Raw genomic sequence first — 55179 nt, 5'->3', positions numbered from 1 at the left:
CGTACGCAATCGAATTGGTGAATGGTCATCGCTTCGAGATTGAACCCAAGGAAGACAGCAGCGAATCCGCTTCCCAGGATCATCATTTAGCGCGTCAGGGCTATCGCGACTATCACGCAACGCTAGATCAGCTCGAACCACTGGATTCGGCGGATGAATACCGTGCCTTAACGTTGAGCCCGGCAAGCAAGCCGAAAAGCCTTTGATTGCAGGGAGCAATAGAATGACCACTGACTACACCAAACAAGTAATTCAACTCACGCCCACTGAGCATAAGTCCGCGAACCTGACCATGGACTGGTACGCAAAAAAAGCACTCTATCCTCCGCGTGCGGGCATGCACATCACGCCATTAATCAACGGTCAGCGGGCATTTGGCGCAGTCTACGATGCCATCCTCGCAGCCCAAAAAACCATCGACATCATCAGTTGGGGATTTGACCCGGCGATGCGTTTCAAACCCGACGGGGATCGGATCGGAGAGTTGCTGGACGTTCGGGGCCGACACGGCATCAAGACGCGGATCCTGATCTGGAAAAACCCGGTGGCCAACTTTGCTGAAAACACCATCATCGGTGATGGGCTCATGGGGTCGGGAGGCACGGCAATGGGATCGGGCACTACCCGAGGGAGTGCAGCCTCCAATAGCGATCTCAAGCATCGCCAGGCTCTGGAATCTCAACGCACGTATTATCAGCATGAATTGGACAAGTTACGTTTAGCTAAAGTGCAGGCGAATCAACAACGCGTGGATGGGGGCGGGTTTACCTCCCTGCCTCCCAATCCTGCGCGAGAACGTGAGTTGCAAGCCATGCTGGCTGACATCGAATCCCAACTCAACAGCACGGGTGGTTACAACAAACTCAAGGGATCAGGTGCGCCCAAGTACTCCCCGCGTGATGAGGAATACACTAGGGAATGGTTTAACCGCCTGCACGATGGGCGAATGCAGAATGTCGAGTTTCGCACACGAGATTTCTCCACAGAAACTCCGCTCAATGCAATCATACGCGGGCCTCAAATGGCCAAAGAAAAGGGACGCCTAGCAACTCTCTATCGACTGATTAAAGGGGAAGCTCCGGACGTCAACTTTGCGCACATGATGTTGTTGACGCTTTTTGCGAGCCACCACCAGAAAATGGTTATGGTCGACTACGAGGACACCCCTAACGCCGTGGGTTTCGTCATGGGTCACAACATGCATCGTAACTACTGGGATACCAGCGCTCACCTTTACGACGATTACGCGGCGCAGCGAAGCCCCGGTTTCGGTCCTTGGCAAGATCTCTCCATGAGAGTGCAGGGCCCGGTACTACACGACCTTAACAACAATTTTTGCACTGCGTGGGATCGAGAAACTTCTTGGATCACAAAATGGTTTGAGGATGGCCTGCTTGAGCAACGCCAGGCGATCAAACCGAACCACTTTAAAGACGCCGGTACAGTCACCGCACAGATTTGTCGTACACAACCACAAGAAGGGGCAGAAACCTCGATTCTGGAGCTGTACCACAATGCTTTAGGTAATGTGCGTAACTTTGCTTATTTTGAAAATCAGTATTTCCGGTATCCGCCCTTCGCCAAACAGTTGCGGGAGTTAGCTGCCGCTTACCTTGCCAAGGGTCGAGACCAGGACCTATACCTGTTCGTGGTTACTAATAATCCGAACGACAAAAGTTTTTCCAGTACCACCTATGCCACCCTGCAAGAGCTAGGGCAGGAGCAGTTGATGCCGCAGGCCCAGCGCGACTTGGTAGATGAGATGCTGCAAAAACGCAGCCGTTTGGCCTATCTGAAAGCGAACCTGAGTAACAATCCCGGCGTTGAGAGGAATCAGCTTAGACAAATCGAATGGCTGAAGGGCGATATCACAAAATTGGAACAAATGGGCGTGACCCCCGAATCGGAACAACGTCTTGGGGGACTCAAGCCAGAAGACATTCCTGAACTCGGCAAGCCGAAAACCGATGACGTGGAGGAACCCAAACCTTACACCCTCAAAGATATTCCCGGCCTCAAGATCGTCCTTGCCACGCTCACCGCGTGTACTCCAGAACCTGGAAACAAGCTATCCGAAGGACAGCAGGCATTTTTTCGTGACATCTATGTGCATTCAAAACTTTTGATAGTGGATGATGTTTTCAGTTTACTCAGTTCCGCCAATATCAACACACGCAGTATGCACACCGACTCCGAGTTGGGGCTGGCGGCACCGGATCCCGATCTGGCCTTGCAATGGCGCGACGAGCTATGGAAGTTACATGCGGGCAAGTCAATCAATAAAGATCGCTGGCAATGTGACGCCGCTGAAAATTTTAAACGATGGAATGCAGTAATGAACGAGAACTGGAAAAACAAAAATAAAAATGAACCATTGATCTCTCATCTGACCCGTTTCTGGGATGTGGAGACGCCTTATGCTAACGCCCTTGATTAAAGGCATTTCTTTTGGTGTCTTCATTTTTTCAGTTTTGTTGAACGGAGTTCCGGCCATGGCCTATCCAACCTTTACCTGCGCCTATGAAAAAGACCATAACCCGCCGCTGGATGTCGAAGCAGAAAGCTGGTTCCAACAGGCTCGCGCTATGGAGAAGGCACGAGGGGTTAAAGACTGGCGTGCCATCGTCGAACTTTACGAAAAAGCCATTGGCAAAGACCATTGGAAGGCGATGCATAACCTGGCGGGACTTTATCGCACTGGCTGGCCAGGACAGCCTGGCGTTGAGCAAAATACCGACAAGATGCTCGACCTCTACGAGCGCATGGTCAAGCTTAAAGTCCCGCTGGGTTATTACAACTGGGCCGTGGTGGTTGAGAATGGACAAGGGGTGTTGAAATCGGATCGCATGGCCAGTTCTTATATGTTCCAGGCCGCTCAATTGGGTAGCCCATTGGCACAGGTTCAAATCGGCCAATATTTCGCTTTTGCATTGCCTAGGGACAAGCAAGATGATGACATGGCGGAGCTTTATTATCGTTGCGCGGGAGCGCAGGGCAACCCCGATGCCGTAGAGGAAACTGCAAGTTTTTACAAGATAGCTAAAAAGAACAATCCTCGATCCTTGTTTTATTATCAGCGAGCCGCATCACTGGGCAGCCCCACTGGATTAAGTAACTTACAAGGCGCGTTCGATTCGCAACCTGACCCATTATATAATTTTGGTTATAGTCCGGATCAAAAACTTTATACATTATATTCTGATCTATGGGTGCAGGTTCGTGACAACCCAACTCTTCGCTTCCCTAATCTTATGAACGACCACCCACTTCCACCTCACCCTGAGCAAGGTTATGACGCGGAGCACCCAGAAAGCAGACCGGAAATCTGAGTGACGAAGTTAAATCCAACCGCGACGATTTAATTTAGTGCGTCGCGGTAGAAAAAGCCCTACCCAAAAGCGCTGCAATGGCTTTTTGAGCCATGCTAGTCAACAAGATACAATAGCTAAAGGACCTGCACGATGCGTAAATTCTTGGGAGTATTGGCGGCTGTGCTTTTTGCCATTTCGATATTCAGTGCCTTGCTGTGGATGGGCGGTGTTGCAGGCAGCGTGACCGGAGGTGGGGGGAGTACCGACGATTTTGACTTTCTCGTTACCGCGGCGAAGATTTTGTTTATCTTGAGCCTAATACTCGCAGCGGTGGCTTTTGGCTGGCCGAAAGCATCAAAATTATAGAACGATCAATTTTAATCTCAAGAACAGGGCTAATCAAGCAAACTTTCACCCTTCTTTACTGGGCAGAATTTTTTATATGTAAGTTGGCGGTATTTTCCCGGGCAAAACAATAACAACCTTCTTTTAAATGGCCCCGCAGCAGACAGCGCTTTTTGTTGTTAGCGAACTGTACTGCCACAAGAACGATCAGCGAAAGATCTGGACATGGTTAGCCAGGAAGTACAATTGTCACTATCTAAAACAGCCCTCCCAATGCATCGGGCTTCCAATTCATGATCACCAGTTCTCCACTCAACTCTACCTTTCCTTGACGCTGATTAGTATTGCAGTAGCGGATATCCAGCGTTTCGAAGTGGAAGCCTTCGAACACCCGGCGGATATCCGGATGATCGTTAATGCTGACCATCACCTTACCTTTGCAACGGCGCATGAAGTCGGCCATCCGCTCGTAGTTCTCGAACGGAAAGTCAACGCCATAGCCGGCGGTCTGCCAGTAAGGCGGGTCCATGTAATGAAAGGTGTGGGAACGGTCGTAGCGCTCGGCGCACTCAAGCCAGGGTAGAAGTTCGACGTAGGTACCGGACAGGCGCTGCCAGGCGGCCGAAAGGTTTTCCTCGATCCGCAACAGGTTGATGGCCGGGCCGGTGGTCGCCGTACCGAACGTCTGCCCGGTCACCTTGCCAGCGAAGGCATGGTGCTGCAGGTAAAAGAATCGGGCGGCGCGCTGAATGTCAGTAAGGGTTTCGGGGCGGGTCATCTTCTGCCACTCGAACACTTGGCGCGAGCTGAGTGCCCATTTGAACTGGCGCACAAACTCCTCCAGGTGGTTCTGCACGACGCGGTACAACGTCACCAAGTCGCCGTTGATGTCGTTGAGGACTTCAACCGGCGCGGCTTGGGGTCGCATGAAGTAGAGCGCGGCACCGCCGGCAAAGACTTCAACGTAGCATTCGTGTGGAGGAAAAAGCGGGATGAGGCGATCGGCGAGACGGCGTTTGCCGCCCATCCAAGGGATGATGGGTGTAGACATAGGAAGCAAGACCTTTGCTGTATGGATAAACAGGTGCTAGGCTCGCCGCGCTTCGTGCACGGAGTAAGAGCCTTGGCTGGACTTGCAGGGACAATCTGCAGGGACGGCGGTCGGGTTGGATGTTGACGCATCCAACTCGGCCGCTCTTTTTTACTTCGGTGTTGAGACTTCTTTGGCGTAGGCCTGGCAGGCCGCCAAGGCGATCAGTCCTTGGTCGCCGGCATCGGTGATGCCGATAAGTCGTTGAGCATGCGTCGGGTCAAGTTGGGCTCTTGTGGGGCCATGAACCACGCCGCCGGTTGAGGCGGTGGCTGACACTGCGCAGCCACGGGTTGATTCGGTGGCGTCGAGTAGGACTGACAAGCGCACATCAGCAGTGGCAAGGCGGTCGCGCAGGCGACCTTGATCACGTTGGGCATCGCTTAACACTCGGTAATGGGTTTGCTCACTGGCGGAAAGCCGCTGCTCGAGCGCCAGGCGCTCGTCCTGTTCGGCACGTTGTTGCGCGACCGAGACCAGCATCAGTTGGTTGAGGGTATCGGTGTGCAGCCTGGACTGTTCCGCCAGTTGCTGGCCGTAGTGCCAGCCCTGCACCTGCCAGGTCAACGCGGCAGATCCACCGGCCACGGCGACCAGCAGCCCACCAAAGGCGAACAGTCGATACGGCGCGGGGATCAGGTCGACAAGACGCATAGCACCGCCCTCGCCCGCTCCCACAGCTGCAGTCGATCTGCCAGGCCATTGAGGCCACCATTGATTTTGCGCGTAATCGCTTCGAACTCATCCCGATCGGCCAGGGCGTTCAGCTCGCGCCCCCACCAAAACCACGCGGCGGACTCGGCTGCCCATTGCGGCAGCTCCAGCAGTTCAGGGGTACGCAGGAGACGCTCATCCCCAAACAGGGCCAGACTGCAGCGCAGGTAATTACTGTGGCCGGTGATCTGGATCAGACCGCGACCGCGATAGCGCTGGCCATCGCCGTCGAGCTCCGGCGTATTACCCAGCTTCGCCGCCAGATTGCCGGTGTCGTACTTGCTCAGGTACTGCTCGCCGCCCAGTTCGCGGACGTACTGCAGTTGCCCTGACTCGTGCCCCACCTGGGCGAGAAACGCAGCTTGGCGTTTAGGCGTATGGATTTGCCGGTGCACCATCGCCGCATTGAGGGCGGATACAAAAACGCCCGCTTGGCGGCGGGCGTTGGGCATGATGCGTTGCAGCTGTTGCTCCGTGATGGACATACAAACTCCGGGCATAAAAAAACCGCACGTAGCGGCCGGGATGCGCAGTTGCGCGGTTACAGGGTCACGACCTTGAGCGGCTTCGCGACTTTCTTCGGTTTCTTGCCCTTGGCTTTCGCCTTGCCATGCTTGCCGCCATTGCACTCGACGGTGGTCGACCAGCCCGCCTGGGTGTAAACCTGCTCGACAGAGTCGGTCAGGTATTCCCCATCCAGGCCGACCTTGAAGCCCAGGGCAATGATCGGGCGTTCGGCAAACAGGTCCGTGCGCCCAGGCATATCAAAACGTACGCCGGCGCTCGATCGGTTGAACGCTGCCAAGCGCGCCTTGGCAGCGGACTCGGCGGCGGTTTTGTTGTGATAGATATGCCGGTCGGTATGCACCGAGGGTAGCCCGCTCGGCAGGTCGTCATTCTCCAGCGACACGACCACCAGCTTTCCAGTGTTCTTGTCCAGGTGCTTTGCCCCCACTGACTTGTGCGTGTTGCGATCGCCCAGGTTGAACTGCCATCGACTCACGTCACTGCGCGTCAGGGTGATCGCACCGAAGGTTTTTCCGCTGGCCGTCTGGCCGCCTTGACGCGGCATCACCAACAACTTGCCATCGGCGACCTTGGCCGTGCAGTCGTATTGCTTCGCCAGGCGCGTGATGAAATTGAAGTCGGATTCTCCGAGCTGGTCGGCTCGGGCCACCCTGGTCAACACCGAACACCCCGCCGCCCAGCCGTTACGCGCGGCGATGTCGCCGACGATCTTCGACAGCGGCACGTCTTCCCAGCTCCCACTCCGCACGGTCTTGCCGCTGCCGCGCATGTCGCTGGCCTTACCCTTGATCACGATCGTATCCGGCGGGCCGGACACCGTGACCTCATCGACCACGTAACGACCCAAGCGGGCCAAGCCTGTCTCGGCATAGCCGAGGTAGACCTCAATCCCGACCCCGCGCCGGGGCAGCGTCACTAATCCATCACGGTCATCAATGCGCAACTCGAACGTGTCCGAATCCATACCCGGTTTGTCGGTGGTGCTGAGCTGAATCAGCCGATCGTTGATCAAACCGGTGATATCGGCGCCATCGGCCACGATGCGAAATTGAGGAGTCATCGATTTTTTCCCAAAAAAACCCGCGCAAGGCGGGCAAGAAAGTAAGGATTTGAAGCGATGAACGACTCCAGTGTAGTCCATCAATCCCACAGTGTGACCTGCTCCTGCGCGGGCGCCGCCAGATCCGGCAGCACGATCACCACGCCGGCGCGGTAGGGCTGGGGCTCATCAGCCAACCCCTGATTGACATCAAGGACCGCCTCCACGCTGCCGTTGAGGTGGCCATAGAAGTTATGGCAGATGGTGTCCAGCAGATCCCCGTCAGACGTTCTGCATGTCGTCGCCATAGCGCACAAACTCCAGAGTGAACCCTTGTTTACGGGGGATGCCGCCCTGCATCAGCGAGCTTTGTTCTTCCTCGAGGCTCTTCAGGCACCAGGTACCCAAGGCATCGCCGTAGCCCGTGGTCAGGGTCAGCGGCTTGAGCTGGGCACCGATCGCGCGCAACGTGTCGAGCTGCTTCAGCCCCCCCTTGAACCCGGGAAAGATCGCACCTTTGAGTGTGATCTTTTCGTCGCCCATGCCGACGCCTTGCTGCGCTGGGCGACGCGATAAGCGCTCCTGGGACGCCCAGCGGAATTCGGTCGAACGACGTAACTCATCAAACGCGGCCGTGTCGAGGTTGAAGAAATAGGGCTGGGCCTTGGGGTCTTCCGGCTGGATGATCAGCAGGTGCGGGAACGGCTTCACCGCCTCCGGCGCCGGTGTCTGATCCGAGGCGAAAGCCCCCGTGGGCACGATGTTGGCCAGCGACGGGCTGACGTTACCGGCAATCTTGTTGATCGCCGTCGCCGCCTTGCTCGCCTGTTCCTTCAGCACACCCATTCGCTCATCAATTTGCGACACCGCCCGGGTGGCCGTGCCGTACATGGCCACCACCTGCCCGACCTTCGCCTGAGCCGCACTCACCCCGCGCATGGTGCGCTGAAGCTTGGCGCCGACTGCCGGCCCCACAAAGGGCAAGCCCTCCAGCTCGAACGCCGCACCGGTGATTTCGCCAATCGCACCATTCACGGGGCCCAACATGCCGTCGAGACTGCGCCGCCCGGTTTCCCCGGCCGAGGCCAGGTATTTGAGCCCCGACTGTAACTGCTGCAATGCAGTCTTTTCCTGATCAGACATACGCCCTCCTGTTTAAACGTGTGGCGCGTCATAGAGCTGATTGCTGCCCACCTGCTTGGCCATGTCGCGATAGTACTGATCGAGCTGCGGCTTGATCTGCGCAAAAAGCTGATTGCCATCCTTCACGTCACCGTTGACCGTCAGCGAAAACGGCGCCTGAATGTCCACCTTCGATTCGATCTTGGGCGCCTCTTTCGCCGCCATTGGTTTCAGCAATGTCCCTGCCGTCGCTTCCGCGATGGCCGGTGGCAACATCATCGCCTTCGCCGCCTCACCTGGTTGTGGGGCGGGGTCTTCCAAGCCGGACTTAATGACCCTGGGTCGACGCAGCTCCGAGCCTGGGAAACGCACCTTGTTGGCAAAGTGCGGCAACAACATAGCGTCTTTCGAGTTGAGGTCACGCGGGTCATACGACACCGGTGGCTGCATCGAGGCGAGCGCTTCGGGTGCCGTCGTGATCGGTGCCGGCGTACTACCCATGCCGGCGTTCGCCATCATCAGCGGCCCCGTCACCGGCGGCGCGAACGACTGGGCAATGTTGCCCAGCACCGGCGGAATGTCTTTGCCGGCATTGGCCATCATCAGCGGGCCGGCGGCCGGCATCCGCTTTAACTCGTCGGGCGTACCAAACGCCGCTTTACCGAGTGCACCGCCGAGGGCGTCACCGCCCTGGCTGCCGAGATACCCACCAATCAAACCACCGACGAAGGTGCCAATCACCGGCAGCACCGCCGTGCCAATCGCCGCACCGGCCGCCGCACCCACCAGCGTGCCCGCCAGCCCGCCGGCTGCCGCTCCATACCCCTCGGCTTTTTCGTCCTGGGTCACCGCGTTGTCATAGGTGTCCTTGGCCTTGAGGCCGGCCTCAACCACCGCGAAAATCGCCGGACCTTTCACGCCCGTGGCCACGGTCCGCCCGGCACCGCTGACCGCACGCCCGACCGAACTGGCGGCGCTGGCCGTACTGGCCACTTTGGCGGTACTCGACACTGCCTTTGCCGCGTTGGACGCCGTCGAGGTTGCGCTGGCCAGCTTGCCGCCTTTACCCCCTCGACCACCACGCCGCCCTTTCTTGCCGCGTTTGCCGTTGTCGTCCAGATCGCCCGCATCCAGACCACCACCGCCGCTACTGCCACCCACTACAATGACTTTTTGCGGGATGTTTGGATTGCCCATCAGCGAGCCACGCCCGATGTTCAGCAACCCCTTGGCGATCTTGAAGGTACTCATGGCGCTCTGAAAGGCGATCACCGCCGCGACGGCCGCGCCGATCCCGGTCACGACTTTGGGTGATTCGTCCGACAACTTACTCAGCCCCTGGGTGACGTAGGTCAGCCCCTCCGCCACTGTGTCCGTTACTGGACGGAATGCGTCGCCGATCGCACGCATCGCCTCATCCATGCCCTGCGCCATTTCCGACCACTTCTGCGCCGACGACTGTCGGCGCTCCTCCAGGTTCTTGTCCAAGATCCCGGTGGCACTGGCCGATTCTTTTTTCAGATTGGCGTACATCTCCTTGTTTTGCATGAACGCCGTCAGCGCGCCCTTCACCTGCATATCGGCGAACAGGTCACCGGTGCGCAAAGCTTGTTCCAGGGACGCGATCATGGCCTTGGCTTTTTCCGGATCCGCCTCCTGGCTGATCTTGGCCGTGGCCTCGGCCATGGCGGCGGCCTTTTTCGGATCGGTCGCCGCGATGTATTTTTGGGCCAGCTCAAAGCTGGATTCCAAGGTGGACTTACCGTTCTGCAGGCCGGTGTTCATCGACGCCTGGTAGTCGATCCCGGCCTTTTTGTAAGCCGTGACCGTGTCACCCGAGCCGATCTTGTCCATCCAGTTTTTCAGGTTGTTGGCCGCCTCGTCCGAGCCGCCGGCGGTCTTCATTTGCACCTGCAGCATGGAGCCCAGTTGCGTGACCGAATCCATCCCGGTGATACCCAGCTTGCCCATGCCAGCCAGCAATTCCGGGAACCAGCGCGCCATGTCGGCTGCTTCGAAACTACCCGCCTGCCCCTGATACGCGATCGCATCCAAGGCCTTTTGCATCATGGCCGGGTCGGTGATCTTGGCGTTTTGCCCCAGGGCATTGATCATGCGCGCCGTTTCACCACCGTCGGAGCCCTGCCCCACCGAAAACTTGGCGGCGGTCGGTGCGTATTGCAGTGCCTTGTCCAGCTCCATGCCGGCACCCACCAGGGCGTTGACTACCTCGGCCACCTGATTGCGCGCCATGCCGGTGTCGCGCGACGTGTCGATAATATTCTTCGACATCTGCGCTTCTTCGGGCTTGTTGGCAATGTTCGACTTGATCGCAATGTCACGAATGATCGCGCCATAGTCCGCACTAACCTTGGTCGGAATCACCATCGCCGCAGTGGCGGCCGCCGCTTGACCGACACTGCTTTTCAGTTGCTGTTTGCCTTGGTCGAGTTGCTGGTGACCTTTGGCTTTAAGCTCGGCCTTGTTCGCCGCCTGTCCCATGGCAGTGTACGCCTTGGCCAGATTTCGCACTTCAACACCCTGCTTCTTCAACGTGCTGATATTGGACTCAAGCTGTTTCAGTAGTGCCCCGGCCCCTTTTTCACCGGCTGCATGCGCCTTGCGCCATTCATCGCGCAGACGCATGGTGTCGCCAATGCTCTTTTCTAGCACCCGGGCTTTTTTACCTTCGGCCTCCAGCCGCTGGATGCGACCGGTGACGTCCTTGAACGCGGCTCCCACCGAGGAGCTGACCGCTCCGCCGATGACCAGGCCGAGCGCGACTTTGTTCGCCATGTGCGTACCCTATCGGTCGAGTAGTACAACGGCGGCTCAATCCGTGAGCCACCAGACCATCTGGTTAAACGGCATGGCCGTAATCTCGGCCGCAGAGAATCCGGTCTCCCGGGCCAAGCGTCGGGCCGCCAGATTCAGCGTGCCGGCATTAAACGTCGTCCTCGCCGACCAGGCGAAAATAGCCCGCCTGCAAACGCAGGTAGTCGACGTATTTGAGCGACAACAGCTCGGCTTCGGTGGCGGTCAACAAGCTGCAAAACAGGTTCATTTCCATCTTTTCATAGTCGCCATTGGCGGCCGCCTTGGCCGCGTTGACGTCGCGCAAGCACGGCGCACGCATCTTCAACTTGTCAGTGACGACGCCGCTGAAATTGGCGTTGTGCCGCAACGTGACGGTGACGCCCTCGTCGTCGATTTTCAGGAAGGCCGGAATGGCTTTTTCTTGGGTTGCTTGTGTCATGTGCTGAAGTCCTTAAAGGCCGATGGCCGAGCGTTCTGCTGCCAGTTGGTCGACACCGTCGATCACCTGAATCATGTTGACCGGGTCGATTTCGTACATCACGCGACCGTCAATTTCGAGCTTGTAATAAACGAGCTTGATCGCGTGCTTGATTTCCGCCTTGTCGCCTGGTTTCCAGTCGCCCATGTCGACCTCTTTGATGCCGCCGCGCATCGTGACCACGACCGGCGTGACCGCCCCTTTCAAGCCCCGATACGCGGCACGAAAGACGATGTTGCAAGCGGTCTGATCGGCCAGCCCGAAATACTTCAGCGATTCGCGACGCACGCCGTTGGTGGTAAACGCCGCCTCGAGCTTTTCCAGTCCCATGGCCATCTCGATCGGGGCAGACATGCCACCACCCTGATAGTCATCGGTCTTTTGCGTCAGCTTGGGCAGTGACAGGGTCGGCACGTCGCCGGCGAAACTCACGCCGTCGACAAACGCGGCGCAGTTGGAGAGAACTTGAGGAATCATTGAGCGGCCCCCTTAGGCGGTTTCAAGAACTTCGGTCAGCCATTCGTTGGTGACTTCAATGAGGAAATTCGGGTTTTCGGCCGGCGGCACGTCGGTGAAGCGGATACGCCAGTAAATTTTGCCCTGCTCGATTTGGCTGGCCGTGTTCATCTCCTTGTCTGCGTAGACCTCGAAGTTGATCACCGCGCCGGCGTTCTTCTGGTCGCGCATGAACGCCTGAAGGCCCTCGGTCACGTCCGCCACGTAGGTCTTGGTGATCGAGCGGTCGACCGCCCATTTGTGCCCAGCCTGGATCGCGTCCATCAAGATGTCGCAAGTTCGGACGCGAGTGACGAACGACCATTTCGCATCGCTGGACAGCGTGCGGTTGCCCCACAAGCGATAACCACCGTCCCGCAGAATCGTCGAGATGTTCGCGTTGTTCAGCAGGTTGGCCCGGCAGGTTTCGTCGCCGTCCAGGTACTCGATTGGGCGCGTGGTACCGGTGATGCCGACAAACTCTTTGTTCGACGGCGACGCCCAGTAACCATAGTTCGCATCGGTCCAGGCAAAGAGCCCAGCGACCCAGGCCGAGGCCGGTGCATCGACGGTCGCGCTGGTGTCCGTGTCCCAAAACTTAACGCCGGGGTCGACCAGGTACAGACGTTTGCTGCCGAATTCTAGGGCGTACGCCATGGCCGCTTCATCGGTGGTGTTCGGGCCGTCGATGATGGCGATCGCACGCAACTTGCCAGCCAGTGCATCCATGGCAGTGGCCACTGCTTGGGTCGACGAATGCCCCGGGGCGATTAGCAGCTTGGGCTGGGCGTTGTGTTTGCTCTTGCCGTCCAACAGTGCTTGCAGGCCGGTACGCTGGCCCGAGGCCAGAACGCCGCCGATGATGGCGGACGTTTGCAGTGCAGCGTCTTCGAGTTTAGGAACGCCGATCGCAACGATCACCGCTTTGGCCCGCACGTAAATTGCTGCTGCCGCCTTGGCCATGGCCGAGTCCGCGCCAAACGCGGCAATGGCTTCGCGCTCGGACGTGAGCAAGACCAGTTCGCCAGCCTTGGCAGTGCCGCCGCCGAGCAAGCCCGGGGTGTAGGTGTCGCACAAACCAATGATCGACGACGACGGCAGCGAGATGGTGCGCGCGCCGGTGTCGATCAGCGTGGTGGTGACGCCGTGAAAAAAGCCACTCATATGGGTCAATCTCCAGAAACGAAAAAGCCCCGCATACACGAGGCTGTCAGGGTGGGTCGTGTTACGTGCAACGGAAAAGAAAACGCCCCGTCAGTGCGGGGCGTTTATTCAATGGCTTCTGGGTCAGGCGGGGCCCACGGAAATTCTTTTTTGATTTCATTGAAGCGCCTAACGCCCGCGGCGCGAACCTCTTCCCAACCGGGCTCCCCCATAGCTTCCATCCGTTGTGCCTCGGCAAAGTAACGATCCGAACCGGTCAATGAATTGGCGTACGCCCGTAAACGCAGTTGTTCGATTTCTTCGGCGGTGTATTCGGCGGACGGCAATGCCGGCAGTGGATGCTTGGAAATCACACCGCCCTCCTCCAGCGTCCACACCCCATCCCGCTCTTGGGTGATACGCATCCACAGCGGCTCATCGACCTCAATCGCACCGGCTGGAATTTCACTTACGCCACGGATCAGGCGACTACTGAGAACGCCCGCCGGATCAAAGGTTACGAACTTCATTCTATGTGTCCTCTTAGTGCCCGATGGAAAGCCAGAAGAAAGCGCCCGCCACTTGTGTGGGCGAGCCTGACGCACCGGAACTGACGATCACCGGCATAAAGCTGTCTTTGGTCGGCGCCCCCGTCAGTTCAACCACATCCGCCGCCACAGAACTGTTGACCACCATGGGCACAACGGCAAAACAAGCGTTCGGGTGACTCAAGGAAAAGGGCACAACGGTCGCGGCGTTGGGGATCCATGCGTATCCCCACTGAATGACAAAACCACCCAGCCAGGAGGGAAAGACCACATACCCCTGTTGCGCCTTAAGAATATGAAAACCCCAGCGTAGTTTTTTTGGCGTAATGACGCAGGTGTCGTCAGTGCCGGCGTCTGTCTGTGCTTGAGTCGCAACGCGGGCAATACCGGCAATGTTTTCGGAAGCCTGAACGATCAGCGCGCCGACACCTGCAAAAAACTTTTTCGGCGTGATAAACGTGGTGTCATCTGTGCCGCTGTTGACCTCAACCTGAGAGGCAATGCGAGCAATGCCGGCCACACTTCCGGTGGCCTGCACCACCTTGGCCATAATTGCCTGGAATACCCGCAGCGCGGTCATTGGCTTGTTGGTATCGGCGCCCGCCTCCGCCTCGGCTTGACTGGCGAGAGTAACGCCATGGCCACTCAACGTATTTGGCAAACTCGTCAATGAGGCAAACGGCACCGCCGTTAACCCACTGCCATTGCCAGACAAAATACCTTCGACGGTGACACCACTGGCCGACACCCGTACACCATTTCCGCTGCCCCAGGGTGTTGCGCCTAGCGCCATGTATAGACAGTTCAGGCTGTTGTTGCTTCCCCAGACTCCAAAGCTGCCCAACATTGTCCCGCCACCCGCCGGGGTTTTCATCGCGTTGACCCCGCCCGCCCAGGACGAAGTCCCCGAAGCGACGATCTCAACTGACCGACTGTCAATCATTCGCAGATTGCCCGTGACATCTCCACCGGACTTGCTCAGGGCATCGGTGATGCCATAGTCTCCAAGCGTTGTCGGATTGCTACCGCTTTGGACGATGCCGCGTTCATTAATGGTGACCTTGGTATAGGTGCCCGGCACCTTGTTCGCGGGCAGCACCTCAGTAATCACCGCATCGACATAGGACCGCGTCGCCAGCACCACCGCCGGATCGATCTTGAGCGTGATGTTTCCCGAGCTGGCGACGATGAAATTCATCCGAACAATCTGCGTGCGGCCCGAGCCTTGCGACAACACCGGCTTGAAGCTCGGTGCGCAGTTGGCCACGGCCACCAGATCACCGTCCGCGTCGTACAGGCCGAGTTCGCGAATCCAGTGCCCACCCTCGTCGGCCGGAATGACCTGCTCGGCGATGATCACCGCCGGGTTGACCGGGTCAACCTTGAGCTGATTCAGCGGACGGCGGCGCCACTCGTTGATCAGGCGGGTTTGTGCTGCACTGGGGATCGGGTCGGTGTTGTTGGCATCACCCACGCCCATTTCGGTGATCTTCCAGGGAATGCCGAGCGCGTCGGCGTTCGCCTGCTTGGCCATCCCCACGTTCGTGAGGATCGCAAAAAATTGCGAATTCGCATCAATCATAATAAATGTCCAGAGTGTCTATGGAGTGTTCGCGTCCCACCACGCCGAAGGTACCGGTGACCTCGATGTCACGCATAACCGGCGGATACACGTCGATTTCGTCGCCTTCGTACACGGCAACGCTGATGTCTAGAACGCCTTGGGTTTCCAGGCTGATCGCCAACCCCGTCAGGTGCCGCGTAACGGGCTTGGCGTCGTCAATCAGGCGTTCCAGCTCCTGATACATTTCTTCGGTGATCCCGGTGTCCAGTACGCCCACCTTCAGCGCAAAGGTGCCGGGCGGACCTTCCGGCACCGTGTTGAACCACTCGACGATTTCAATCAGGTAGCCCAAGGGCTCGACCACCCGGCGCAAAGCGCCGATGGTCCCCTTGTGGGCATGGATGTAATAAGACGCCTTGATGGCCGCGCGCTTGGTCGCCTCTTTCCATCCCGGGTCCCAGCGATCGACCGACCACGCCCACGCCAAGTGGGGCAACAGATGCACCGGGCAGGTATCGGCGTTGTACAGGGTGCGCAAAGGGACAATGGTTCGCTCAAAAAACGCCGCCTCCAGGGCGCGCTCCAGTTGCGTGCTATTGCTCGGCAGCAGGCTTTTCATGACGCCCCCGCCAGCTTCACGTCATAGCCCACGCAATACGCCGCCTGCGCCTTGGTCGGGGCTAGATCCACCCAGCCAACCAGCTCGACTCGGGAAACGCCGGCAATGTGTAGTTGAGCGTCCACCCCTGAACGCGCAACCTCGACCCCCAAGCGCTTGCGTGGGTTGATCCACGCGGCCAAGCGCCGGATGGCTTCGGCCAAGCTGGCATCGCCCTCAGGCCCCACACCGGCCATGTGCAAAATGGCGTCAATGCGATAGTCGATAATCTGCGCGCTCTGCACCGTGACCCGATCGCATACCGGCCTTACGTCTTCGTCATTCAGTGCCGCCTTGACCGTGGCCAGCAGCGCCGGACTGGCCTCCCCTTTACCTTCGGAACTCAACACGGTGACCGTGGCATAACACGGCGCCGGGCTTTCCGCCGTGGCGTCCATCACCAACCCCGAGGCGTTGCGCGCGTGCAGGATGTAGCTGGCACGCGGCCCGGCCGTGGTCAGCCCTTCAAAGGCCAACTGGATGCGCTCGCGGAACGGGTCGTCCTGTTCCTTGACCTCCGGTACCGGCGGAACCGCTGCCAGATCCTCGGCCTGAATCACCAGACGTTGCAGGTTGTAATTGGCGCCCAGGTGATCGAGGTCAGGACCAATCGCATGGGCCAACAGCAGCGCCTTGCCGGCATCGTTGACCCGGGCGCGGTTGCCCACTTTCATATAGGCCGCGACCTCCAGCACCTTCACCACCGGCTCGCTCTCAATCGGCGCGCTCCAGTTGTCGCCCATGTAGCCGCGAAACGTGCTCAGGGCTTCGTCATAGGTGTCTTCGAAGTTCAACCCTTCCAGCACGTCCGGTGCCGGCAACGCCGACAGATCCACGATGCTCATACGCTCACCTCAAACAGAAAACGGTCACCGAGGTATTCGCCGGCAATGCTCAGATTGATTTGCCCGCCCAGCACCGAGAGAGCGCGGACGCCCTCCAGCCTGATGCGCGGTTCCCAACGCCCGATCGCCCGGATCGCCTCGGCTTGTACCGAGCTTTTCCAGCCTTCGTTGACGGGCATGTCCACGTACAAGGGAATTTTGCTGCCGTAGTCCGGCCGCTGCCGGCGGCTGCCCAACCGCGTGCCCAAGATGTCGGCGATGCACTGGCGCAAATGCTCGATGCCGGAGATGGGTTGGCCGGTGTGGCGATCCATTCCGATCATTGGGTTACTCCGGCAATTGCTCCAGCTCGGGATGCGCTTTCAAAAACGCATATTGATCGTCACCACAGGCAGTGACACGACCTGCTACAACAGCAAGCGTGCCGCCGCCGGGCACGATCAGAGTCCGCGAGGTGAAAACCGTGTCGCGAAAAACACGCGCTGGCCCGACCGGCGCCACCGCATTAGCAGCGGCAGGAGAACCCAGCGGGGCCGGTTTCAATCCCGGCACGGCAATGGCATCGGTGGACTCGGTTGGATCGCCATCGGTTCTAGACTTACTCATAAGACACACTCCAGATGTAGAAAAGCCCGCACTCGGCGGGCTGTCGTGGGGTGAAAAATTAATGCGTGTGGTGGTTGCTGTTACCACCGGCGTCGATAATCGCGCCGGCACTGGTGATGCCCTGCGTGACATGCAACGCACCGTCGATGGTCACCGCCGCTTTCAGGTTGATGTTGCCGGTGATTACGCTGACGGCACTGTCCGTCACCACGACTTCGGTGGTGGCGACTTTGATGGTCACCGTCCCGGTCGGCAGGGTGATGGTGTAGGCCTTGGCCTGCCAGTCGTAGACCAGCGAGCCACCGTCATCAAACCGCCAGACTTCGACATGGTCGCGGTTATCCGGCTGCCCGCCGGCATTGCCGTACAAGCCCGGAACAAAGGTGCCCATGCCAGCCTGGCCGCTGGGGTTGAACAACACCCCTTGCTCACCAAGGCTCGGCACGCGCCAATGCCGCGCCTTGCCGGCGGCCAGGCTGTGCCAGCGCACCCAGGCGCTGGTCCATTCACCATTTGACACCCGCACCGCCGGTGCGGTCAGGTCGACGCCCACCACCGCACAGGGCATCAGCATGGCCGAGATCATGCGGTCATGCTCACCGAGTGCGAAACTCACGGGAGCTCCTCCGGTTTGAAAAAGTCGTCTTTGTCGTCATCGTTGAAGCCCAGCATCAGGGTGCCAGGCGGCTCATCCGGCCATGGCCATTCTTCGCTTCCCAGGAAGATCTGCTGCGTCCATTCCACCAACCAGACCACGTAGCCATCCAGTTCAGGTCTGGTCCAATCCTGCATCGCCTGGACAAACTCGGCAGGCTCGACCTCAAGTCCCCAGGTTTGCAGCCGCAGCAAGACGGCAAGTTGTGTGGCCAGTTGCACGGCCTGTCGTTGGTGATCGGCCTTGATCGGATCAACGACAATGCGTGCCTCGAACTTACAGACCAACGAGGTTTCGCCGGTACCGATGTCAGTCCCGGGTTCCATCTCAGTCATGTCGATGAACACCGCCGGTAGCGCAACCCGATCCTTGATCCTCGGCCAAGTTGTTACTGCGTGAACGCCCGGCAGTTGCGTCAGAATCTGCTGCTCCATTGCCCGATAAAGCTGGTCGAGACTAAAAGACTCGTCAGACATTGGCCGTCCCCTTCAGGTATTTCTGCAGCTCAAAGTTGAACTCCTGCTGCAGGATTTCCAGCAGGCGCACATCGGCGCGTTTGACCCAGCTGTCAAAGTGCGGACGGGCTTGCTCCAGCGACACCTTGGCTTTGGCCAGCGGAAAGCGACTGCCGTTTTCCGCCACCCAACCCGAACTGGCGCCCCGACTTGAAGACACCGTGCTGTCGGGATAATCGTCGGCGTTGAAGTGCTTGCTCGCGGTGCGAATCCAGATGTCAGGCTTGTTGCCGTAAACCTGCTTGAGAAAGGCGCCCTGGTAACGCCGCCCAGCCACCGACACGCCACTGCCAGACTGCCGCGCCCGGCCGATCCGGCTGGACTCAATGGCGTTCAAACCGAACCACAACTTGCCGCTGGTAGCCCCGCCCGTGACCGGGTAACTGCGCAAACGTTGACGAACCGCCGCAACCGCAATGCGTTCTTGCCGGCTCACTGCCCGGGCAATGTGCGTGCGCAGCCAACCCAGCGTTTTGTTGATCGCCCGACGCTGAGCGGTGGCCGCCGCTTTGGGCACCAGTTTGGCGAAGTCCTGAAACGCTTTCAGGTCCGCCGTCGAAGACTGGATGGAGATCATCCCGCCACCGGCGGAAGGTTCGAAGTAACTGCCGACACTCATGCACGCATCCTCAGGATCAAGGCGACCAGACCGTCACCGCTCGGCTCCAACTGCAGCAGGTCATAATCTCCACCGCCATCCAGCGCAGGCAGATCGATGCTGACCAGCAGGCCCTGCTCCAGGCCGTGCGAGTCGCTGACGCGGATCTCGAACCGCGGCTCGCGCAACCCGGTGTTGAGTTTGCCGAACTTGGGCTGAAGCCAGGGTGCGGCGAACATGCCGAACACCGGCTGTTCGCGACCCTCGATAATCGCGGTGTCGCCCAGCGTTTCGAACACCACCGCGTCGACCTCGGCGATCAGATCGCGAAAGCCCACGGTCAGAGCTCCAGCAGGATCTGTGCGCGAGGTCGGGTGCACAGGTGCAGCGGGTTGGACTGCGCTTCGCCGACCACGCCCTTGCCGAACTGCATCGGTTCGATCTTGCTGTAGTACGGAATACCCTGGGTGTTGACCGTTTCCATGTAGTCCGCCGGTGCAAACACCGAGATGTACAACTCCGGTACACCTTCAGGGATCAGCAGCGCCTTGTCGTCGTGGACGAAAGACACGCCCGCGACTTTGCCACGGTAGCGCTCCCAGATAATGCCGCCGAACTCGAAGCTTTCCCGGGCGTCGCCCCGTAAGGCAGCCGCCTGCTGGCTGTTGAGGTAGGTCTCTTTGACCGACTCGTGAACAATCAGCTTGTTCCAGAAATTCTTGCCGCAAAAAGCGCGAGAGCCGGTGCTAGTCACGCTGCCGAGGGCATCTTCTTGCATATCCAACGCTTCGCCGCATTTGACCCGCAGCTCCGTGCTCGGGTCGGCCAAGCCCATGGGCAACTTCTGACGCTGTACACCGAAGCGGTCATACAGATCCAGCAGCACCGTCGAACCATCGGCATCGAGAATCAGGCCATTCAGCGCGCCCATGCGCTGGAACTCATGGGTCGCGTCCAACTGACGACGCGCTTTGGCCAGACGGGTATTGACGACATCCTGAACCGCCTGCAACTCGGTGCGGGTACCGAAGGCGCGAATACCCTGGATCTCGTCGGCCTTGATGGTGAAGCGCTCCGGCAGGTGCACGGTGTTGAACGGGATCAGGTTGCGTTTGCTGGCGGCGACCACCAGGCCCGCGCCGCCGCGTTCACCGGCTGGCACCAGTGCCAGGGTATCGCCGTCCTTTTCGATCTGAACGGTCAGGGTGGTAATACCCTCCTCGCGAAACAGACCCAGGGCGCTGATGCGGCCTGGCAGATAGGGTTGATCGTTGAGTGCAGCAGTCAGCGCGGTAACGGTAAACGCTTCGTCGTCAAAAATGGCGATCTCGGCCATGGGTACTCTCCAGAAATGAAAAAACCCGCTCAAGGCGGGTCGGGCAAACGTAGGGGATAGCCTTAGCGGACAATCAGGAAATGGCTGGCCAGATCCTTTTCCGCCACCGGGTCTAGCCCGGTCAGGTGCACTTCGCTGACTTCAGCCAAACGCACCACGGCGCGACCACGGCGCACGATGTCCGACTCGCCCAATGGTCCGTAGAGGATCACAACAGCCGTCTCCGTACCGTCTGTGGCGGCAGAGTCATACGGCGCGAATTCGCCCGTGGCCGTCACCAGGCCGAGAACCTGGCCCGGGTTCAGCGCAGGGCCAGCTGCAACATTGATCGTTTCCCGAGAAATGTTCCCGGCGCCTTCAGACAGGAGAAATTCACCCGCGTGGATCGGCTCTTTTTTGAGGGTCATGGTCTTGCTCCTTTCGCGCCGTGCGCGGTTCCAGATTGAGCCGTTTGTCGCGCGGCCCAGATCGAGGTGGGGTCAGGTTGTTTGGCCAGCACCTTGGGCGCCGGGTCGTCGGCCAGCGGCAGACTGTTGTCGATTTCAAACCCCTTGCCGCTGGTGACAATCTTGTCGAACAGACGCGCCCGAACCGCTGAAGCATCCAGCCCCGCCGACACATACTCGGCGCTGAACTCCGGCAACCGAGCGGCCACGCACAGGTCATTCACCGCCTTGGCGCGAGCCAGGCCGGCCAGGACAATCTCTTCGCTTTCAAGCTGGGTCGAGCTGAGCAGCGATTCGACCAGGTTGCCGATACCTGCTGCCGTGCAACGTTGAGTGATCATCAGGGCCAACTTGGCCGAATCGACCACCGGCGACACAGATGGTGGATCGAGCGGTTCCGGCTCCAGGTCCGGATCTGCTTCGGGTGGTTCATCGAGCTGAGCCACCAGTTCAGCCGGTGCGTGCTGAAAACGCTGCAACACCGCGCCCTGACCGAGGCACGCCTTGACCGTGATGCCGTCGCCGACTTCATCGGCCAGCCCCAGTGCCACGGCTTCATTAGCCGTCAGCCAGGTTTCGGCGGCCACCAGCCGTCGCAGCTCGACCTCATCGATGTCCGGCGCCTTGGCCTTGTAGGCCGCGATGATCGCCTCCAGCGTCTGATCCAGAACATCGGCGACCCTGCGGAAGTCCTCCGCGTCGCCTCCGGCATAGGTGTAAGGGTTGTGGATCATCAGCATGGCATTCGACGCAATGACGACGCGGTGTGCACCGCATACCGCCACACTGGCCGCACTGGCGGCCAATGCATCAATCCGACCGGTACAACGCTCACCCAGACGCGATAACGCATTGTGCATGGCGAGCCCGTCAAACAAATCGCCACCGATGCTGTTGAATGCCGCGACCACCGGCGAGACGCCGTCATCCAAGGAGCGCAGGTCCTGTACAAATTGATTGGCAGTGATGCCCCAGGTACCAATCTCGCCATAGACAAAAACTTCGATCACTCGCTCGGCGGCCTCGCCGCTGGCCTGCAGTGCGTACCAGGTTTTATCCTGAACCTGCACCCGTTGACCGGCCCGATTGTAAACGCGCGGTCGCGCTTTTTTACTCATGGTTGCTCCTTGTCGTCGGTTGTTTCGACGGCATCCAAGGTGTTGTAATTGAGGCCAAGGGCCGTGGCACGCGCCAGATCGGCGGCGTTTTCCTGATCGACCGTTTCGGCGTCGTAGCCGGTGCGCAGAACCATCTCGCTGCGCGAGGCAAAGCCTGCCTGCACTTCCATCCGGCGAGCCTGCACGTCCTGTACGGGCTGGATATAAGCCCAACCTTGCGGCACCCAACGGGTACGCAGGTAGTCGCGGCGCTTCTGCGCGAAATCGCCCAGCACCAGGACACCGGACAACACGGCCATGTCCATCCAGGCGGCCCGCACTGGGCGGCAGAGCTGGTGGACATAAACGCTGAATTGCAGTTGTTCCAGGCGGCGCCGAAACTCGTTGAGCACCACACGCAACGCTCGGTCGTTGATCCCACGCATGTCGCCGGTGAGGATCTCGTAAGGCGTGCCGGAACCGGCGGCGGCTGCCATCAGTTGTTGCCGCATGAAGTCGGGATAGTTGTTGCCCGCATCCGGTGGCTTGGAGAATTCCACCTCTTCACCAGGACCCAACTCCTGCATGGTGCCGGGCTCCAGCGCGACCATCGGCGTGAAGCCATCGCGATCCAGGCTCAGCGGCGCGCCGGTCACTGGATCTCTGGGAACCAGTCCAGATTCCGGCGTCGGCCGTTTGATAAAACCGGCAAATAGGTTGGCCACTTCCTGGCGAAACAACACGGCGTCGTCGTAGTTGTCGAGACTGCGCAGGCGCTTGAGTACAGGCGACAAGCGCGGCACGCCGCGCAGTTGACCAGGCTCCACCGGTTCAAAGATGTGCAGCACCTGCGCCGCCGGCACTCGCACCAGTTGGTTGTAGCCAGCGTTCAACGACGACGCATCGCGCGGATGCGACAGGTACATCCAGTACGCCACGCGCTTGCCGCCGGGGTTGAACTCGATCCCGGCGCGGATAACGTTGCCGGATTTGGTGCTCTCGTACTTGTCGTGCGGAACAAACTCCGGCGCCAGAATCTGCAGCTGCAGTGGAACCGCCAAGCCCTCGTCGAGACTGCGCGGACGCAGCCGCACAAAGCACTCACCCGAGGTTTCAACCGTACGGGCCACCAAGGCCTGCTGGCCGTAGAAGTCGGTACGATCATCCGCATCCGATTCATCGACCCAATCGCCCCACAGCTCCTGGAGCACCTTGCGTAAAGCATCATCGTCTGTGGTCGGCCGAGGGGTGATACCGGTGCCGATCAGGTTGCTGACGCGCTTGTCGATCACGTTAAAGGCATACGGGTCATTACGAACCGCTGCCCGGGAGCGCGACCGCAGGTTGCGCAGTGCCGGGGTATTGATGCTGTTGATCCCGTTGTCGGGAGCATCCCAGCCAGTGGAGCGGCGGCCCTCTCCGGCGCCTTCGTAACTGGCCTTGATGTTCGACGGCAACACGAATCCGTTACGGGTTAGCGTCGGATAGCGAGCCATTAGAGTCCCTTGCCTCCGTGGTACAGACGAACCGCACGCGAGCGTGGTCCGGCAGCGTTGACCAGCGACGAACGAATCTCTTCGCGAGCCTTGAGCAGCTCATCGACCGTGCGGTACTCCACGGTGCGGTCGGTGTAGCGCACGGTTTTTTCACCGCGAGCGATGGCCGCCTCAACCGCGTCGAGGTGCTTCTGGGTAAATGACATATCAGCGTCTCTTCAGGTAACCGCTGGTGGAGCTGCGGCGTTGAGGGGGGTTGCCGTTGGGCGCGCTTGCACGACCGGAACAGCGAGGGATGGAGCCGGTTGCCTATCCGGTGTTGCGGGACCAGGACTATCGATCCGTTCACCTTGCACAGGCTTGATGTCCCGGGCTTCGTCAAACAGTCCGGACTGCGCCAGGGACTGACGCACGCGTTCCCAGTCGTGTTCCTTGTAGCGGTTGAGGCCCAGGTAATGCGCCATCGCCAGGCAATACACCATCAGGTCGAGCGCTTCGTTGCGCTCGGCCTTGCCTTTGACCCATTCGATGCGCTTGTGACCACGCACGTAGCGGGCGACCTTGCGCTCTGCCACGCACTGGTCGAAGAAGTCGTCCGGCAGGTCATTGGCGAAGTGCAACGCGCCCGGCCCGGACTCGAATGGGTAGCGGTTGTAGATCCAATCTTTCGCTGTGTCGGTACCGACGAACCACAGCTCGGCACCGTTGCGTTCGGTCTGGCCTTTCCAGGTCACATCGACCATGGACGGGCGTTGAGCAATGACCGGCTTGCCGGGTTTGCTCGCACCTTTGATGGCGAACACGTTGCGCCAGCGACGAACACGGCAGAACTGGTAGACCTCATCGGTATGGTGACCACCGGAGTCGACGGCCACGGCGAGAATGCCCAGACCGACACCGCAAGGATGGCGGTATTTGGCCTTGAGCAATTCATCCAGCGCCGCCCAGGTGCGGTCGTCTGCTGGATCGCCCGAAACGATCTGGAAATCAACGACCCAGCGCTCCATGCCGGCCCCCCAGCCCATGGCCATGAACTCCAGGCGATTGGCCTGAACGTCGACGGCACCGGTGATCATCATCACCGCCGCCGGTAGCGAACCGAGGGTAAAGCCTTCCAACCGAGCGCGCTGTCTAAGCACGTCCGCTTTGGTCTGCTCTTGAGCCGCGTCCCAAACCTTCGCCAGACGGGTGTTGTAGAACACCTGCATGGGCTCAAGATCGCCTTTGGCCTGGGCCTTTTTCGCCTTCTCGAATTGCTTGGCCAGCGACTTCCAATCCATCCAACCCAGCGGCGAATACAACGCGTTGAGATGGAAGCCAACGGTCTCGCCGTCTCCTTCGGCATGGGCGCGCCACTCGCCGTTGGCGAGCATTTCGCCCTTGTGGTACTCCTCAATCAGCACGTCACATTCCGGCCCGGCGCACTGGTAGTGCACGACGCTGAAATCCATCGAGTAGTGCAGCCGCTCCCACTCAAGGATTTGCATGTGCCCGCAAGTCGGGCACGGCACGTAGTAGTGACGCTGGTCGCTGCCATCGAACAGGTCGGAGATGCGCGAAGCGCCCTTGATCGTCGGCGAGCTGGAGAAGTAGAACTTGGCGTTACGGCCAAAGGTACTGCCCCGGGTTTCCGCCAGCTCGATGGGATCGCCCTCCTCGCCGATGTCCACCTCCCAGCGGTCGATCTCATCACCGTAAACGTAGCGCGCCGAGAGCTCCGACAGGTTGGCGGCCGAGCCGGCGGTGGTCACGTACAACGTGCCGCCCTCGAACTCCTTGGTGTCCATGGTGTTGCGTGAATCCCGCGAGCGGTTGGCCGCCACGCGCTCACGCAACACCGGCGTCGCCTTGATCGTTTTGCCGATCCGCGAGGACACCCGTTTGGCCAGGCCGAGGCTTGGCAACAGCGCCAGGATATTCGACGGCGCCATGTGCATCAGGCCGCCGATCCAATTCAGACCGACCTGGGTTTTCATCAACTGCGACGCGACCATGGTGATCACGCGTTTGCAGGGGTGAGCCGGCGACAGGCAACGCATCGGCTCGCGGGCATACGGAGTACGCGAAGTGCGGTACTGGCCGGGCTCAGCGGCGCCGGTGTCACGCGGGATCCGCATGTACTCATCGGCCCACTGATCGATCCAGACATCCGGGTCGGGCCGTAGCCCACGGAAATACGCCTCGCGGTACACCTCTGCACCGTCAGGGAATCCAGTGGGCATGGGCTTAACTCGTGGTCAGTGCGTGTTCTAGGTCCGCTGAAGACATGCGTTCGGCGTCTTCCAGCGAGCGACGGATCGCCGCTGTGAGGTGCTTCTCGATTTCCCAAGGGTCGGTCATGGAAGCCAGTTCCGGAGCCAACTGCGGAGGCATGCCGAGCAGTTGATCGCGCAGCATGCGACCGGCGTTGTAGGCACCGGTCTGAACCGCCGTCAGTGCCACCAGTGAGCCCTTGGCCTTGTGTAACTCGATCTCGGCGAGCTGTGCCAGGTTGTGCTCGCGTAATGCGCGGGCCTTCTGGAAGTCGGGAAGCTGCCCCGCAGGGGTAATCGCGAGCGGCGGCGCAGCCATTGAAGTCGGTTCGGCCTGACTGGATAGCTGGCTGTAAACGTCACGCTGAAGCCGGTCCTGGTGGTGGCGGTCAGCGACGGCGGTCTTGCTCGGGTCAGCGGTGTCGCGAATCAACGCTTCACTGGCCGTGACATCGACCTGTTTACCGTCTGCGGTCAGTACCAGGCGGTTGTTGTTTTTCAACCAGGTGATGTAGCTGGGCGCCCTGCCGATCCGAGCCGCGAAGGCGCTCTTTGACAGGTACATTGGTTCTGTCATAAGCCCTCCTTTTCAACGGCTTTTCAATGGGAACCTTTCGATTTCAATGGATTGAATTTCAGTAAGCTGGCAACCCTGTCGCTAACACTTTCCCGCGGGTTTCCGACCCCGTACCCAATGGATAACCCCAGGGTCCCCGGCGATTTTCGGTGCCCCGGGCCGGTGCATCACCCCTGCTCACCACCGGAGGGTGGCGCTTCGCAGACGCCCAGCCGCTTGGCGGCCCAACGTTCGTACAACCCGATGGCAACATCGGCGCCGGCCATTGCAGTCAGGCAGCCCATCGCCGACGCGGTCCAGATCGACACCCCGGCGGCGTGCAACAACATCATGGTGGACAGTCCGCAACCAACGCAGGCACCGGACCGAAGTGCGAGGCGCCGTAACAATGCCCAACCCCTTGCCCCGTCCTTGTCAGCTCGCCACATCTCGCCCGACACGCCGCCGACCAGGGCCAGGACGATCACTAACCAGATCGGCATCTCTGCCAGCGCTTGCTGTTCGTTCGTCATCGCCCTACCCCATAAACGCAAAAACCCGGCGCAATGGCCGGGTTTGGTGTGTGATGCCTGCCGCTCTCTGCGGTCGCACCTATCGAAGATGACTACTTTTTACAGGTGGATTCTCATGGCAGCAACCCCACTTTAATGCCACCCGGTGAATATGTGGGTAACGCAGGGTGAACGCCTAAGCAATGTCGGTGAATACACCACCACGGCTATCTGTTGCTGTTGTGTTGTCCCATTTGCCCCACCTTTCAGGATCGAAGTGGGACGCCTGAGAGCGCCTAAGTTCGGGGCCTTGCCCCACTGTCCTACTGTTTTATCTACTTTCTCGTGTAAAGGAAGAAATTGAATAACACGCGTGCGCGCCAGGGGCGCGTGCTGGTGCCCGCTCCGCTCACATGGGCGGGAGGCTCCAACAGGCGGGACTGTGGGACAGCCCAACAACGACAAGGCCCGCGCTTGTCCCACCACGTCAAAACGCAGTGGGGCAAGGCGGGCCAGTGGGACAACAACAGCCGGAGTCGTGCCTGGGGTCACGCAGCCTTCCCCATCAACATGCCGGCGATGCACAAATGCGCCTCATGCAAACGACGGTAATACGTCGGCGCACTGCAACCGCAATGCAGCATCTTCTGCGACAGAAAGCTTTCGTGGTTGCAGTAGTGCTCCATCACTACCAAGGCAAGCTCAGGCGCAAGATGCTTATTCACGATCAGCTCAATATCCGCCGATTCATCCAGCAGCACCCGACTGCCGCGAGTCCCGCGAATCAACTCCCCTTTGCACTCCATCAGCATGGCGATCATGTTGCCGCCGCTCGCTCCAGCGAAACAGTGGGTCATCGGGGAGTGCAGATCCTCGGCCCACAGCTTGAGCATCTCATCGATTCGCTTAATCAAAGCACGGCTCCTCAAACGTCTCCCTCTGCAACACTGAAGCGCCACCCCAACCTGCCGGCTTCTTGTAAGCCCAAGGACGCTGCCCACTTTTCGCCAACGCCGGCATCCGTGTCCGTCGCCATCCAAGCCGGTGCATGATCGCCCCGACGCGCATCTGCTCGGGCTTACCCCAATGACCAAAGTCGAGCTTCAGCGCATTAGTCAGCACCTCACTGCCGGACGTGGTTTCACCGATCTGCGATTCCTCCAGCCAGGTCAGAATTGGCCCTTCCCACTCATCCACAACAAAGCGCTCTTCCTGCGCGTCAGCAAAGGTCGGCGCCTCATCAGGCGTCACCCACCAGATATCGCCTGCCTCATAGCAAAACATCGCTTCTGCCCAGAGCTGGTCACGGATTTCACGCAGCTGCTCCAGGTCGACCTTGGTACAAGCCACCGGCCAATAACGCCGGTTGCCGGTGGCGTCCTTGAGGTATTCGTCTTGGTTGGTCGTCCCCACGAACACACACTGGCGTGGCACATCGTTTGTTCGGCGGCCGTAGCTCTCGCGGTAGGTATCGGTCGACGCTGAGAAGAATTGTTTGGCCTTAGTGCTTTCCGCCTTGTTGAAGCTGTCCAGCTCCCCCAGCTCGACAATCCATTTGCCACGGATCGCCTGAAAGCCGTCCTTGTCGCCCAGCGCAAAAGGCGTATCCATGAACCATTCGCCGCCGAGGATGCTCATCGCCGTCGACTTACCCGCGCCCTGCGCGCCTTCCAGAATCATCACCGAGTCAGCCTTGCAGCCGGGCCTCATTACCCGCCCCACCGCCGACAGCATCCAGCGCTTACCGACCTTGGCCGAGTAGTCGCTGGCCTGCACGCCCATGACATCGGTGAGCCAACTTTCCAACCGAGGCACTCGGTCCCATTCGAGCTTGTGCAGGTACTCCCGCACCGGATGGAACGCATGATCATGTGCAACCACGCTCACCGCCTCGATCACCTGAGTCGACTTGACCCGCAGGTTGTATTGCTGCGCGAGCCACTTCATTACCCGCACGTCATCGATGTCGGCCCAGTCGCCAGTACCGCCGCCGTAAGGGGCAGAACGCAGCTTGACGATCTTCGAACTGAAGGCGCTGTAAGTGATCACCCCGGCCCAGCGTTCGTCGTTTCCAAGGATCAGCTCAACGTTTTGCATGTGCGCGATAAGGGCACCGCTTTCGGTGCGAGCCAGTTGATCTTTCCATCCACCCGCAGCCGGTGGCTTGACCACCGCCAACACCTGACGACGGACCGCCTCCAAGCCTTCGGCAACGTGCAGGTCGTTGAAGTCCGTCCACTTGTCTTCCCGCTCACCAGAGAAGATCGGCGCAACCACCTGACCACCTACTATCAACGCGGCGTTGTTGGCCTTCTCTTCACCGGGGTTCCAGGGCTCACCGTTCGGGCGCTTGGTCTTCCAGTCATCATCACGGCAGACGATCAATGGGCAACCCGGAAAGCGTTCACGCATGGCCTTGCAGACCACCAGCAAGTTACTCGCGTCGAAGGCGATGGCCACGGTCAGCGAGGTCGCCATATGCACGCTGGCGCCCGTGGCATAACCCTCACATACCAGCACCGGGTCTCCCGGCTCCGGGTGAGGCCCGATCAGGTGAAAAGCCCCCTCCTTCGACATCCCGTAAGGCCAGTAGGATTTGTCCCGACCGGTGTCTTCCTGCTTGGAGGGAAACACCACCTGCAAGCCGACGATCTGATCCCGCACGTTGCACATCGGCACCAAAAACGCGCCGGTGCGCGGCGCGTAACGAACACCAAAACCAACAATCTGCTTTCGGTCCAGATAGTCGCTACGCCCCTTTTCAGGCATGCGCTTGAACAGCCCCGCTGCGCGGTTCGCCGCTCGACGTGCCGCATTGGCCGCAATCTCGGCGGCGCGACGTTTGGCATCTTCTTGGCGAGCGCGCATAACCTCACGCTCTTCCTGCGACATCCGCCCCGCCTTGACCTTAATCTTCTGCGTTTCGCCCGAACGCCAGTCGCCGAAGCTGCCGAAGATCAGCGTCTCGCCCTTCTCGGTGCGATGTTCGTGGACGACGTACCAGCCGTTCTTTTCTTTGCCCTTGTCCTGCGTGGTCTTGCAGCGGGTCAGCTTGCCAAAAATTAACGGCTGGTCCGGCTCAAGGCCGTAGTCTGCGAATTGACCCAATACCTCATCGAGCATGGCGAGCCTCCCGCGATTCGTCGACGGACTGGCAGATCACGCACTGAGTGCAACCTGGGAGTGCGAGCCGACGAGCTTCAGGGATAGGATCATCGCAACCTTCGCAGAACAGGAATGAATGCGCCGCGGAAGCGGGCTTGGCGGCGTTACGCGCAGCGATTGCCTGATCAAGACGTTCCTGCACCAGGTCGTTAGCAAAGTCAGCAATATCAGCCACGGTCGACACCCCGCGTTGTCTGATTAACGTAGGTGGCGCGGTTGAACATCCCCAGCAGCCCTTGAATTCCTCGAAACACCTGCAAGCGAATCGCAGCCAACTCGTGGTCAGTCACCACGCCGTCGCCGATGCTCTTGGCCCATGTCTCAGCCAAGTCCGCGACCTGCCGAAAATACTCAGCAATGCCGGTGGTCAAGGTTTCAGGCATGTCGTTGGTGTACGCCTCGGCCAACTCCTGCCAAGTCGTATCCCCGACCAACGCATGCACTGCATCCAGAATGCGGCGGTCCTTGGTCAGCTCCAGGATCTCGCCGAATTCCTGAATGTTGACCGTGTGACTTGGGTGAGTTGGAGACAGCTTGTGCTGCAGCGTGGTGGCGTTTCTGCCGGTGGTGGCGGCAATTGCAGCTGCGCCACCGGGATAGTCCCGGGCAGCATGGTAAAGCGCTAAATCGAGCGGCAGGATCTCCCGCTGCGCCCGTTCTATAGAACTCAGAGCGATTCGGCTCATGGCATTAATCCTTGTAAGTTGCCAGTGCCGCGCGACATGCAGTGGTGATACATTTGCCGCGTGGCTTGAAAGGGCCCAAACGCCGGCTAGATCTTCAGGATCGATACCGGCACCGTGCCGAGGCGAACGATCCGTCGTTCACCTCTGGCGCAACAGCTGCCCAATCTGTGGTGGAAAAGGCAGCAACACCAAGGCATCCGTGCCTTGGAAAGCGCGGTAAAGAGAGGTGGTTAGCATGTGGTGTGCCCGCCTTTCTTTATCGCGACCCGACAGCGCTGTGGTGGTGCGTGCCGGGAGGAACTGGGCGGCCTTTGGGTCGCCTTTTTTCTAGCTACGCGGCTTTGCTAGTTGGAGTCGTTTCAGTCACACCAAAATGATCGAGTACCTCGGCAAGCGAAACACAACCTTCACTCTCACGAGCTAATGACTTGATCAACGAGACGCTTGGATCTTTGCTCGCGTATTTGACGTGAAGACGCAGGTAGCTCACTGCGATATGGCAACGCTGGGCGTAAGCCATTAGCGCCTCGGTATCTAACTGATTGATGTAATTACGTAAGTTCATAGGTGTACCCTCCGAACGACAAGTTAACCTCCTGGGTTACTTTTTGCAATACCCACAAGGACATTCACCCGCAAGGTTAATCCAGCCAGAATCGGCGTATGAAAATTTCAGATACCCGCCTCCAAAATTTCCGAAGAGTCTTGGCAGAGAAAAAACTCCGCTTGACTGACATCGCCGAACTACTGGGTAAAGCGCCCGCGCAGGTTAGTGCTTTCGGCGGAAAGAACCCGACAAAGGGCATTGGAGATCAGATTGCGCGCGAGATCGAGAAAGCGTTGCACCTTCATGACGGATATCTCGACATGCCGTATGGCCTTGGCGAATTCAACAACGCTACGGTTCTAAGTCACACAGGTCGTAAATTACCGGTGATGGGATCAATTGCTGCCGGTGCTTGGTGCGAACCTGATGTCAGCTTCGATCCACGGGATGCGGAAGAGTGGATTGACGCACCGGGTCCCGTGGGACCACGGGCATTTATCCTTCGCGTTGAAGGCATGAGCATGGAGCCAAAATTTGTGGAGGGCGACAAGATCGTGATCGACCCTGCGTTAGAGGCGCTACCAGGTCACTTTGTTGCTGCCAAAAGAACGCGAGATCAAGCCGCAACGCTTAAACAATTGAAACAAGAGGGAAATGAACAGTATCTCTACGCACTAAATCCAGACTGGCCTGAGAGAATCATTCGGATGACTGAAGAGTGGAGTATCTGTGGGCGAGCTCGCTGGAAAATATCAGACTTGTAACTCTAGAAAAATCCAGCTTCAGAAAGGGATATCAAATGAAGTACAAAACCAGTGATGTTTTCGGCGTCCGCAGCCAGCTAATAGAATCTTATATCGAAAGACCTAGCGTAGACGAATTATTCAGTGCAGCGCTTGAGGACAAAAACCAAGTAATAGTTTATGGATCTTCTAAACAAGGAAAGACATCACTAACCCTTAAGCATCTAAAAAAAGATGAATATGTAAAAGTAGAATGCTCCCCACAGACACAAGCCATCGATATTTATCGATCAATTCTCAGACAATCAAACATCACATATTTCGAGAGTGATACTCAAGGCCTTAGCTTCGAAACTGCATCCAACATCAATGCCGGCGTAAAGGTAAAAGTCCCCTTCATTGGTGAAGCAACTCTAGGTGCTGGCACCGCAGACAAGACAACCCAGTCCAACTCATCAAAAGAGCTTTACATCGAATATAACTTAGAACTCGCACAGGACGTCTCCGAGCTTCTAAAAAAGAAAGAAATCGAAAAGTTTATCGTCCTTGAAAACTTTCACTACCTATCCCTTGAAGTACAAGAGCGTCTTGCCTACGACCTCAGGGTTTTTCAAGACCTTGGCGTGATTTTTATAGTACTGGGCATATGGCGCGAGGCGAATCGATTAGTACAATTCAATGGTGACCTTTTAGATCGCGTTACGGAAGTACCAGTAGAGCCTTGGCTGAATGAAGACTTTGCAAAAGTAATAGAAAAAGGATCAAAGCTACTAAACGCCGACTTTTCAAATATCCAAGAAATCCTCATCAAATCTTCATTCGACAGTGTTGGTGTTGTACAAGAGCTTTGCAAACAGTGCTGCATGGCGGCAGGCCTTACCGAAACAGCGAAAACAACGATAATTATAACAAGTGATCACCTAGCAACTGCGCTCGCCACCAAAGCAGGCGAGTACGGGGGTCGCCATATTCGAAATTTTGAATCATTTGTCGACATTGCACGAAAAACTAGCAACCAGAGCGGAAAGCCATCGTTAGCATTTCCATTTTATTTTATACACTTATTGCTAAAAACAGACCTAGAAAATATTGAACAGGGACTATCGCGATCTACATTATTAGAGGGAATCCGGAGAGTTCACCACAGGCCAGATGATGTACGCTCAGGCGACCTCGGTGCATTTCTTCATAACATTACCCAACATCAGATCAACAAACGAATTCAACCGCCCTTCGTAGATTATGATCGTGGTAGTAAGCTACTTAAGATAATCGACTCTTCACTGTATTTCTTCTTAAGGCATTGCGATCGAGACGCCATTTTGGCTGATATTCCTCATCCGACATTGGATTTTTCAGATGACCTGCTTGCAGGCCTGGATGAGCCGGAACCTGCTAACTGAGGGAATCATTGTACGATTTCAAAAAATTAACCTTTATGGTTGTTTTTTGTTGACACAATTTACCTTCAGGGTTAAATATCGCCTCACTCTTCCACCACAGAGCGAGGCAACACCATGCACACCACAGCAACCCTGCACGTCCATCCGGCCGCTGCTGATCCATTCCGCATATTCGAAATTCGCCGCCTAGCCCGCGAATGCCGCTGCACGTTTGTCACCACCAAACCTAAGCTGAAAGCCCGCGCCACACCCGCTCCGTTCGGTCCGAATGGCGGGGGGTATGCAGCATGAGCAAGTACAAGCTAGACAACCGCACCCTGCAACTGCTCAACGCCCAGGTCAACCTGACCGAGACCTTCAGCCACACTTTGAGGTCGACACCTAAGCGCGAGGCTCTGTCGTTTCGCTTGAAAGTTGAACGTAACCCATTCGACACCCTGTTCACCGTTGAACTGGGCAGCGAGCGCCATACGCTGACCTTGAAGAACGAAAAAAAGATGCACCTCAAGCTGGCCGACTTTATCGAAGAGATCGTCAACGGCCCGTTCGACCCCAGCAACGCTGCCGACCTGTTGAACCTCCCCCACGCCAGTCGGCAATACGCTCGCTTCGATACTGAGCACAAGCAGCGAGTATTCGAGCTGGTGCGCACTGGTGGTGTGGTGAGCCTCTACATGGGATTTGAGCTGCCCATTCACGTCGCCATCCACCGCACTAAAACCCGCCCTGGTGTCACCACCATCATGAGCATCGGCGTAAAAAGCCCGCGTACTAAATGCTTCTCCGTGTGCGGCAGCGACGTCGAGATCTACAAACAAGTAGCCGAGTCCATCAACCACCTGGCGGCAGCGGCAACACCCGCCGCGCACGCTGCTTGAGGGGATGTCATGGAACGCACACTCGCCCAAGCCGCGAAATACTTCGGTATGACTCGGCCAAAGCTGCTCGACCTTATGCGGGCAAAAGGTCTGCTCAATAATCGGAACCTACCCGCCTTCCCGACCCGCGATCGCGTGTACCTGCGGGTCAAGGAAAGCAACTGGTATCACGAGTCCGCCGGCATACAGTACAGCCAGTCAACCCGCGTCAAACAACCCGGTCTCCGCTGGCTGGCCGATCAACTGGGGCTGGATATACCCGCCATTCCGGTAAACCACAGTGACGTGGCCTAGGGAATACGCTCGCCAGATCGTCGCCATGCGCACACGCGAGGAGCGCAATGCTGCGCTCCTCGAAGTGCCTGAACATCTGCGCGAGCTAACTAAGCGCCACTGCCTGAATGCCTGGGACCACCCGGCAAGAACACAACGCAAGGAGGCTCAGCAAGCCAATGATTAACGCCAGCCAGACACCGCTACGACTGCAACCCGCACCCGAGTCAGCCACCGTGGAGCTGCTTTACCGCACCTTCGGCGACGTACTGATCCCGCTGGAAAAAGTGCGCGAGCAGTACTTCCGCAACCTCAACGAGCAATCGTTTGTGGCCGAGATCAACAGCGGTCGGATACAGCTTCCCATAACCACACTGGACACCAGCCGCAAGGCACCGAAGTACGCGCACATCCGCCATGTTGCTTCACTAATCGATATCCGTGCCTACAAGGCAGATGAAGAGATGCTGCGGCCGCAGGACGACTCAACCGAGTAAGACACCCGACCCAATGGCTGCCACCACCAGCCTACGACAATCTAGGAGCACACCACATGACTGCAATTCAAATCTGCGCATTGATCGGCCTCATCATCGCCGCCGCCCTTCTCTATTGGACCGGCTACCGAGATGGCCTGATCGATGGACGCATCGAGGAAGTTGACGAAGGCAAAACCATCCAACAATCCGACAACTCGGAAGCCATCCGTAGCCTGGAGCACTCACTAATCCAAGTATCTGCTGATCGCATGCAACTGTACGCTCTCTACAAGCGCGCATTGGCGGCCTCAAAACTAGGGGAGCAGGAACGTCAATCCCTACTAGCCATTGCTGAAAAGCTCAGGATCGCGGCCGAGACATTCAGTGCATTCCGAACCGGCAAAAAACTCGAGCGAGATACTCTCGACCTCCGCGATCAAGCGCTCTCCATGGCAGCCCTACTAGAGCCAGCAACGCAGGAGGATGCGGCATGAATCGCGCTCCCCAAATGTTGCGCCTGACACCACGGGCAGCCGGCGCCTTGCAACAGCAATGCACCAAAGCCACCACGAAGTTGCTGGAACTGACGCGCTTTCGCAAAGAATTCGACCGGCAACTTGTCGCACTGATCGGCAACGACGCCCTGCGCAAACTGAACAAAGACCAAAAACACCCCGCTACTGGCGGACTTGGTCAAGAAGGCTGCATGAGCCCAGATTCTCGCCACCATCGCAACACGGCTCGCGTCTCACCAGCACCGGAGGTACCAACTCGCCATCGAATAGCGGAGGAAAGCGGCACGGCGACGGAACAGCACACAACCCAAACATCGACCGCTTTGCTCTGCAACGTCAATAGCGTCGACGCACCTGAAACAAACAGGCTCTGCTGCGCAGCAGCAGGCATTACTGCCCCTTTTTTCGCCACCACCGTCGTGCTTATACCCCACGAAAAGCTGCGCGAGGCAGCCACACCAGATGCAACGCTAATCGCTGAGATTTGCTCGCCAGCGCAGCCTGTTGTGGGGTATACGCAGGTACAAGCTGTCGTCATCGCTCAGGAGACAGCATGAACAGAGAGAACTCCTTTCAGCTCCCAAGTGAGACGCTGACAGAAGCTGAACTGGCCGCTATAACGGGCTACAAGATTCCGTCCTGCCAACGTCGGTGGCTGCAACGCAATGCTTGGGAACACGTGCTCACAGCCGCACAACGCCCCGTTGTAGGCCGCGTTTACGCCCGCCTTAAGCTCGCAGGGGTGAAGCCATCCGCAACCAATGCAGTGACAGAAACTTGGTCACTCGATCTCGCTCGTGTGGGTTAGTAATGCGCCAGAAGAACGCCAAAAACCGGGATCTGCCGCCACGAATGATCCGCCGCACTCGGAAAAGAAAGAACGGCAGTACCTGGGTGGGCTACTACTACAACGGTCGGGACGCGGAAGGGAACCGGGTCGAAATTCCGCTGGGCGGTGATCTGGATGATGCAAAAATCGAATGGGCACGCCTCGATCGCAAAGCGATTCCGAAACCCGCGCACCTGATGGATCGCCTGTTTGACGACTATGAGTCGAAAGTAATGCCGAAGCTGACGCCAGGCACCCAAAGCGACTATGAGAAAGGCTTGCGACAGTTGCGTAAAGCGTTCGTCGGCGCGCCCGTTGACGCAATGACTCCGCAGGTAATCGCCCAGTATCGCGACGCTAGGTCGGCCAAAGTTCGAGCGAATCGGGAAATCGCCCTTCTGTCCACGATGTTCACTTTCGCCCGTGAGTGGGGACTTACTGACAAGGCAAACCCTTGCTTCGGCCTACGGCGGAACAAGGAGACGCCGCGGGATTTCTACGCAGGCGAAATCGTGTGGGATGCCGTATACGCACAGGCCCCGCCCGAACTAAAAGACGCCATGGACCTGGCTTACTTGACGGGTCAACGCCCGGCTGACGTATTGAAAGCTTCGGCGGCAGACATCAACAACGGATTCTTGATGGTGGGCCAGGGCAAGACTCAGAAACGCCTGAGAATACGCCTACACGACGGCGCTGCCATTTCTTACCTCAGTGCCTTTCTGGATGCATTGCTCGATCGCAAAGTGATGGCCGGCATAAAAAGCTCCAACCTGATAACCAACCAGGTGGGACTCCGTATGAGCTATGCGATGCTGCGTAATCGCTGGGACGAAGCCCGAGACAAGGCTGCAACAAAAGCAGCGACCGAGGGCGATACCGAGCTGGCTGTCACAATCCGGAAGTTTCAATTCAGGGACATCCGACCGAAGGCCGGCAGCGAAATCGAAGACATCAAAGACGCAAGCCGCCTGCTCGGTCACTCAACGGAAGAAATGACTAAGAAGGTTTATCGGCGAGTTGGTGAGATCGTGAAACCAACTAAATAGCAGCAACCTACTGCTTATTCTTTATAACCTCTATTAACGTTTTAACAGAAACTGCCTTCGTTATACGAAACAGCGAACGCGCCAGCCAAAGAATGCAAGCCAACCCGAACAATATAAACATCGCAGCCCAAGTATCAGCAGTAATCCCAAACGCCTCTTTGAAATTTGACGAGCAGAAAACCACAACAACACCAACAAGCAAGCTGAGCGGCATATGCCACGCATCTTTTTTTGACAAGCATTCCATATGATTTAGGAGCGCAAGTTCCAGTTTATCAGCCGTGATCGTTATCACTTCCTGTGAAATATTGTCATGGATTTGCTGGACTGGAACGTACTGTGACGGCTTCCTACGTTGCACTGGTGGAGCTTCTTGAGGTAATGGTTTCATCGTCATTCGACTTCCCCCCCAAGCATGAATTGAAACTCTACTCTCCTCATCTTCGCCAGTTTTTGGACCGACGCAAGGAAAAAGATAATTTCTTTATTGTCCGCGACCGCTACTGGATAGGGAGCGGTGAGACTTTGACCAAAGCCTCTACCAAAATTGGAAAATCGTAATACAACGCAATCAATGTGGATGCTATTTGGAGGGTTTTCATATTGGACATCGAATTTGGGTTCGGGACGTTTCTCTTCAGGAGTGCCATCCTCAAATGGCTCCTCTGGAAACTCCATCCGCACCGTCAATTCATCTTCACCAGCGACCGGACACACGAAGGTCACTACATCATTGTCAGGAACGAAGATGACTTCATTCATTAAAACTCTTCGCCCACCAACGTACATATCCATTCCTTACTCACCGTGCAACCAAGCACATCATAGTGCCATCATCAACATTGGGAATCTAGTGATTGATAGTGTGTCGAAGCGAACGGCGACCACTGAGCGATCCGACAACACGCTAAAAAAAGAGATGCGGTTGCGGAACACCAATCAAAAATTGCGGAACACTTCACTTTTTCGAAGACATAAAAAAACCCTGTAGATCGTTGATCTACAGGGTTTTTAAGAGTGGAGGCCGAGGTCGGAATCGAACCGGCGTAGGTGGATTTGCAATCCACTGCATAACCATTTTGCTACTCGGCCTCAAACATTTGCTGTCAGTAGCACAACAACAAATGTGTTCAAACTTGGAGCGGGAAACGAGACTCGAACTCGCGACCCCGACCTTGGCAAGGTCGTGCTCTACCAACTGAGCTATTCCCGCGTCTTGGTGTGGCGCATTCTATAGAATCCAGAAGCCCCGTCAACCCCTTGATTCAAAAAAGTTTTATTTCTTTTCAACGTCGGTCTTCAGATGTGGCCAGGCAGCCCGCAAGTACTGGACCATGGACCACAATGTCAGGCCCGCCGACACCAGCAACAAGGCATAACCGATCAAGACCCAGAAGCTAAAGTCTGACGGATTGGCCAGCAGGATCACCAGCGCGAGCATTTGCGCGGCGGTTTTCCATTTGCCCAGGTTCGATACGGCGACGTGAGCACGGGCGCCGAGTTCGGCCATCCACTCGCGTAATGCCGAGACGACAATTTCGCGACCGATGATGACGGCGGCCGGCAGCGTGAGCCACAGGTTGCCGTGTTCTTGCACCAGCAAGACCAGTGCGACGGCGACCATCAGCTTGTCAGCCACGGGATCGAGGAACGCCCCGAACGGAGTGCTTTGCTCCAGGCGTCGGGCGAGATAACCATCCAGCCAGTCTGTGGCGGCAGCAAAGGCGAAGACCGAGGCGGAGGCCACGTAGCTCCATTGGTAAGGCAGGTAGAACAACAAAATGAAGATCGGGATGAGCAGGACGCGTAGAACGGTAATCAGATTAGGGATATTCATCGGCACAACTGGCTACGAGGTGAGTTGGCATTCTACTCGCTGTGCAGATTTGCATAAATCAACTCTGCGAGCTTTTTACTGATCCCGGGTGCTTTGGCGATCTCTTCGATGCTGGCACGAGACAGCTCCTGCAATCCACCAAAATGTTTCAATAAATCGCGACGACGTGTCGGCCCGACGCCGGCGACGCCCTCAAGCGTGGACGTGCGGCGGGTTTTGCCACGGCGAGCGCGGTGACCGGTAATGGCGAAACGGTGGGCTTCGTCGCGTATTTGCTGAATCAAATGCAGCGCGGGGGAATCGCCGCGCAAGGTGAATTCATGGGCCGCGTCGTTGAGGTACAAGGTTTCGAAACCGGCCTTGCGCGTTGCCCCTTTGGCCACACCCAACAGGATCAGGTCCGGCACCGCCAGTTCATTGAGCACATCACGGGCCATGGACAACTGACCTTTGCCGCCGTCCACCAACAGAATATCCGGCAGCTTGCCCTCACCTTCCTTCAGCTTGCTGAAGCGGCGGGTCAAGGCCTGATGCATCGCGGCGTAGTCATCTCCCGCCGTCACGCCTTCGATGTTGTAACGGCGATAATCGGATTTGATCGGGCCTTCCGGGCCAAACACCACGCAGGACGCCACGGTGGCTTCGCCGCTGGAATGGCTGATGTCGTAGCACTCCAGGCGCTGCGGTGGCTCGTCCAGGTTCAAGACTTCCGCCAGCGCGTCGAAACGTGCGGCGACGTGCTGACGGTTCGCCAGACGCGCGCTCAAGGCCTGCTCGGCGTTGGTGACCGCCAGTTGCTGCCAGCGCGCTCGCGTGCCGCGCACCCGATGACTGATGGTCAGCTCACGCCCACGCAGGGCATCGATGGCCTCGATCAGCGTCGGGAAGTCTTCATGCACCACGTTGACGATCAGCTCACTCGGCAAGTCGCGCTCGGGGCTGGTGATGAAGTATTGGCCGAGAAACGCGGCCATGACTTCGGAAACGTCTTCGTCGATACCGGTTTGCGGGAAAAAGTTCTTGCTGCCCAGCACCCGTCCGCCACGCACGCTGATCAAGTGAACGCAAGCACCGCCTGGATTGACGAAGGCGGCGATCACATCGATATCGCCGGTGCCGCCTTCCATGCTTTGCTGGTCCTGGACCCGACGCAGCAAGGAAATCTGGTCACGCAACTCGGCGGCACGCTCAAACTCGAGGTTGATCGCCGCCTCTTCCATGCCTGCTGACAACTCGTCCGTCAGCGCATTGCTGCGCCCCTCAAGGAACATTACCGAGTGACGAACGTCTTCGGCATAAACCTCAGGCTCGACCAAGCCCACGCACGGCGCCTTGCAACGTTTGATCTGGTATTGCAGGCATGGGCGCGTGCGGTTCTTGTAATAGCTGTCTTCGCACTGGCGAACAAAAAAGGTCTTTTGCAAAAGGCTCAGGCTTTCACGAATCGCTCCGGCGCTCGGGTACGGACCAAAATACTTGCCCTTGGCCTTCTTCGCACCGCGATGAATGCTCAAGCGCGGGAACTGGCCATCCGAGAGAAAGACGTAAGGGTAGGATTTGTCGTCGCGCAGCAGGATGTTGTACGGCGGGCGCCATTCCTTGATCAGCGTCTGCTCAAGCAACAGGGCTTCGGTTTCGTTGGCGGTGATGGTGGTCTCGACCTGAGCGATACGCGCCACCAGCGCGGCGGTCTTGGGTGCCAGACCGGATTTGCGGAAGTAACTCGACAGGCGATTCTTCAGGTTCTTGGCTTTGCCGACATACAACAGGCGCGCATCGCTGTCGAACATGCGGTACACACCGGGGCGCCCACTGACCGTCGACAGAAAAGCGCTTGGATCGAAGGTGTCAGTCATTGTCAGAGGCTGGCATCGACCATGCCGTGACGAACCGCCAACAGCGTCAGCTCGACATCACTGCTGATCGAAAGCTTCTCGAAAATGCGGTAACGGTAAGTGTTGACCGTTTTGGGTGACAGGCAAAGCTTGTCGGAAATGATCTGGACCTTCTGGCAGCCGACAATCATCAACGCGATCTGGATCTCGCGCTCGGACAAGGCATCGAAGGGCGAGTCGTTGGTGGGCTGAAAGGATTTGATCGCCAGTTGCTGGGCAATCTGCGGGCTGATGTAGCGTTGACCGGCAAATACCAGGCGAATCGCCTGGACCATTTCCGGCAGCCCTGCGCCCTTGGTCAGGTATCCGGCGGCACCCGCCTGCAGCAACCGCGTCGGAAACGGATCTTCCTCACAGACAGTGACCGCGACGACTTTGATATCCGGGTGACTGCGCAACAGTTTGCGCGTGGCTTCAAGACCGCCGATACCCGGCATCTTGACGTCCATCAACACCACATCGGGTTTCAACTCACGCGCTTTGAGCAGGGATTCTTCCCCTGATTCAGCCTGGCCGACTACTTGCAGGCCATCGATGTCAGCCAGCATTCGTGTAATGCCTGTACGAACGAGATCATGGTCATCGACTACTAGCACCCTAATCAAGCAGACACCTCGCGAATTGGTCTTATTGGGTTGCCGGACACCTTAGCAAAAAGCAACTGGCAGACCTAGCAGCAAGCATCATATAAAAAGTATCAATACATCTTGAAAGGCTTGTCGCCAGCGCGTTTCAGCGATGAAGCCTGTCGATATCACGCTGCATTCTCAGGAAACACTCGTCCTGACCGACCACCTTCAGCCCTTTTCGTTCGTAAAGTTTTTTTGCCGGATTATTTTCAAAAACGGTCAGGCGCAATGCCGGACGTCGTTCCTTGCACGCGAGCGCGAAGACCTCATCGATCACCCAACCACCCGCGCCCTGCCCCTGAAACGCTTCGAGCACATGCAGTTCGCGAATGTACAAGGCGTTTGCATCGCGACTCAGGCTGACAAAACCCAGCACTGACTCATCGCGCACAATCATGCGGTTCTCGCGCCCCGCCCAGGCGACATCAAACGCCTCATCCAGCCAAAGCAGATCGTGCTGGATGTAATAGCGCAGCATGTTGTCGCAGGTCAGTTTCCGGGCGAAGTCGAGATCGACGGGTGACGCCAGACGCCATTCGAAACCCATTCAAGCCTCCGTAACGTCAATAACAGTGCCGTTCCAGCCACCCGCCTCGCGGCGCGCCACCACCATTAGATTCCCCGTACCCGGTGCCGCAGCAATCAGCGAACCGTCCGACGCCCAGAGGGCACTGCGTCCTGCAGACTCCCAGCCTCCGGTCGCACCGCCGTGGTTGGCCATCAACACCGTCATTGAATGTGTGCCGGCGTACCCTTGCAGGAGCGCCGTGTCCAGGGCATAGCCGTTTTCCGTGATCAGCACACCGGCGGCATAGAGGTCGGCGCCCTGCTCCGCGGCCGCGGCAGCATGACTGGCGTGAGAAAAATCAGCGCACACCGCCAGCGCGACGGTATCGCCACCGATGGTCAACATCGAGCCACCTGTGCCCGGCGCAAACGCCACTTCCTCGCCGGGGTGCAGATGCTGTTTGCTGTAGACCCCGAGTGAACCATCGGCGCCCAACACCAGCGCACCAATCAATACCGGCGAATCGTCCGACAGCCGAATCGGCATGCCGACCACACTGGTGACGCCGACTTCCCGGGCGAAATCCCGCAACGGACGCAACACCTCGGCATCCGGTGCGATGGCCAATTCAGCTGCCAAGCCTCGCTCATAGCCGGTCAACGACAATTCAGGAAAGACCAGCAACTGAACGCCCTGCTCCGCAGCAACCTGCATGAAACGCTGATGCCGGGCAATGTTGGCGGCAAGATCACCAGCGACCGAGATCGATTGAGCCGCGGCAATAGTCAATGGCGTCATGTTTCGTCCTTGTGACGTTGGTGGATGAGCAAAACACAAAGTGTGTCATAAAGCAGCGCGCACTCAAGCGATAGAAAATGCCGTCGGCGATTGATAGCATTTTCTGATTGAAACCGCGCACCGGCCTCTAGTAAGCTCGGCGCATCCATCGGAGACAGACCATGTTCAACGCCCTCTCACAGCTTCCAACTGCCAACGCTCAGCGTTCGGTGGCGGCTGCGCGAGTGAATGACGTCTGTGCTTCGGTCAGCTTTTATTTTGGGTATTGGTTTAGCCACTGGCGCGCCTGATACCCACACGGCGCCCACTTTAAACGGGTCGCCGCCAGAGTTTTCAAACCCCCGGTCGGCCTCCCGACCGGGGGTTTTGTTTTTTCAGCCCCGAACACTTTTGCGACACACCAGACACTTTGAGGATTCACGACATGAACTACGCCACTTATTACCGTTACGACAGTTTTACCGCCTGGCGATTTACCAGCCTCCGCTCGGGACAGCCTGCCGCCTCCGATCGGTCACCCACAGGTGGCAAGCACACACACGCAGCCAATCCGGCCAATTGTCGAACACCCCAGTAGGGCCGAGCGCGCGGGAACGAACCCGCCGCCAGCCCAGGAAGCCATGCCATGAACTCGTCCGTCTCTGCTTTGCCGCTGTCCACGTTGAATCCTGCCAATGAAGCGCTGACCCTGCGTCTGCCCAGCTCATTGCAACTCAAGCAGCAACTGCCCCTCAGCAACGCCCTGACCCGTCAAGTCGCCGCTCACCGCGACGCGGTCCGTGCAATCCTCAACGGTGAAGACTCCCGTTTGCTGGTGATCGTCGGACCTTGCTCGATTCACGACCCGCAATCCGCCCTCGAATACGCCGCCAACCTTGCCCGACTGGCCACCGACGTCAGCGATGAAATGCTGCTGGTCATGCGCGCCTACGTCGAAAAACCGCGCACCACGGTCGGCTGGAAAGGCCTGGCCTACGATCCGCACCTGGACGGCAGTGATGACATGGCTGGCGGCTTGACGTTGTCGCGCGAGCTGATGCGCGAAATGCTCCGTCTCGGCTTGCCGATTGCCACCGAACTGCTGCAACCCATGGCCGCGGGCTACTTTGACGACCTGCTGAGCTGGGTGGCGATTGGTGCCCGGACCACCGAATCACAGATCCACCGGGAAATGGCCAGCGGCCTGAGCATGCCGGTCGGGTTCAAGAACGGCACCGATGGCGGCGTGACCGTGGCCAGCGACGCCATGCGCTCGGCCGCTCATCCGCATCGACATTTCGGCGTCGACAGCCAGGGGCATCCGGCAATCATCCAGACACCGGGCAATCCCGACACGCACCTGGTGTTGCGCGGCGGGCATCAGGGGCCGAACTACGACCGCGACAGCGTCGGCCAGGTGAACCGCGATTTGACCCGACTGAAGATCCCTGCGCGGATCATGGTCGACTGCAGCCACGCCAACAGCGGCAAAGACCCGGCGCGGCAGCCAGCGGTGTTCAATGACGTACTGGAACAGCGCCTGCAAGGTGACCGTTCGCTGATCGGCATGATGATCGAGAGCCATCTGTTCGAAGGTTGCCAGCCCTTGAGTCCAACGTTGCGCTACGGCGTCTCGGTGACCGATGGCTGTCTTGGCTGGAACGGGACGGAGGAATTGTTGCGCAACGCCGCTGACCGGCTTCGAGCGCAGCACGGGCATCAATAAACGGCTAGCGCAATTTCTGTAGCAGTTGGCGCAGCCTGCTGCTACAGGTTGCGTTGTGGTTGAAACACGACATCACTGACAGGTAAAGCCGTTTCCTGAGTAGGCCATCGCAGGCAAACGCGCTGTTACAGATCAAAAGATGTCGAAACAATCGGAACAAGACCTCAACCACTTTCGAACTTTCCTACACTTTCTATACCTTTTTCATCAGCTTACAGCGGATTCCTCATACACCGCCCAAGCGCTGGGGTGCTTTAGAGTGAGCCCATCTGCACTCCTCTGAACGATCGCGAAAAAGGAATCAACATGCTACGGAACGCAACCACCCAGTACCCTATCCTGCTGATCCACGGGCTCTTCGGCTTCGACCGTATCGGCACGACCGAATTCTTCCAGGACGTCAAGCAGTCCTTGCGAAGTGCGGGGGCCAGGGTGTTCATCCCACACCTGTCGGCTACCCACAGCAACGAAGTACGTGGCGACCAGCTATTGGCACAGATCGAACGGGTGCTGGAAGGAACCGGCGCCAGCAAGGTCAACCTGATCGGTCATAGCCAAGGAGCATTGGCGGCACGCTATGCGGCGGCGATAGCACCCCATGCGGTGGCGTCGGTGACATCAGTCAGTGGCCCGAACCACGGCTCGGAACTGGCCGACTTCTTGCGCAAGGCGCTGACGCCCGGCCGTCTTCCAGAACATGTCGCGGCGACGGTGGCGACGCTGTTCGCTGATTTTGTGTCGTTACTCAGCGGCAACCTGCACTTGCCACAAAACGCAGTCGCGGCTCTCAATGCGCTGACCACCGAAGGCGTAGGGGCTTTCAACGACAAATACCCCCAAGGGTTACCGAAGACCTGGGGCGGCAAGGGCCGAGATGTGGTGAACGGCGTGCGTTATTACTCCTGGAGCGGCACGTTACAGGGAACCCTTCTCGACGAGGGCTTGAAAGCGCTCGATCCACTGCACGGTTTCCTCCGTGCCTTCTCCCACTACTTCACCACGGAAGCGGAGCAGAATGACGGTTTGGTCGGCCGCTACAGCTCCCACCTGGGAAAAGTCATCCGCTCCGACTATCCGCTGGATCACCTGAGCAGCCTCGGTCATACCGGCGGCTTGCATCGCAAAGCCATCGATCCCGTGGCGTTGTATGTCCAGCATGCCGAGCGCCTGAGAAACGCGGGCCTATAATCTGTCCGCAACTTTGACGAGAAATAGGCCACTGAATCCGGTAGGCTCCGCACTTTACTGAATATTGAAAGGAGAATTTCCCATGGCTAAAGCCACTGCCCGTCACATCCTGGTTGCCTCGGAAGCCAAGTGCAACGAACTCAAGGCCCAGATCGAAGGCGGCGCTGATTTCGCCGAAATCGCCAAAGCCAACTCCACCTGCCCGTCCAGCCGTCAAGGCGGCGACCTGGGTTCGTTCGGTCCTGGCCAGATGGTCAAGGAATTCGACACCGTGGTGTTCAGCGCTCCAATCAACGTTGTACAAGGCCCAGTGAAAACCCAGTTCGGTTATCACTTGCTGGAAGTGACCAGTCGTCAGGACTGATCGATCCGCCAGGCTTTACCCATAACGGCCCGCCTTTTGGTGGGCCGTTGTGTTTCGGATACGTTTTTAGACTGGCGAGGGACGCGCCGCTAGCGTACAAATTGTGCTTTTCGATCCTCCGGCTCTAAGGCTGACAATGCGACTGGCTTTCCCCACTTTATTGTTCACTGCCGTGGTGCTGCTGTTGGGCGCCGCCGGTGTGAATGCCGCACCGCAACATGCGTTGACCGTGTACGGCGAACCCGCGAAATATCCCGCCGGCTTCAGTCACTTTGCCTACACCAACCCGCAGGCCCCCAAGGGCGGCACGATGCGTCGCTCGGCGATTGAAATTGGCCACTTCGACCATATCCTGCCGTACATCGACAAGGGCATTGGCGTCACGCAAATCGACGGATTGCTTTACTCGCCGCTGGCCCAGCGTTCGCTGGATGAGCCCTACACCGTGTACGGCCTCGTCGCACAAAAAATGGAGCGCCCGGACGACGGTCTGTTCCTGAGGTTCTATCTCAACCCCAAGGCACGCTTTGCCGACGGCACGCCAATCACGGCCGAAGACGTGCGCTACTCATACAACCTGCTAATGACTCAGGGCAGCCTGCGCTATCGCACCCAGTTCGCGGACGTCAAAGGCGTGGAAGTTGAATCACCTCTGACCGTTCGGTTCGACTTCAAGAGCAATGAAAACCGCACCCTGCCCCTCGACATCGCAACGCTGCCGGTATTTCCCGAGCATTGGTGGGAGACCCGCGACTTCGCCAACGGCGGCGGGTACGAGGCGCCTTTGGGCAGCGGTCCTTACAAGGTGGGCAAAGTCGACTCCGGTCGCAGCATCACCTTCGAGCGCGACGCCAACTGGTGGGGCAAGGATCTGCCGGTCAGCCGCGGCCTCTACAACTTCGATCATTTCAGCATCGAGTACTTCGGCGACACCGACGTTGCCCGCCAGGTGCTACGTGGTGGCGCTTATGACTACAACCGCGAATTCTCCGCCACCGGCTATTCCATCGGTTACGAGAGCCCGGCCCTGAGCGACGGCCGCCTGCAAAAGGCGCATTTGGCCCAAGACGCACCGCAACCGGCCCAAGGATTTGTCTTCAACTTGCAGAACCCGATGTTCCAGGATCGCCGGGTGCGCCAGGCCCTGGCCATGCTCTGGGATTTCGAATGGAGCAACCGGCAGATGATGCGTGACATGTACATCCGCCAGCAAAGCTACTTTTCCAATACCGACCTGGCGGCGCGGCACCTGCCCGATGCGGCGGAACTAGCCATTCTTGAACCGTTGCGCGGACAGATCCCCGACGAGGTGTTCACCCAGGTCTTCGAAGCACCGAAAACCGATGGTAGCGGTGTGATCCGCGACAAGCAGCTGCAAGCACTGGACCTGCTCGAACAGGCCGGCTGGAAACCCGATGGCGATCAACTGGTCAACGCCGAGGGCGAGCCGCTGAGCTTTACTTTCCTGGTCAGCCAGAACGGCATGGACCGACTGCTGCTGCCTTATAAGCGCACCCTGAAACAGATCGGCATCGACCTGAACATCCGCCGCATCGATTCGTCCCAGTATGTGAATCGCTTGATGAGCCGCGACTACGACATGATCGTGACCGGCTACCCGGTCACCACCTCCCCCGGTGGCGAACTGTTCAATTACTTCGGCTCGATCTCGGCCAACGACCCCGGCGCCAATAACTACATGGTGCTGAAGAATCCGGCGGTCGACACTCTGATCACCGGCGTGGTCCGCGCCACCACACAGCCCGAGATGCTGCGCTACGCCCACGCGCTCGACCGGGTGCTGCAATGGAACTACTACTGGATTCCCAACTATTACCCACCGGGCACCTCGACGGTCTGGTGGAACCGCTTCGGTCGGCCCAACGAGCAGGCCAGCAATGACGAAGCCATTGAGAGTTGGTGGGAAATAAGCACCACCCCGCTGACCAACCAGCAAATGACCGCCGAGCAAATCAGCCGTGGCAGACCCGGAGGACCACACTGATGTGGGCTTATATACTGCGGCGCTTGCTGCTGATTATCCCGACGCTGGTGATCATTCTGTTGGTCAACTTCGTCATCGTTCAGGCGGCACCCGGCGGTCCGGTGGAACAGGCGATTGCGCACCTCCAAGGCATCGGCGGTGCGACGGTCGGTGGCGGTTCCGGCGAAACCATGCACGGCACCTCGCGCGCCAGCCGCGGCCTGGACCCGCAACTGATCAAGGACATCGAAAAACAATACGGTTTCGACAAACCTGCCCATGAACGCCTGTGGCTGATGCTCACCAGTTACGCCCGGCTCGACTTCGGCAAAAGCTTCTTCCGTGGCGCCACGGTCACCGACCTGATCCTCGAAAAAATGCCGGTGACCATTTCCCTCGGGCTGTGGGCGACGTTGATCACCTACCTGGTGTCGATCCCCCTGGGTATCCGCAAAGCCGTGCACCACGGCAGCCATTTCGATATCTGGAGCAGCACTGCGATCATCATCGGCTACGCCATGCCGGCGTTCCTGTTCGCGATGTTCCTGATCGTGGTCTTTGCGGGCGGCACCTCGTTGAACTGGTTCCCGGTGCGCGGGCTGGTCTCGGACAACTTTGATTCGCTGTCCACCGTGGGCAAAATCGCTGACTACTTCTGGCACTTGGTGCTCCCGGTAACGTCGCTGGTGATTGGCGGTTTCGCCACCCTGACCATCCTCACCAAAAACTCGTTCCTCAATGAAATCACCCGCCAATACGTGATCACCGCCCGTGCCAAAGGCATGAGCGAACGCCGGGTGCTGTATGGGCACGTGTTCCGCAATGCGATGCTGTTGGTGGTATCGGGGATTCCGCAGGCGTTCATCAGCGTATTTTTCGCCGGCTCCTTGCTGATCGAAGTGATTTTCTCCCTCGATGGCCTCGGCCGCATGAGCTATGAAGCCGCCGTCTCGCGCGACTATCCGGTGGTGTTCGGCTCGCTGTTTATCTTCACGCTGTTCGGCCTGCTGATAAAACTCGTCGGCGACCTCTGCTACACCCTGGTCGACCCGCGCATCGACTTCGCCGCGAGGAATGCCTGATGTTCAAGCTCTCGCCGTTGGGCCGCCGCCGCTTTGAACGTTTCAAGAAAAATCGCCGGGGCTGGTGGTCGCTGTGGTTGTTCATCGGCCTGTTTGCGCTGACCCTGGGTGGCGAGTTGATCGCCAACGACAAACCGCTGGTGGTCAGCTATCAGGGCCAATGGTATTTCCCGGTGTTCAAGCGTCACACCGAGCAGGCGTTCGGCGGGCAACTGCCGTTCCAGGCGGATTACCGCAGCGACTATGTACAGAAGCTGATCAAAAAGGACGGCGGCTGGATGTTGTTCCCGCCCATCCCGTTCAGTGACGACACGCCCAACTATGACCTCAACAAACCTGCACCCAGCCCGCCCTCCAGTGTGAACTGGCTGGGCACCGACGATCAGTCTCGGGATGTATTAGCCCGAGTGATATTTGGTGCGCGGGTATCGATCCTGTTTGCGTTGATGCTGACTTTTGTCAGCGCCCTGATCGGCATTGCCGCCGGCGCTCTTCAAGGCTATTACGGCGGCTGGGTCGACCTGATCGGCCAGCGCTTGCTGGAAGTCTGGTCCGGGCTGCCGGTGCTGTACCTGCTGATCATTCTGTCCGGATTCGTCGAACCGAATTTCTGGTGGTTGCTGGGGATGATGGCGCTGTTTACCTGGCTGGCGCTGGTCGATGTGGTGCGCGCCGAGTTCCTGCGCGGGCGCAACCTGGAATACGTCAAAGCAGCCCGGGCGCTGGGCCTGTCGGATCGCAAAGTGATCGTGCGGCACATCCTGCCCAACGCGATGAACGCGACCCTGAGTTACCTGCCGTTCATTCTGACCGGGGCGATTACCACCCTGACGGCACTCGACTTCCTGGGTTTCGGCATGCCGGCCGGCAGCGCATCGCTCGGCGAACTGATCGGTCAGGGCAAGCAGAACCTGCAAGCGCCATGGCTCGGGCTGACGGCATTTTTCACCCTGGCGCTGATCCTTTCTTTACTGGTGTTTATCGGCGAGGCATTACGTGATGCTTTCGATCCGAGATCCTGACACGGACGGTTGATATGAGTACCCCCCTGATCGAAATCCGTGACCTCAGCGTCGCCTTCAGCGGCGAAACCGTGGTACGCAACCTGTGCCTGGACATCCGCCCCGGCGAATGCCTGGCGCTGGTCGGCGAGTCGGGCTCCGGCAAATCGGTGACGGCGCATTCGATCCTGCAGTTGCTGCCCGAAACCGGCACCGAATCCACTGGCAGCATCCGTTATCGAGGCAAGCAACTGCTCGGCGCCCCGGCCAATGTGTTGCGTGAATTGCGCGGCAACCGGATCGCGATGATTTTTCAGGAGCCGATGACCTCGCTCAATCCGCTGCACAGCATCGAAAAGCAGATCGGCGAAACCCTGCTGCTGCATAAAGGCCTGACCGGCAAATCGGCGCAAGCGCGAATTCTTGAGTTGTTACACCTGGTCGGCATTCAGAAGCCCAAGGAACGGCTCAAGGCTTATCCCCATCAACTCTCGGGCGGACAGCGTCAGCGGGTGATGATCGCAATGGCCCTGGCCTGCGAGCCTGAGTTGCTGATCGCTGATGAACCGACCACGGCGCTGGACGTCACGGTACAGCGCAAGATTCTGATCCTGCTCAAATCCCTGCAACAACGACTCGGCATGTCGCTGCTGCTGATCAGCCATGACCTCAACCTGGTGCGCAGCATTGCCCAGCGCGTGTGCGTGATGAAGGCCGGGGAAATCGTCGAGCAGGCCACCTGCGAAACGATCTTCACCGAGCCGAAGCACCCTTATAGTCGCTTGCTGTTGAACGCCGAGCCGGAGGGCGAAGCCCTGCCCCGCGACGAGCGCGAGAACGTGCTGGAAGTGGACAATCTGCGCGTGCAGTTCGCCCTCAGTGGCGGGTTGTTTCAGCGCAAGACCTACCTCAATGCGGTGGACGGCATCAGCCTCAACATTCAGCGCGGCAAGACACTGGGCATCGTCGGCGAATCCGGCTCGGGCAAGTCAACGCTCGGCCAGGCGATCCTGCGTTTGCTCGACTCCCAAGGCAGCATTCGTTTTCAGGGCGCTGCGCTGGATGGCCTGACGCAAAAGCAGTTGCGGCCGTGGCGCAAGAAAATGCAGGTGGTGTTCCAGGACCCTTATGGCAGCCTCAGCCCGCGCATGTCGGTGGCACAGATCATCAGCGAGGGCCTTGAGGTACACAGCCAGTTGACCGATGAACAGTGCAAGGCCGAAGTGATTCGGGCGCTTGAAGAAGTCGGCCTCGACCCGCAAAGCCGTCATCGCTACCCACACGAATTTTCCGGCGGCCAACGTCAACGTATCGCCATTGCCCGGGCGCTGGTGCTGAAACCGGCACTGATTCTGCTGGACGAGCCGACCTCGGCACTGGACCGTACCGTACAAAAGCAAGTGGTCGCCCTGCTCCGCCAGCTTCAGGAAAAACACGGCCTGACGTATTTGTTTATCAGCCATGACCTGGCGGTGGTGCGCGCCCTGGCCCACGACATGATCGTGATCAAGGACGGCAAAGTGGTGGAACGCGGTGCCAGCCATGAGGTATTTGAATCACCGCAGCATCCGTACACCAAAGAGCTGTTGGCGGCGGCGCATCCGCGTTAGTCGCAAGACCGAGTCGCGGCCATCGCGAGCAGGCCCGCACTGGCACTAAACATTTTGGATAAGAGCCCATGAACACCACCGAAAGCCTCAAGGACTACCAGCGTGTGCGCCTGCTGGCGATCCGCTCGCTGTTCGAGATCATCGAGCAGTCCAGCGAAGGCACGGTGATTGTCGACCGCGATGCCAACATCGTCTGGATGAACGAGCGCTATGCCCGGCGTTTCGGCCTGGAGTCGGCGGAAGTGGCAATCGGCAAGGCCTGCGAAAGCGTGATCCCCGGCAGTCTGCTGCGCGAAGTGGTGCGCACCGGACGCCCGATTTTGCTCGACATGCAAGACACCCCCAAAGAACCGCTGGTAGTGATGCGCCTGCCCATTCATGACGATGCGGGCGTGGTGATCGGCGCGATTGGTTTTGCTCTGTTCGACGAATTGCGCAGCCTGTCGCCCATGCTCAAGCGCTACATGAGCATGCAGGAAGAACTGGCGTCGACCCGCTCGCTACTGCGGGCGCGGCAGACCAAGTACAACTTCGCCCATTTCATCGGCACCAGTGCGGCCAGCCTGGAAGTCAAACGTCGCGCCCGACGCAGTGCCAGCGCCGAGTCACCCGTGTTGTTGCTCGGTGAAACCGGCACCGGCAAGGAGCTGCTGGCCCAGGCGATCCACAGCGCCTCACCGCGCGCGCACAAAGCGTTTGTCAGCATCAACAGCGCGGCAATTCCCGAATCGTTGCTGGAAGCGGAATTCTTCGGCACCGCCCCAGGCGCGTTTACCGGCGCCGACCGCAAGGGCCGCGCCGGCAAGTTGCAGATCGCCCAGGGCGGCACCTTGTTCCTGGATGAAATCGGCGACATGCCGCTGCCACTGCAAAGCAAACTGCTGCGGGTTTTGCAGGAGAAGGAATTCGAGCCGGTCGGCTCCAATGAAGTGATCCACAGCGATGTGCGGGTGATCGCAGCCACTTCGACCGATCTCGAAGCCGCCATCAAACGTGGCGAGTTTCGGGCGGATTTGTATTACCGCCTGAACGTGCTGCCCATCCACGTGCCACCACTGCGGGATCGCCTCGACGACCTGCCGGCACTCAGCGAAGCGATTCTTGAGGAGTTGCGCAGTCAGCATGAACTGAACCGCGAGGCGCTGGAGTTGCTGGGGCAGCACGCGTGGCCGGGGAATATTCGTGAACTGCGTAACGTCCTGGAGCGGGCGGCGTTACTCAGTGATGACCTGCTGCTGGATGCCGCAGAGATTCGTGCAGCGATTGGCACCTTCACGCCAGTCGAGCGCTCGACACCGCAGATGATTGAGGCAGCTGAGCATGAGACGTTTAGCCAGGCTCGAGAGCGGTTTGACCGGCAGTTGATTGAGTCCGCCCTTGTGCAATGCGGGGGTAAGGTGATTGAAGCAGCGGCGCGGCTGGGGTTGGGGCGGTCGACGCTGTACAAGAAGATGGTGGCATTGGGGATTGCAGAGTCTCAATAAAGAGACATACATCTCCATTATTAGACAGACCATCACGAGCAAGCTCGCTCCCGCAGGGGACCGAGTTCTCAGGGCCAACTCACTCAACCTGTGGGAGCGAACTTGCTCGCGATGAGGCCCCGTCACCCTTAAAAAACATCTCAAAAAAGAGACAAATAATTAACCATCGCCTCGAATACTAATAAATATCTTTATATTTCAATCGCTTAACTCTCTGGCACGAATCTCGCTAAAGCCCTCTCCCACAAAAGACCTACCCTACAAAAATAACAATCCAGGAGACACACCATGAGTGTGATCATTGCCTTGGCAGCCCTCGCGCTGTTGATGCTCGCTGCTTACCGTGGCTACAGCGTTATCCTTTTCGCCCCGATTGCCGCCCTCGGCGCCGTCCTGCTCACCGACCCTTCCGCCGTCGCGCCCGCCTTCACCGGGGTGTTCATGGAAAAAATGGTCGGCTTCATCAAACTGTATTTCCCGGTGTTCCTGCTCGGTGCGGTGTTCGGCAAGCTGATTGAGTTGTCCGGCTTCTCGCGCTCCATCGTCGCCGCCGCCATTCGCCTGCTCGGCACACGCCAGGCGATGCTGGTGATCGTGCTGGTCTGCGCCCTGCTCACTTACGGCGGCGTGTCGTTGTTTGTGGTGGTGTTCGCGGTCTATCCGTTTGCCGCTGAAATGTTCCGCCAGAGCGACATCCCCAAGCGTTTGATCCCGGCGACCATCGCCTTGGGCGCGTTCTCGTTCACCATGGACGCCCTGCCCGGCACCCCGCAGATCCAAAACATCATCCCCAGCACTTTCTTCAACACCACCGCCTGGGCGGCGCCGTGGCTGGGCTTGATCGGCACGATTTTCGTGTTCTGCGCCGGCATGCTGTTTCTCCAGCGTCAGCGCAACAAGGCCCTACGGGCCGGCGAAGGCTATGGCACCGAGTTGCGCAACGAGCCGGAAACCTCGGCCGATATCAAGCTGCCTAACCCGTGGATCGCCCTGTCGCCGCTGCTGGCCGTGGGCATTATGAACCTGCTGTTCACCCAATGGATCCCGCAGTGGTACGGCAAGACCCACAGCCTCGCGCTGCCAGGCATGGCCGCGCCGGTGACCACCGAAATCGCCAAACTGACGGCCATCTGGGCCGTTCAGGCGGCACTGCTGGTGGGCATCATCATGGTGCTGGTGTTTGGCTTCCAGGCGATTCGCAGCAAACTCGCTGAAGGCAGCAAAAGTGCGGTCAGTGGCGCGTTGCTCGCGGCAATGAACACCGCCTCGGAATACGGCTTCGGTGCGGTGATTGCTTCGCTGCCAGGCTTCCTCGTGCTGGCTGACTGGCTCAAGAGCATTCCCAACCCGCTGGTCAACGAAGCCATTACCGTGACCTTGCTCGCGGGCATCACCGGTTCTGCCTCGGGCGGCATGAGCATCGCGCTGGCGGCCATGGCCAATGACTTCATCGCGGCGGCCCACGCGGCCAACATTCCACTGGAAGTGCTGCACCGCGTGGCTGCGATGGCGAGCGGTGGCATGGACACCCTGCCTCACAACGGCGCGGTGATTACCTTGCTGGCGGTCACCGGGCTGACGCACCGCGAAGCCTATAAAGACATTTTCTGTATTACGCTGATCAAGACCCTGGCGGTCTTCGTGGTCATCGGCACTTTCTACGCCACTGGCATTGTGTGAGGTATTCATGACGACTCTTACAGGCAAGACCGCACTGGTCACCGGTTCCACCAGCGGCATCGGCCTGGGCATTGCACTCAG

Annotated in this window: 62 protein-coding genes, 2 tRNA genes and 1 pseudogene (2 of these 65 running past the window's edge); 23 read left to right on the top strand and 42 right to left on the bottom strand. The window is 58.5% G+C overall.

What is annotated here, in order from left to right; translation table 11 throughout:
• From AB4N43_RS00550 to AB4N43_RS00535, 4 genes are all read left to right on the top strand, one after another.
• Positions 1–206 carry the 3' end of a type VI secretion system Vgr family protein gene (locus AB4N43_RS00550; protein ID WP_460152780.1) on the top strand. It extends 2140 nt beyond the left edge of the window, so the window shows 206 of its 2346 coding nt (coding positions 2141–2346); the start codon falls outside the window, past its left edge; it ends in the stop codon at positions 204–206.
• A 17-nt stretch (positions 207–223) separates the two neighbouring features.
• A complete protein-coding gene (locus tag AB4N43_RS00545; protein ID WP_460152778.1) occupies positions 224–2437 on the top strand; it encodes a hypothetical protein in 2214 nt (737 codons plus the stop codon).
• Complete coding sequence (locus AB4N43_RS00540; RefSeq protein WP_460152776.1) at positions 2418–3329, top strand: tetratricopeptide repeat protein; 912 nt, start codon at positions 2418–2420, stop codon at positions 3327–3329. Before AB4N43_RS00545 ends, AB4N43_RS00540 begins: the two co-directional genes overlap by 20 nt.
• A 132-nt stretch (positions 3330–3461) precedes the next feature.
• Entirely contained in the window at positions 3462–3677 is a 216-nt protein-coding gene (locus tag AB4N43_RS00535) for a hypothetical protein (RefSeq protein WP_460152774.1), read from the top strand.
• A 235-nt stretch (positions 3678–3912) separates the two neighbouring features.
• Here the strand turns inward: AB4N43_RS00535 and AB4N43_RS00530 are convergent, their stop codons facing one another.
• From AB4N43_RS00530 to AB4N43_RS00370, 33 genes and pseudogenes are all read right to left on the bottom strand, one after another.
• Positions 3913–4707, bottom strand: coding sequence for a DNA adenine methylase (locus tag AB4N43_RS00530; RefSeq protein ID WP_460152772.1), 795 nt, complete (start codon positions 4705–4707; stop codon positions 3913–3915).
• A gap of 150 nt (positions 4708–4857) precedes the next feature.
• A complete protein-coding gene (locus AB4N43_RS00525) occupies positions 4858–5400 on the bottom strand; it encodes a lysis protein (RefSeq protein WP_460152771.1) in 543 nt (180 codons plus the stop codon).
• Positions 5382–5945 carry a glycoside hydrolase family 19 protein gene (locus AB4N43_RS00520; protein ID WP_460152770.1) on the bottom strand — a complete coding sequence of 188 codons (564 nt, stop codon included), beginning with the start codon at positions 5943–5945 and terminating at the stop codon, positions 5382–5384. Before AB4N43_RS00520 ends, AB4N43_RS00525 begins: the two co-directional genes overlap by 19 nt.
• A gap of 56 nt (positions 5946–6001) precedes the next feature.
• A complete protein-coding gene (locus AB4N43_RS00515) occupies positions 6002–7048 on the bottom strand; it encodes a phage late control D family protein (RefSeq protein WP_460152769.1) in 1047 nt (348 codons plus the stop codon).
• Positions 7049–7128: 80 nt separating this feature from the next.
• On the bottom strand, positions 7129–7335 hold the full coding sequence (locus AB4N43_RS00510) for a tail protein X (RefSeq protein WP_460152767.1): 207 nt from the start codon (positions 7333–7335) through the stop codon (positions 7129–7131).
• Complete coding sequence (locus AB4N43_RS00505) at positions 7310–8170, bottom strand: phage tail protein (RefSeq protein WP_460152765.1); 861 nt, start codon at positions 8168–8170, stop codon at positions 7310–7312. The genes AB4N43_RS00510 and AB4N43_RS00505 overlap by 26 nt, the downstream gene beginning before the upstream one ends.
• A 12-nt stretch (positions 8171–8182) precedes the next feature.
• Positions 8183–10945: a phage tail tape measure protein gene (locus AB4N43_RS00500; RefSeq protein ID WP_460152764.1), complete on the bottom strand. Its 2763-nt coding sequence runs from the start codon at positions 10943–10945 to the stop codon at positions 8183–8185.
• A 148-nt stretch (positions 10946–11093) separates the two neighbouring features.
• Complete coding sequence (locus tag AB4N43_RS00495; protein WP_460152762.1) at positions 11094–11405, bottom strand: phage tail assembly protein; 312 nt, start codon at positions 11403–11405, stop codon at positions 11094–11096.
• 12 nt (positions 11406–11417) lie between these two features.
• Positions 11418–11921 carry a phage major tail tube protein gene (locus tag AB4N43_RS00490; RefSeq protein WP_460152761.1) on the bottom strand — a complete coding sequence of 168 codons (504 nt, stop codon included), beginning with the start codon at positions 11919–11921 and terminating at the stop codon, positions 11418–11420.
• A 12-nt stretch (positions 11922–11933) separates the two neighbouring features.
• On the bottom strand, positions 11934–13103 hold the full coding sequence (locus AB4N43_RS00485) for a phage tail sheath subtilisin-like domain-containing protein (protein WP_460152760.1): 1170 nt from the start codon (positions 13101–13103) through the stop codon (positions 11934–11936).
• 104 nt (positions 13104–13207) lie between these two features.
• Positions 13208–13612, bottom strand: a complete 405-nt coding sequence (locus tag AB4N43_RS00480) for a hypothetical protein (RefSeq protein ID WP_460152759.1) — start codon at positions 13610–13612, stop codon at positions 13208–13210.
• Between the two features lie 13 nt (positions 13613–13625).
• Positions 13626–15212 (bottom strand): phage tail protein, encoded by a 1587-nt coding sequence (locus AB4N43_RS00475; RefSeq protein WP_460152758.1) that lies wholly within the window; start codon positions 15210–15212, stop codon positions 13626–13628.
• On the bottom strand, positions 15205–15813 hold the full coding sequence (locus tag AB4N43_RS00470; RefSeq protein ID WP_460152757.1) for a phage tail protein I: 609 nt from the start codon (positions 15811–15813) through the stop codon (positions 15205–15207). The genes AB4N43_RS00475 and AB4N43_RS00470 overlap by 8 nt, the downstream gene beginning before the upstream one ends.
• On the bottom strand, positions 15810–16697 hold the full coding sequence (locus tag AB4N43_RS00465; protein ID WP_460152756.1) for a baseplate assembly protein: 888 nt from the start codon (positions 16695–16697) through the stop codon (positions 15810–15812). Before AB4N43_RS00465 ends, AB4N43_RS00470 begins: the two co-directional genes overlap by 4 nt.
• Positions 16694–17020, bottom strand: a complete 327-nt coding sequence (locus AB4N43_RS00460; RefSeq protein ID WP_460152755.1) for a GPW/gp25 family protein — start codon at positions 17018–17020, stop codon at positions 16694–16696. The genes AB4N43_RS00465 and AB4N43_RS00460 overlap by 4 nt, the downstream gene beginning before the upstream one ends.
• Before the next feature lie 4 nt (positions 17021–17024).
• Entirely contained in the window at positions 17025–17303 is a 279-nt protein-coding gene (locus AB4N43_RS00455; RefSeq protein WP_460152753.1) for a hypothetical protein, read from the bottom strand.
• A gap of 58 nt (positions 17304–17361) precedes the next feature.
• Positions 17362–17919 carry a phage baseplate assembly protein V gene (locus AB4N43_RS00450; protein WP_460152752.1) on the bottom strand — a complete coding sequence of 186 codons (558 nt, stop codon included), beginning with the start codon at positions 17917–17919 and terminating at the stop codon, positions 17362–17364.
• Positions 17916–18434, bottom strand: a complete 519-nt coding sequence (locus AB4N43_RS00445; protein WP_460152750.1) for a hypothetical protein — start codon at positions 18432–18434, stop codon at positions 17916–17918. Before AB4N43_RS00445 ends, AB4N43_RS00450 begins: the two co-directional genes overlap by 4 nt.
• Entirely contained in the window at positions 18427–19092 is a 666-nt protein-coding gene (locus AB4N43_RS00440; protein ID WP_460152749.1) for a hypothetical protein, read from the bottom strand. Before AB4N43_RS00440 ends, AB4N43_RS00445 begins: the two co-directional genes overlap by 8 nt.
• Positions 19089–19409 carry a head-tail joining protein gene (locus AB4N43_RS00435; protein ID WP_460152747.1) on the bottom strand — a complete coding sequence of 107 codons (321 nt, stop codon included), beginning with the start codon at positions 19407–19409 and terminating at the stop codon, positions 19089–19091. The genes AB4N43_RS00440 and AB4N43_RS00435 overlap by 4 nt, the downstream gene beginning before the upstream one ends.
• Positions 19410–19411: 2 nt before the next feature.
• The gene (locus tag AB4N43_RS00430) at positions 19412–20407 is read right to left on the bottom strand and encodes a major capsid protein (RefSeq protein WP_460152745.1); all 996 of its coding nucleotides are present in this window, start codon (positions 20405–20407) and stop codon (positions 19412–19414) included.
• Between the two features lie 62 nt (positions 20408–20469).
• Entirely contained in the window at positions 20470–20814 is a 345-nt protein-coding gene (locus AB4N43_RS00425; protein ID WP_460152744.1) for a head decoration protein, read from the bottom strand.
• Positions 20811–21971 (bottom strand): head maturation protease, ClpP-related, encoded by a 1161-nt coding sequence (locus AB4N43_RS00420; protein WP_460152742.1) that lies wholly within the window; start codon positions 21969–21971, stop codon positions 20811–20813. Before AB4N43_RS00420 ends, AB4N43_RS00425 begins: the two co-directional genes overlap by 4 nt.
• Positions 21968–23446, bottom strand: coding sequence for a phage portal protein (locus AB4N43_RS00415; protein WP_460152740.1), 1479 nt, complete (start codon positions 23444–23446; stop codon positions 21968–21970). Before AB4N43_RS00415 ends, AB4N43_RS00420 begins: the two co-directional genes overlap by 4 nt.
• Complete coding sequence (locus AB4N43_RS00410; RefSeq protein ID WP_460152739.1) at positions 23446–23652, bottom strand: phage head-tail joining protein; 207 nt, start codon at positions 23650–23652, stop codon at positions 23446–23448. Before AB4N43_RS00410 ends, AB4N43_RS00415 begins: the two co-directional genes overlap by 1 nt.
• 1 nt (position 23653) lies before the next feature.
• Positions 23654–25668: pseudogene (locus tag AB4N43_RS00405) on the bottom strand (phage terminase large subunit family protein).
• Between the two features lie 4 nt (positions 25669–25672).
• Positions 25673–26275, bottom strand: a complete 603-nt coding sequence (locus tag AB4N43_RS00400) for a terminase small subunit (protein ID WP_460152738.1) — start codon at positions 26273–26275, stop codon at positions 25673–25675.
• Between the two features lie 167 nt (positions 26276–26442).
• Positions 26443–26787 carry a phage holin family protein gene (locus tag AB4N43_RS00395; RefSeq protein ID WP_460152737.1) on the bottom strand — a complete coding sequence of 115 codons (345 nt, stop codon included), beginning with the start codon at positions 26785–26787 and terminating at the stop codon, positions 26443–26445.
• A gap of 527 nt (positions 26788–27314) precedes the next feature.
• Entirely contained in the window at positions 27315–27680 is a 366-nt protein-coding gene (locus AB4N43_RS00390; protein ID WP_460152735.1) for a PA0613 family protein, read from the bottom strand.
• On the bottom strand, positions 27673–29889 hold the full coding sequence (locus AB4N43_RS00385) for a virulence-associated E family protein (RefSeq protein ID WP_460152733.1): 2217 nt from the start codon (positions 29887–29889) through the stop codon (positions 27673–27675). The genes AB4N43_RS00390 and AB4N43_RS00385 overlap by 8 nt, the downstream gene beginning before the upstream one ends.
• Positions 29879–30106, bottom strand: coding sequence for a TraR/DksA family transcriptional regulator (locus AB4N43_RS00380; RefSeq protein WP_460152732.1), 228 nt, complete (start codon positions 30104–30106; stop codon positions 29879–29881). Before AB4N43_RS00380 ends, AB4N43_RS00385 begins: the two co-directional genes overlap by 11 nt.
• Positions 30099–30617: a phage regulatory CII family protein gene (locus AB4N43_RS00375; protein ID WP_460152730.1), complete on the bottom strand. Its 519-nt coding sequence runs from the start codon at positions 30615–30617 to the stop codon at positions 30099–30101. The genes AB4N43_RS00380 and AB4N43_RS00375 overlap by 8 nt, the downstream gene beginning before the upstream one ends.
• A gap of 331 nt (positions 30618–30948) precedes the next feature.
• Positions 30949–31182, bottom strand: a complete 234-nt coding sequence (locus AB4N43_RS00370) for a hypothetical protein (protein ID WP_460152728.1) — start codon at positions 31180–31182, stop codon at positions 30949–30951.
• A gap of 98 nt (positions 31183–31280) precedes the next feature.
• Here AB4N43_RS00370 and AB4N43_RS00365 point away from each other — a divergent pair, with 98 nt between their 5' ends.
• From AB4N43_RS00365 to AB4N43_RS00325, 9 genes are all read left to right on the top strand, one after another.
• Positions 31281–31928 (top strand): LexA family protein, encoded by a 648-nt coding sequence (locus tag AB4N43_RS00365; protein WP_460152726.1) that lies wholly within the window; start codon positions 31281–31283, stop codon positions 31926–31928.
• A 35-nt stretch (positions 31929–31963) separates the two neighbouring features.
• On the top strand, positions 31964–33310 hold the full coding sequence (locus AB4N43_RS00360; RefSeq protein WP_460152724.1) for a hypothetical protein: 1347 nt from the start codon (positions 31964–31966) through the stop codon (positions 33308–33310).
• A 287-nt stretch (positions 33311–33597) separates the two neighbouring features.
• A complete protein-coding gene (locus tag AB4N43_RS00355; RefSeq protein ID WP_460152723.1) occupies positions 33598–34188 on the top strand; it encodes a hypothetical protein in 591 nt (196 codons plus the stop codon).
• A 9-nt stretch (positions 34189–34197) separates the two neighbouring features.
• A complete protein-coding gene (locus tag AB4N43_RS00350) occupies positions 34198–34482 on the top strand; it encodes a phage antirepressor KilAC domain-containing protein (RefSeq protein ID WP_460152721.1) in 285 nt (94 codons plus the stop codon).
• Positions 34483–34640: 158 nt separating this feature from the next.
• Positions 34641–34958 (top strand): pyocin activator PrtN family protein, encoded by a 318-nt coding sequence (locus AB4N43_RS00345; RefSeq protein ID WP_460152720.1) that lies wholly within the window; start codon positions 34641–34643, stop codon positions 34956–34958.
• A 56-nt stretch (positions 34959–35014) separates the two neighbouring features.
• Positions 35015–35434, top strand: coding sequence for a hypothetical protein (locus tag AB4N43_RS00340; RefSeq protein ID WP_460152718.1), 420 nt, complete (start codon positions 35015–35017; stop codon positions 35432–35434).
• Positions 35431–36012, top strand: a complete 582-nt coding sequence (locus AB4N43_RS00335) for a hypothetical protein (protein ID WP_460152716.1) — start codon at positions 35431–35433, stop codon at positions 36010–36012. Before AB4N43_RS00340 ends, AB4N43_RS00335 begins: the two co-directional genes overlap by 4 nt.
• The gene (locus AB4N43_RS00330) at positions 36009–36263 is read left to right on the top strand and encodes a DUF4224 domain-containing protein (protein ID WP_460152715.1); all 255 of its coding nucleotides are present in this window, start codon (positions 36009–36011) and stop codon (positions 36261–36263) included. Before AB4N43_RS00335 ends, AB4N43_RS00330 begins: the two co-directional genes overlap by 4 nt.
• A 2-nt stretch (positions 36264–36265) precedes the next feature.
• Entirely contained in the window at positions 36266–37333 is a 1068-nt protein-coding gene (locus AB4N43_RS00325; protein ID WP_460152713.1) for a tyrosine-type recombinase/integrase, read from the top strand.
• 7 nt (positions 37334–37340) lie between these two features.
• Here the strand turns inward: AB4N43_RS00325 and AB4N43_RS00320 are convergent, their stop codons facing one another.
• The 9 genes from AB4N43_RS00320 to AB4N43_RS00280 form a co-directional block, all read right to left on the bottom strand.
• Positions 37341–37730, bottom strand: coding sequence for a hypothetical protein (locus AB4N43_RS00320; RefSeq protein ID WP_460152711.1), 390 nt, complete (start codon positions 37728–37730; stop codon positions 37341–37343).
• Entirely contained in the window at positions 37727–38095 is a 369-nt protein-coding gene (locus tag AB4N43_RS00315) for a hypothetical protein (protein ID WP_460152709.1), read from the bottom strand. The genes AB4N43_RS00320 and AB4N43_RS00315 overlap by 4 nt, the downstream gene beginning before the upstream one ends.
• A gap of 256 nt (positions 38096–38351) precedes the next feature.
• Positions 38352–38425 (bottom strand) — tRNA-Cys (locus tag AB4N43_RS00310).
• Between the two features lie 45 nt (positions 38426–38470).
• A tRNA-Gly gene (locus tag AB4N43_RS00305) sits at positions 38471–38546 on the bottom strand.
• Positions 38547–38609: 63 nt separating this feature from the next.
• Complete coding sequence (pgsA, locus tag AB4N43_RS00300) at positions 38610–39170, bottom strand: CDP-diacylglycerol--glycerol-3-phosphate 3-phosphatidyltransferase (RefSeq protein WP_027923802.1); 561 nt, start codon at positions 39168–39170, stop codon at positions 38610–38612.
• Positions 39171–39202: 32 nt separating this feature from the next.
• Positions 39203–41026 carry an excinuclease ABC subunit UvrC gene (gene uvrC, locus AB4N43_RS00295; RefSeq protein ID WP_027923801.1) on the bottom strand — a complete coding sequence of 608 codons (1824 nt, stop codon included), beginning with the start codon at positions 41024–41026 and terminating at the stop codon, positions 39203–39205.
• A 2-nt stretch (positions 41027–41028) separates the two neighbouring features.
• Entirely contained in the window at positions 41029–41670 is a 642-nt protein-coding gene (gene gacA / locus AB4N43_RS00290; protein ID WP_008015884.1) for a response regulator transcription factor GacA, read from the bottom strand.
• A 127-nt stretch (positions 41671–41797) separates the two neighbouring features.
• Complete coding sequence (locus tag AB4N43_RS00285) at positions 41798–42241, bottom strand: GNAT family N-acetyltransferase (protein ID WP_460152707.1); 444 nt, start codon at positions 42239–42241, stop codon at positions 41798–41800.
• Positions 42242–43000 (bottom strand): carbon-nitrogen hydrolase family protein, encoded by a 759-nt coding sequence (locus tag AB4N43_RS00280; protein WP_194940160.1) that lies wholly within the window; start codon positions 42998–43000, stop codon positions 42242–42244. It lies immediately after the preceding gene.
• A 625-nt stretch (positions 43001–43625) separates the two neighbouring features.
• On the opposite strand from AB4N43_RS00280, the gene AB4N43_RS00275 reads away from it, so the two are divergent.
• From AB4N43_RS00275 to hbdH, 10 genes are all read left to right on the top strand, one after another.
• A complete protein-coding gene (locus AB4N43_RS00275; protein ID WP_460152705.1) occupies positions 43626–44705 on the top strand; it encodes a 3-deoxy-7-phosphoheptulonate synthase in 1080 nt (359 codons plus the stop codon).
• Between the two features lie 306 nt (positions 44706–45011).
• Positions 45012–45893, top strand: coding sequence for a lipase family alpha/beta hydrolase (locus AB4N43_RS00270; RefSeq protein ID WP_027923797.1), 882 nt, complete (start codon positions 45012–45014; stop codon positions 45891–45893).
• 82 nt (positions 45894–45975) lie between these two features.
• A complete protein-coding gene (locus AB4N43_RS00265) occupies positions 45976–46257 on the top strand; it encodes a peptidylprolyl isomerase (RefSeq protein WP_027923796.1) in 282 nt (93 codons plus the stop codon).
• A 136-nt stretch (positions 46258–46393) separates the two neighbouring features.
• Positions 46394–48262: an extracellular solute-binding protein gene (locus AB4N43_RS00260; RefSeq protein ID WP_059182861.1), complete on the top strand. Its 1869-nt coding sequence runs from the start codon at positions 46394–46396 to the stop codon at positions 48260–48262.
• Positions 48262–49323, top strand: a complete 1062-nt coding sequence (locus AB4N43_RS00255) for a microcin C ABC transporter permease YejB (protein ID WP_059182860.1) — start codon at positions 48262–48264, stop codon at positions 49321–49323. Before AB4N43_RS00260 ends, AB4N43_RS00255 begins: the two co-directional genes overlap by 1 nt.
• Positions 49323–50345 (top strand): ABC transporter permease, encoded by a 1023-nt coding sequence (locus AB4N43_RS00250; RefSeq protein ID WP_027923793.1) that lies wholly within the window; start codon positions 49323–49325, stop codon positions 50343–50345. The genes AB4N43_RS00255 and AB4N43_RS00250 overlap by 1 nt, the downstream gene beginning before the upstream one ends.
• A gap of 14 nt (positions 50346–50359) precedes the next feature.
• Positions 50360–51934: an ABC transporter ATP-binding protein gene (locus tag AB4N43_RS00245; protein WP_460152702.1), complete on the top strand. Its 1575-nt coding sequence runs from the start codon at positions 50360–50362 to the stop codon at positions 51932–51934.
• Between the two features lie 68 nt (positions 51935–52002).
• Complete coding sequence (locus AB4N43_RS00240; protein WP_059182859.1) at positions 52003–53418, top strand: sigma-54 interaction domain-containing protein; 1416 nt, start codon at positions 52003–52005, stop codon at positions 53416–53418.
• Between the two features lie 288 nt (positions 53419–53706).
• Entirely contained in the window at positions 53707–55098 is a 1392-nt protein-coding gene (locus tag AB4N43_RS00235) for a GntP family permease (RefSeq protein ID WP_027923790.1), read from the top strand.
• A 7-nt stretch (positions 55099–55105) separates the two neighbouring features.
• Positions 55106–55179: the start of a 3-hydroxybutyrate dehydrogenase gene (hbdH, locus tag AB4N43_RS00230; protein WP_027923789.1), read on the top strand. The gene runs 700 nt beyond the window's last position; only the first 74 of its 774 coding nucleotides appear in the window; the start codon lies at positions 55106–55108; the stop codon falls past the right edge of the window.

It is taken from the genome of Pseudomonas sp. S2_B07 (genome assembly GCF_054668435.1).
The sequence above is the reverse complement of the archived record's forward strand: the minus strand, read 5'-3'. Positions and strand labels throughout refer to the sequence as shown.

What these genes read in the sequence shown, in the direction of transcription:
- AB4N43_RS00545 (WP_460152778.1), top strand. Translation starts at nt 224, where the DNA reads ATGACCACTGACTACACCAAACAAGTAATTCAACTCACGCCCACTGAG.
- AB4N43_RS00540 (WP_460152776.1), top strand. Translation starts at nt 2,418, where the DNA reads ATGCTAACGCCCTTGATTAAAGGCATTTCTTTTGGTGTCTTCATTTTT.
- AB4N43_RS00535 (WP_460152774.1), top strand. Translation starts at nt 3,462, where the DNA reads ATGCGTAAATTCTTGGGAGTATTGGCGGCTGTGCTTTTTGCCATTTCG.
- AB4N43_RS00530 (WP_460152772.1), bottom strand. Translation starts at nt 4,707, where the DNA reads ATGTCTACACCCATCATCCCTTGGATGGGCGGCAAACGCCGTCTCGCC.
- AB4N43_RS00525 (WP_460152771.1), bottom strand. Translation starts at nt 5,400, where the DNA reads ATGCGTCTTGTCGACCTGATCCCCGCGCCGTATCGACTGTTCGCCTTT.
- AB4N43_RS00520 (WP_460152770.1), bottom strand. Translation starts at nt 5,945, where the DNA reads ATGTCCATCACGGAGCAACAGCTGCAACGCATCATGCCCAACGCCCGC.
- AB4N43_RS00515 (WP_460152769.1), bottom strand. Translation starts at nt 7,048, where the DNA reads ATGACTCCTCAATTTCGCATCGTGGCCGATGGCGCCGATATCACCGGT.
- AB4N43_RS00510 (WP_460152767.1), bottom strand. Translation starts at nt 7,335, where the DNA reads ATGGCGACGACATGCAGAACGTCTGACGGGGATCTGCTGGACACCATC.
- AB4N43_RS00505 (WP_460152765.1), bottom strand. Translation starts at nt 8,170, where the DNA reads ATGTCTGATCAGGAAAAGACTGCATTGCAGCAGTTACAGTCGGGGCTC.
- AB4N43_RS00500 (WP_460152764.1), bottom strand. Translation starts at nt 10,945, where the DNA reads ATGGCGAACAAAGTCGCGCTCGGCCTGGTCATCGGCGGAGCGGTCAGC.
- AB4N43_RS00495 (WP_460152762.1), bottom strand. Translation starts at nt 11,405, where the DNA reads ATGACACAAGCAACCCAAGAAAAAGCCATTCCGGCCTTCCTGAAAATC.
- AB4N43_RS00490 (WP_460152761.1), bottom strand. Translation starts at nt 11,921, where the DNA reads ATGATTCCTCAAGTTCTCTCCAACTGCGCCGCGTTTGTCGACGGCGTG.
- AB4N43_RS00485 (WP_460152760.1), bottom strand. Translation starts at nt 13,103, where the DNA reads ATGAGTGGCTTTTTTCACGGCGTCACCACCACGCTGATCGACACCGGC.
- AB4N43_RS00480 (WP_460152759.1), bottom strand. Translation starts at nt 13,612, where the DNA reads ATGAAGTTCGTAACCTTTGATCCGGCGGGCGTTCTCAGTAGTCGCCTG.
- AB4N43_RS00475 (WP_460152758.1), bottom strand. Translation starts at nt 15,212, where the DNA reads ATGATTGATGCGAATTCGCAATTTTTTGCGATCCTCACGAACGTGGGG.
- AB4N43_RS00470 (WP_460152757.1), bottom strand. Translation starts at nt 15,813, where the DNA reads ATGAAAAGCCTGCTGCCGAGCAATAGCACGCAACTGGAGCGCGCCCTG.
- AB4N43_RS00465 (WP_460152756.1), bottom strand. Translation starts at nt 16,697, where the DNA reads ATGAGCATCGTGGATCTGTCGGCGTTGCCGGCACCGGACGTGCTGGAA.
- AB4N43_RS00460 (WP_460152755.1), bottom strand. Translation starts at nt 17,020, where the DNA reads ATGATCGGAATGGATCGCCACACCGGCCAACCCATCTCCGGCATCGAG.
- AB4N43_RS00455 (WP_460152753.1), bottom strand. Translation starts at nt 17,303, where the DNA reads ATGAGTAAGTCTAGAACCGATGGCGATCCAACCGAGTCCACCGATGCC.
- AB4N43_RS00445 (WP_460152750.1), bottom strand. Translation starts at nt 18,434, where the DNA reads ATGTCTGACGAGTCTTTTAGTCTCGACCAGCTTTATCGGGCAATGGAG.
- AB4N43_RS00440 (WP_460152749.1), bottom strand. Translation starts at nt 19,092, where the DNA reads ATGAGTGTCGGCAGTTACTTCGAACCTTCCGCCGGTGGCGGGATGATC.
- AB4N43_RS00430 (WP_460152745.1), bottom strand. Translation starts at nt 20,407, where the DNA reads ATGGCCGAGATCGCCATTTTTGACGACGAAGCGTTTACCGTTACCGCG.
- AB4N43_RS00425 (WP_460152744.1), bottom strand. Translation starts at nt 20,814, where the DNA reads ATGACCCTCAAAAAAGAGCCGATCCACGCGGGTGAATTTCTCCTGTCT.
- AB4N43_RS00420 (WP_460152742.1), bottom strand. Translation starts at nt 21,971, where the DNA reads ATGAGTAAAAAAGCGCGACCGCGCGTTTACAATCGGGCCGGTCAACGG.
- AB4N43_RS00415 (WP_460152740.1), bottom strand. Translation starts at nt 23,446, where the DNA reads ATGGCTCGCTATCCGACGCTAACCCGTAACGGATTCGTGTTGCCGTCG.
- AB4N43_RS00410 (WP_460152739.1), bottom strand. Translation starts at nt 23,652, where the DNA reads ATGTCATTTACCCAGAAGCACCTCGACGCGGTTGAGGCGGCCATCGCT.
- AB4N43_RS00400 (WP_460152738.1), bottom strand. Translation starts at nt 26,275, where the DNA reads ATGACAGAACCAATGTACCTGTCAAAGAGCGCCTTCGCGGCTCGGATC.
- AB4N43_RS00395 (WP_460152737.1), bottom strand. Translation starts at nt 26,787, where the DNA reads ATGACGAACGAACAGCAAGCGCTGGCAGAGATGCCGATCTGGTTAGTG.
- AB4N43_RS00385 (WP_460152733.1), bottom strand. Translation starts at nt 29,889, where the DNA reads ATGCTCGATGAGGTATTGGGTCAATTCGCAGACTACGGCCTTGAGCCG.
- AB4N43_RS00375 (WP_460152730.1), bottom strand. Translation starts at nt 30,617, where the DNA reads ATGAGCCGAATCGCTCTGAGTTCTATAGAACGGGCGCAGCGGGAGATC.
- AB4N43_RS00370 (WP_460152728.1), bottom strand. Translation starts at nt 31,182, where the DNA reads ATGAACTTACGTAATTACATCAATCAGTTAGATACCGAGGCGCTAATG.
- AB4N43_RS00365 (WP_460152726.1), top strand. Translation starts at nt 31,281, where the DNA reads ATGAAAATTTCAGATACCCGCCTCCAAAATTTCCGAAGAGTCTTGGCA.
- AB4N43_RS00360 (WP_460152724.1), top strand. Translation starts at nt 31,964, where the DNA reads ATGAAGTACAAAACCAGTGATGTTTTCGGCGTCCGCAGCCAGCTAATA.
- AB4N43_RS00355 (WP_460152723.1), top strand. Translation starts at nt 33,598, where the DNA reads ATGAGCAAGTACAAGCTAGACAACCGCACCCTGCAACTGCTCAACGCC.
- AB4N43_RS00350 (WP_460152721.1), top strand. Translation starts at nt 34,198, where the DNA reads ATGGAACGCACACTCGCCCAAGCCGCGAAATACTTCGGTATGACTCGG.
- AB4N43_RS00345 (WP_460152720.1), top strand. Translation starts at nt 34,641, where the DNA reads ATGATTAACGCCAGCCAGACACCGCTACGACTGCAACCCGCACCCGAG.
- AB4N43_RS00340 (WP_460152718.1), top strand. Translation starts at nt 35,015, where the DNA reads ATGACTGCAATTCAAATCTGCGCATTGATCGGCCTCATCATCGCCGCC.
- AB4N43_RS00335 (WP_460152716.1), top strand. Translation starts at nt 35,431, where the DNA reads ATGAATCGCGCTCCCCAAATGTTGCGCCTGACACCACGGGCAGCCGGC.
- AB4N43_RS00330 (WP_460152715.1), top strand. Translation starts at nt 36,009, where the DNA reads ATGAACAGAGAGAACTCCTTTCAGCTCCCAAGTGAGACGCTGACAGAA.
- AB4N43_RS00325 (WP_460152713.1), top strand. Translation starts at nt 36,266, where the DNA reads ATGCGCCAGAAGAACGCCAAAAACCGGGATCTGCCGCCACGAATGATC.
- AB4N43_RS00320 (WP_460152711.1), bottom strand. Translation starts at nt 37,730, where the DNA reads ATGACGATGAAACCATTACCTCAAGAAGCTCCACCAGTGCAACGTAGG.
- AB4N43_RS00315 (WP_460152709.1), bottom strand. Translation starts at nt 38,095, where the DNA reads ATGAATGAAGTCATCTTCGTTCCTGACAATGATGTAGTGACCTTCGTG.
- pgsA (WP_027923802.1), bottom strand. Translation starts at nt 39,170, where the DNA reads ATGAATATCCCTAATCTGATTACCGTTCTACGCGTCCTGCTCATCCCG.
- uvrC (WP_027923801.1), bottom strand. Translation starts at nt 41,026, where the DNA reads ATGACTGACACCTTCGATCCAAGCGCTTTTCTGTCGACGGTCAGTGGG.
- AB4N43_RS00285 (WP_460152707.1), bottom strand. Translation starts at nt 42,241, where the DNA reads ATGGGTTTCGAATGGCGTCTGGCGTCACCCGTCGATCTCGACTTCGCC.
- AB4N43_RS00280 (WP_194940160.1), bottom strand. Translation starts at nt 43,000, where the DNA reads ATGACGCCATTGACTATTGCCGCGGCTCAATCGATCTCGGTCGCTGGT.
- AB4N43_RS00275 (WP_460152705.1), top strand. Translation starts at nt 43,626, where the DNA reads ATGAACTCGTCCGTCTCTGCTTTGCCGCTGTCCACGTTGAATCCTGCC.
- AB4N43_RS00270 (WP_027923797.1), top strand. Translation starts at nt 45,012, where the DNA reads ATGCTACGGAACGCAACCACCCAGTACCCTATCCTGCTGATCCACGGG.
- AB4N43_RS00265 (WP_027923796.1), top strand. Translation starts at nt 45,976, where the DNA reads ATGGCTAAAGCCACTGCCCGTCACATCCTGGTTGCCTCGGAAGCCAAG.
- AB4N43_RS00260 (WP_059182861.1), top strand. Translation starts at nt 46,394, where the DNA reads ATGCGACTGGCTTTCCCCACTTTATTGTTCACTGCCGTGGTGCTGCTG.
- AB4N43_RS00255 (WP_059182860.1), top strand. Translation starts at nt 48,262, where the DNA reads ATGTGGGCTTATATACTGCGGCGCTTGCTGCTGATTATCCCGACGCTG.
- AB4N43_RS00250 (WP_027923793.1), top strand. Translation starts at nt 49,323, where the DNA reads ATGTTCAAGCTCTCGCCGTTGGGCCGCCGCCGCTTTGAACGTTTCAAG.
- AB4N43_RS00245 (WP_460152702.1), top strand. Translation starts at nt 50,360, where the DNA reads ATGAGTACCCCCCTGATCGAAATCCGTGACCTCAGCGTCGCCTTCAGC.
- AB4N43_RS00240 (WP_059182859.1), top strand. Translation starts at nt 52,003, where the DNA reads ATGAACACCACCGAAAGCCTCAAGGACTACCAGCGTGTGCGCCTGCTG.
- AB4N43_RS00235 (WP_027923790.1), top strand. Translation starts at nt 53,707, where the DNA reads ATGAGTGTGATCATTGCCTTGGCAGCCCTCGCGCTGTTGATGCTCGCT.